Origin of the sequence: Streptomyces sp. SYP-A7185 (genome assembly GCF_046103685.1) — a bacterium.
Classification (GTDB): Bacteria; Actinomycetota; Actinomycetes; order Streptomycetales; family Streptomycetaceae; genus Streptomyces.
This window is the reverse complement of record NZ_CP122310.1, coordinates 4,521,902-4,577,678: the sequence shown is the minus strand read 5'-3', so window position 1 is coordinate 4,577,678 and position 55,777 is coordinate 4,521,902. Positions and strand designations below refer to the sequence as shown.

Genomic DNA, 55,777 nt, shown 5'->3' with positions numbered 1-55,777 from the left:
GGCCTTCAGGAGGTAGCCCGTGGCCCCCGCCTCGATGGCGCGGGTGATGTCGGCGTCGGTGTCGTACGTCGTCAGGACCAGGATGTGGGGGACGGGTCCGGCGGCGGACGTGATCTGGCGGGTGGCCTCCACGCCGTCCATGCCCTCGCCCAGTTGCAGGTCCATCAGGACGACGTCCGGCGCCAGCTTCGCGGCCAGCGCGATCGCCTCCTCGCCGGTGCCCGCCTCCCCGACCACCTCGATGTCCGGCGCGCTGCCCAGCAGGGCGAGCAGTCCGGCGCGTACGACGATGTGGTCGTCGCAGACCAGGAGCCGGACCGAGGGGGCGGCCGGGGGAGGAGGGGGAGTGGGGTTCATCGGGGGTCCTCCTGGGGGGAGAGCGGGATCGAGACCGAGAGGACCGCGCCCTCGCCCGGTGCCGACTCGATCGTCAGTGTGCCGCCGAGCTGCCGCACGCGGGCGCGGATCGCGGGCAGCCCGTGCCCCCGCCGGTCGGAGGCGGGCGGCTGGCCGGCGGGGGTGAAGCCGCGGCCGTCGTCCGCGATGTCGAGCACCACCTGGTCGTCCAGATGCGTGAGCGTCAGGGCGGCCGTCGTCGCGTCGGCGTGCTCCGTCACGTTGGCGAGCGCGCCCTGGGCGATGCGCAGGAGCGCGGACTGCGTCCGGTCGGGGAGCGTCGCCGGCACGCCTTCGGCGTGGAAGCGGACCGTGAGGCCCGCGTCCTGCGCGGTGCGCGCGGCCAGCGTCCGCAGCGCCTCGTCGAGGCCGCCGCCGTCGGCCAGGTCGGCCGGTGCGAGGTCGTGCACGAAGCGGCGGGCCTCGGCCAGGCCGTGCTCGGTGATCGACTCGGCGGTACGGACGTGGGCGCGGGCCTTGGCCGGGTCGGTGTCCCAGACGCGGTCGGCGGCCTGGAGCAGCATCTGCTGGCTGGACAGGCCCTGGGCGAGGGTGTCGTGGATCTCCATGGAGATGCGCTGGCGTTCGGCGAGGGTGCCCTCGCGGCGCTCGGTGGCGGCCAGTTCGCGCCGGGTGCGGATGAGGTCGTCGATCAGTTCGCGCTGGCGGCGGGCCTGGCGCTGCATGTAGGCGAAGACCGCGGTCGCGATCGCCGACACGGCGGGCGGCCCGAGGATCAGGTCCGGGTCGTAGCGGCCCGCGAGCCGCAGCTGCGAGGCGATGACGCAGCCGGTCAGGACCACCACCAGGGCCAGGGCCGCGCGCGGCGGCAGCATCCGCAGCCCGGTGAAGAACAGCGGCACCGCGCACCAGCCGAAGCTCGGCGCGAGGACGATCAGGACCAGCCAGACGCCGATCACGAGCGCGAGCCAGGTGAGGCGGCGTGGCGTGGGGCGGACCCCGGCCGCCGGGCCCAGCGCGTACGGCGTGGAGCGCCTGCCGGGGCGGGCGCCGGCCAGATGGGGGAGGGCGTAGAGGACGGCGAGGATCACGGAGAGCGCGATGATCCAGGGGACGCGCGCGCCGCCGGGGTGGCGCAGCAGGAAGCGGGCCAGCGAGGTGGCCAGGAGCAGGTAGAACGTCGCGTGCATGACGGCCGCGAGCCAGCGCGCGTCGGGGTCCGCGGCGTCCCTGCCCGGAACGCCGGACGGCCCCCGGACGGCGTCCGGGCGGGGGCGGGCGGCGCGTCGCGCGGCGGCGGGCTGTGCGGGGGAGCCCTCGTCCTGTCCCACGGCTTCGTTCCTTCCGACGCGCTGAACTGGGCAAACACCCTCATTGTGACCCGGTGGGGCCACGGTGGGGTCAACCGATCGGTTGACCCTGGTGTCGGCCGAGTCGCGCGCGGCTCCCAGCCGGTACGCCGAGGGGTGCGGGCCGGTGGCGACCGGAGGATTGGTCGCAGGGAGAACAACCTCCCCGATCGCCTTCCCCCCCCCGGGACCCCGTCCCGCTTCGCTCAGAGGAGCACCCCGTGCAGAAGCTCTCCCGCCGCACCCGTGTCCTGACCGTCGCCGCCACCGCCGCCGTCCTCGGCGCGGGCACCTTCGGCGCCGTCTCCGCCAGCGCCGAGTCGCCGGCCGCCGCCCCCAAGGCCGCCGTCGCCGCCGACGCGGCCGACAAGAACCTCACGCAGTCGACGCACCTGAACGTCGCCGCCGCGACCAAGGCCGCCCAGGCCACCCTCGACGCCGCGAAGAAGGAGAACCAGCGCGTCTCCGTCGCCGTCGTGGACCGCAACGGCAACACCATCGTCGAGCTGCGCGGCGACGGCGCGGGCCCGCAGTCCCCCGAGTCGGCCGTGAAGAAGGCGTACACCGCCGTCTCCTGGAACGCGCCCACCTCCGAGCTGGTCAAGCGCCTGGAGCAGGCCCCGAACCTGAAGGACATCCCCGGCACCCTGTTCCTCGCGGGCGGCGCGCCGGTCACCGCCAAGGACGCGCCCATCGCGGGCATCGGTGTCGCGGGCGCCCCCAGCGGCGACCTGGACGAGAAGTTCGCCAAGGCGGGCGTCGCGGCGCTCGGCCGCTGAAGCCGCTGAGCTGCGAAGCTTCCGGAACCGGCTGATCTCATGCTGCCGAGGCTGTTCCCGGTCCGTACGACGAGGAGGACGAACATGACGAGGACCGCCGACGATCTGTGGCTGCTCGACGCCGCACGGTCCGGGAACGCCGGTGACGTGAGAGCCGCCCTCGACGCGGGGGCCCGCGTCGAGGCCCGCGACGACGAACTGCGCACCCCGCTGCTGCTCGCCGTCCTGGGCGACCACGTCGAGGCCGCGCGCGCCCTGGTGGCCGCGGGCGCCGACGTCGACGCCCAGGACCACCGCGCCGACAGCCCCTGGCTGGCCACCGGCGTGACCGGCAGCGTCGCCATGCTGCACGTCCTGCTCCCCGCTGGGCCGGACCTGAAGCTGCGCAACCGCTTCGGCGGGATCTCCGTGATCCCCGCGGCGGAGCGCGGACACGTGGCGTACGTACGGGAAGTGCTGCGCGCCACCGACATCGACGTGGACCACGTCAACGACCTCGGCTGGACCGCCCTCCTGGAGGCCGTGATCCTGGGCGACGGCGGTCGCGCGCACCAGGAGATCGTGGAGCTGCTGCTCACCGCGGGCGCCACGCCCGGCCTTGCCGACCGGGACGGCGTGACCCCGCTCGCGCACGCCGAGCGCCGGGGTTTCGCCGAGATCGCCGCGCTGCTGCGGGGTGCCCCGTGAGGGCTCCCCGGGCGGCGGGCGCGATACGGACCTCCCGCGCGGCGCTCGCCGCCGGGAGCGCCCTCCTGGGCGCCGCGGTCCTGGCCGGCTGCGGCACCGGGGGCGGCAGCGGGGACAGCGCCGGGGACGGCGCCGCGGCGAGCGGCCCCAAGCCCTCCCGAGCGACCGCCACGGCCACCCTCCCCGCCCAGGAGCGCACCCCCGAAGGCACCCTCCTGGTCGCCGACTTCGGCTCGGACACCGTCACGTTCGTCGACCCCGAGCGCGGGCCCGTCGAGTCCGTGCAGGTCGGCAAGGCCCCGTACGGCCTGGCCGTGGGCGAGGACGGCCGGGCCTGGGTGGCCACCGCGGACGCCGTGGCCGTCGTGGACACCCGCACCCGCGAGCGCGTCGACCGCATCCCGTACGAGACCGAGAGCGGCCCCGCGACGAGCGGGGAGTACCGCGGCGGCGGCATGGGCATCGCCCTGTCCCCGGACGGCGGGCACGCCTACGTGGGCGTCAACGTCCCGGACGGCAAGGGGACGCTGGAGGTCATCGACACGGGCACGCGCGAGGTCACGGACACCGTTCCGGTGGGCCGGCGCCCCTTCGACGTGGACGTGTCGAAGGACGGGCGCGAGGTGTACGCGACCAACCACGACTCGTTCGACGTGACGGTCGTACGCGCCGACACGCTCAAGCCCCGCCGCATCGAAGTCGCCCCCTACGGCACCGAAGGCGGCCTCGGCTCCTGGCTGAAGCCGCACTACGCCGCCGTACGCCCCTCGGACGGCAAGCTCCTGCTGCCCTTCGAGGGCGAGAAGCTCGTCGTGCTCGACCCGCGCACCGGCGAGTCCGACATCGAGCCGATGACGGCCGACACCCATCAGCACGGGGCGCGGATCACGCGGGACGGCACGCTGTTCGCCGTCGGCACGGGACCGATCGACCCCTCGCAGGACGAGGGGCCCTCGCTGACCGTGCGGACCGAGGACGGCGAGGAGAAGGTCTTTCCCCTGGACGGCCCGCACGAGGACGTCGCCGTCTCCGAGGACGGTGACACCGCCTACGTCACCGGCGGCTTCACCCGCGACGGGTACTGGAACGGCATCACGGTCGTCGACGTCGAGAGCGGCGACACCCGCAGGCTTGCGGCCGGGGAGCGCCCGTTGGGGATCGCCGTCCTGTAGGCGCCACCGAACATATGCCGCATAAGATCACAGGCGTGTACCCACGATCCACGGCGCTGCGCGGCACATCCGCCGCGGCCCTCACCGCCCTCGTCCTCACCGCCTGCGGCGGCTCCGGAGTGCACGGCACGCCCGGAGCCGACGGCGTGCGTGACCCGTACTTCCCGCAGCTGGGCAACGGCGGTTACGACGTCGCGCACTACGACCTGACGCTCGGGTACGACCCCGAAGCCCGGCACCTCACCGGCACGGCCGAGGTCACGGCCCGCGCGACCAAGGACCTCAGCGCCTTCAACCTCGACCTCAAGGGCCTGGACGTGCGGGGCGTGACCGTCGAGGGGAAGGCCGCCTCCTTCCACCGCGACGGGCAGGAGCTGACGGTCCGGCCCGCCGACGACCTCGACGAGGGCGAGACGTTCCGCACGGTCGTCCGCTACTCCGGCAGCCCCGAGACCATCACCGACGCGGACGGCTCCGAGGAGGGGTGGCTACGGACCGAGGAAGGGGCCCTGGCGCTCGGCGAGCCGACCGGCTCGATGGCGTGGTTCCCGTCGAACAACCATCCCTCGGACAAGGCCTCGTACGACATACGCGTCACCGTCCCCAAGGGCCTGAAGGCCATCTCCAACGGCGAGTTGACCCGCGAGTCGACCAAGAACGGCCGCACGACCTTCGCCTGGCACAGCGCGGAACCCATGGCGAGCTATCTCGCCACGGTCGCGATCGGGCCGTACGAGGTGAAGAAGTCCACGACGAAGTCCGGCATCCCGGTGCTCACGGCGGTGGAGCCCTCGGAGGCCAAGGCGAGCGCCAAGGCGCTGAACCGTATCTCCGAGATCATCGAGTGGCAGGAGCTGAACTTCGGCCCCTACCCCTTCTCGTCGACCGGGGCGATCGTCGGCGCCGAGGGCGACGCGGGGTACGCCCTGGAGACCCAGACGCGCCCCACCTATCCCGGCGCGCCCGGCACCGGACTCGTCGTCCACGAGCTGGCCCACCAGTGGTTCGGCAACTCCGTGACGCCCAAGTCCTGGCGCGACATGTGGCTGAACGAAGGCTTCGCGACGTACGCCGAGTGGCTCTGGGAGGAGGACCACGGCGGCGACAGCGCGCAGGAGATCTTCGACCAGATCTACGCGGACGACTACTACGAGGACGACGAGGACAACGAGGCGATCTGGGCCTTCCCGCCCGCGAAGCCGCCGTCCGCCGCGACCATCTCCGACAGCCCGGTGTACGAGCGGGGCGGCATGGTGATCCACAAGATCCGCCGGGCGGTGGGCGACGACACCTTCTACGACATCGTGCAGGGCTGGACGAAGACCCACCGCCACGGCAACGCGGACACCGAGGACTTCACGCGGTACGTGGAGCGGCACGCGGGCAGCGAGAAGGCGCGCGAGAAGGTCCGCGCCATCTGGGGCCCCTGGCTGTACGGGGACGGGAAGCCGAAGCGGCCGTAGGCCGGAAGCCGAGGCGTCCGCGGGGTCTCGGCCCGCTCTCCCGGCGGTCAGGAGAGCGGTTTGCGCAGGACCGTGCAGGGGCGGTTCGCCGCGCGGTCCTCGCGGTGGCCGATGATCTCGTAGCCGAGTGCCTGCCAGAAGGCGAGGCCGCCGGCGTTGCCGTCGAGCACCGCCAGTCGCAGGGCCGTGCGCCCGGCCGCCCGGAAGCGTTCCTCGACGCGGGTCGCGAACGCGCGGCCGTGGCCGGAGCGCTGCTGCCCGGCGTCCACCATGAGCAGGCCGATCCACGGGTCGGGGTCGGCGGGGTCGGGGTGGTGGTCCAGCGTGACGGCGATCCCGACGACCCGGCCCGCGGACCGCGCGACGAGCACCTCGGACCCGGGCACCGCCAGTTCGTCCGCGAGCGCGGCGGCGACCTGCTCGGGGCGGATGTCGTCCGGGTCCGGGAAGTCCCCGGACAGGGCGTGGAAGGCGTGGTTCGACGCGTACAGGGCGGTGAGCTCGGTGAGCAGCTCGCCGGGGAGTGCGCCGCTTTCCGCGGGGACGAGCGGTTCGAGGATCATGCGGCGCAGGGTAGCCCCGCACTCGGTTAGCCGCCCGTCCGCAGGGACTCGAAGGCGCGGGTCTGTCGCACGATCGTGTTCGCGCTGCCGTACGGGAGCGGGCCCCGGCTGCCGCCGTCGCGCGGGAGCGACGACCCCGCGGGAGCCGGGGTGCCTCGAACGCCGCGAGGGCCCCCGGCGCAGCTTGCGCCCGGGGCCCTCGCGAACCGGCCCATGAACCGGCCGGTGAACCTCAGACGTTGACGCCGAAGTCCTGGGCGATGCCGACGAGGCCCGAGGCGTAGCCCTGGCCGACCGCGCGGAACTTCCACTCCGCGCCGCTGCGGTACAGCTCGCCGAAGACCATGGCGGTCTCGGTGGCGGCGTCCTCGCTCAGGTCATAGCGGGCGATCTCCGTGCCGCCGGCCTGGTTGAGGATGCGGATGAAGGCGTTCCGCACCTGGCCGAAGTTCTGCGAGCGGTTCTCGGCGTCGTAGATCGAGACCGGGAAGACGATCTTGTCGATGTCGGCCGGGAGGCCTGCCAGGTTGACGTTGATCTGCTCGTCGTCGCCCTCGCCCTCACCCGTGACGTTGTCGCCGGTGTGCACGATGGTCTGGTCCGGCGTCGCCTTGTTGTTGAAGAAGACGAAGTGCTGGTCCGAGAAGACCTTGCCCTGCGGGTTCACCGCGATGGCCGAGGCGTCCAGGTCGAAGTCGGTGCCAGTGGTGGTGCGGACGTCCCAGCCGAGGCCCACGGTGACGGCGGTCAGGCCCGGAGCCTCCTTGGTGAGCGAGACGTTGCCACCCTTGGACAGGCTTACTGCCATTGTTGGGAGTCCCTTCCCTCGTTGCGTACGAACGGGCTTCGTTCTGGGGACGAAGCTACCGTCACCCCTATGAACGTCGACCGGGGTCCCAGAGGTTCCAGCTCCTTTTACTTTCTTTACTCACCTCTGGCGCCCCACGCGTCGCAAGCGGGGCGCGCCGTAAATACGGGTGACGTGGACCGGACAGACGCGGGACGATAGGACCCATGTCCGGTCCCTATGTCATCCGCGGCTCCGTCTGTCTTCCCGAGGCGGAGCTCATGTGGCGCTTCTCCAGGTCCTCCGGGCCGGGCGGTCAGCACGTCAACACCAGCGATTCGCAGGTGGAGCTGAGATTCGACCTGGCCCACACCGAAGCGCTGCCTCCGGTGTGGAAGGAGCGCGCCCTGGAGCGGCTCGCGAGCAGGCTCGTCGGCGGTGTCGTCAGCGTGCGGGCCTCCGAGCACCGCTCCCAGTGGCGCAACCGCGAGATGGCGGCCACCCGCCTCGCCGCACTGCTCGCCGAGGCCACCGCGCCGCCGCCGCGCCCCCGCCGCGCCACGAAGATCCCCCGGGGGATCAACGAACGGCGGCTGCGCGAGAAGAAGCAGCGCAGCCAGACCAAGCGCGGACGCGCGGGAGAGGGCTGGGGCTGAGCTCCCCGGGGCGGCCTCCGCACCCTTCCCGGGCAAAGGTGCGGCAGCAAATGTCGTTCAACCTAAAACCATCGGCCGGGCCCGGGCCCTGGACCGGCCCCTCAGCCGAGCTGTCGGTACTTCCCCTTGAAATACACCAGCGGGCCCCCCTCGGCGCTCGGCAGGGCAGCCGAAAGTACACGCCCGATGACGAGGGTGTGATCACCCGCTGTCACCGTCTGTTCGGTCCGGCACTCCAGCGTCGCGAGCGCGCCGCCGATCAGCGGCGACCCCGACGTCTCGCCCCGGGTGTAGGGCAGGTCCTCGAAGAGCAGCCGGTCGCTGATCCGGCCCTTCATCGCGAACCGGCCCGCGATGTGGCGCTGGCTCTCGGAGAGCACCGAGACGCCCCACAGCGGCTGCTCGGCGAGCAGGTCGTCCATCCGGGACCCCTCACGCAGGCTGACCAGCACCAGCGGCGGATCGAGGGACACGGAAAGGAAGGCCGTCGCGGTCATGCCGACGTCCTCGCCGACCGGCGCCTGCGGGTCGTCCGCGTCCAGCGACGGCTCGCACGCGGTCACCAGGACCACGCCTGCGGCCAGCCGGGACATGGCGGCGCGGAACTCTTCGTTGCTCACCCCCACAGGATGCCCGTCCGGGGACGGGGCACGGGGGGCGGGCGGGGCGGGAGGAGTCGCGGAAGCGCTCCCCGGGGATGTCTTCAGTACGGGAACCACGGGAGTGACGCTAGCCCCGCGCTCCCCGCCGCCACATCGGGCCCAGGGCCGAGACCGGGCCTAGGACCGATGGCCGATGCGGGCCGCGAAGCCCCCGCACGGCGCCTCACGAGGGGTGTTGAATGCGAGTGGACTGGACCAACGAAGGCTTCCCATCTGTGACTTGAGTCACAGGACCCATATTTTGTTGACCCTGTGTACCGAGCGGGCTGCTCGCTGTGATTCAGTGACGGTGGCAATCAGACACTGAGAGAACTCAGGTACTGAGAGAACACTAAGGGCGCTGCGAATCCTGGAGTTGCTGTCGAGGTCTCGGGGAGAGCGAGCAATGGAGACCGAGTCGGAGCCGTACGTCCGTCTTGCGACCCTGCGGCAGCTGCATCAGGTGGTGGCGGATCTCAACACGGCCCGGAGCCTGGCGGACACGCTGCAGACCGTCGCCGACGGCGTGGTCAACGGCCTTGGCTATGAACTGGCGTGCGTGAACCTCGTGCGCCCTGACGGCGACCTCGTGGTCGCCGCTTTCGCGGGCAACACCGCCGCCGAGGCCCTCATCACCGGCCGCGTCGGCTCCCGCGAGGCCTGGGAGAAGCGTCTCTCCATGGGCGAGGCCTGGGGCGCCCTGCGCTTCATCTCGTACACCGAGGGCTGGGTCCTCGACGAGGACGACGTCCCCCAGTGGTACACCGACGGCCCCGAGCCCCGCTTCGAGGACGAGTGGCACCCGGCCGACCGCCTCTTCGCCCCGATGTACGCCACGGGCGCGGCCGGCGGCGAACTGCTCGGCGTGATCTCCGTGGACCGTCCGCGCAACGGCCGCAGGCCCGGCGCCTGGGGCCGCGAGGCCCTCCAGATGTACGCCTTCCAGGCCGCCATCGCGATCAGCAACGCCCGGCTCCGCGCCAACATGCAGCGCGCCCTGGTCCGCCTGGAGCGCGAGCAGCAGGCGCTGCGGGCCAGCGAGGAGTCCTTCCGCCAGGCCTTCGAGTACGCGCCCTCCGGCATGGCCATCGCCGAGATGGGCGGCGACCAGCACGGGCGGATCCTGCGGACCAACGACGCGCTGTGCCGCCTGCTTGGCCGCCCCGCCTCCGCGATGCGCCGCTATTCGTTCTCCGACCTGGTCCACCCCGAGGACATCGGCACCCTCCTGCGGACCTCCGCCGAGGGCGGCCGGGCCGAGCTGCGCCTCGCGCGCCGCGACGGGACGTACGTCTGGGTGTCCCTGCGCAACTCCGTCGTCGCGGACGCCGCCGACGGGCCGCGCTTCCTGCTCACCCACGTCGAGGACATAGAGGAGCGCAAGCGCCGCGAGCTCCAGCTCGCCCACCGCGCCTCGCACGACTCGCTCACCGGTCTGCCGAACTCCGCCGAACTGCGCTCGCGCCTCAGCGCCCGGCTCTGTCGCAGGCCGCACGCGGGTCAGCCGAGCGCCGTGGACTCGCTGGACGCGGCGTACGACGGCGTGTACGACGCGGACGGCCAGCACAGCTTCGACTACGGCTCGAACAACGCCCACGCCCTCCAGCAGGGCGGCGACGGCTTCGACCACCACGTGCACACGATCGCGCCGCCCGAGGGGCACGGGGACACGGACGACGGCACCAAGGGCCTGGCCGTGCTCTTCTGCGACCTCGACGGCTTCAAGTCGATCAACGACCGCTTCGGGCACCACACGGGTGACGCGGTGCTCATCGAGGTCGCCAGGCGGCTGACCAGCGGGGTCCGCGACGGGGACACGGTCGCCCGGCTCGGCGGCGACGAATTCGTCGTCCTGGCCGACGGCCTCGGCCGCGCGGACGCGCAGGACCTCGCGGTCCGGCTGCGGAACGCGATCATCCCGCCGATCCGGGTGGACGGCAGGGCGGTCCGGGTCGGTGCCAGTTTCGGCATCGGCTGGGCCCACTGCGGGATGTCGGCTGACGAGGTGTTGCACTCCGCTGACCAGCGGATGTACGTGGAGAAACGGTCCCGTGCCAAGCAGCACAGGCGGGCCGGATGAGGTCAACGCCACCCCGTGGGATCACTCGGAGCGGGTAGGCTCCCCCGGTCAGCGACATGAGGGAGTGACCTGGGAATGACGCCCGGCAACAACGGCGAGCACACGCCGAACCCGCCAGAGGGCGACGACGATCCGTTCGGCTATCTGTACGAAGACGGACAGGCGGCCGGCGCCACCCCGCCCAGCGGCGGGGGCGGCTACGGATATCCCGGTCCGCGGTCCTCGTACAACCACGTGCGCGCGGTCGGCGACCGCCGTCCGAACACGTACGGCACGCAGGCCGCGCCGGCGTACGGCCAGCAGGTGCCGCCGCAGCAGCAGGCCTACGGCCAGCCGAACGCGCACTACGCCGCACCGGAGACGCAGCCCGGCGGAGCCCCGGCGACCCCGCAGTACACCCCGGCGTCCAGAGGCTCCGGCGGCCGTGGCGGCGGCCCCAACACCAAGGGCCTCCTGATCGCCGCGATCGCGGTGGTCGCGGTGGTCGCCATCGGCATCACCGCCGCGATGCTGTCCGGCGGCGGCGACGACGAGGGCGACGGCAACGACGCGGGCACCAAGCCGACGCAGGCCCAGACGGTCAAGCCCAGCGAGAAGCCGACGAAGGACCCCGAGAAGGACCCGGTCGACCTCCCCAAGACGGACGCCAAGGCCCTCAAGCTGGAGGGCGGCACGACCACGGCCTCGGACATAGCGGGCGCCGAGGCCGAGGGCGGTGTCTACGTGGGCGGGTTCGACAAGGTCGGCGCCCAGGTGACGTGGACCGTCAACGGCATCCCCGAGTCCGGCGCTTACAGCCTGCGGGTGAACTACGGCGTTCCCGGCAAGGACTCGAACGCCACCATCCTCGTCAACGGCAAGAAGCAGACCCGGCCCCTGAACATGAAGAACTTCTCCCACGCCGAGGAAGGCAACTGGGAGAAGGGCTGGACCAACACCTGGGCGGTGGTCCAGCTCACCAAGGGCACCAACTCGATCACGCTCACGTGCGCCCAGAGCGACCTGTGCGGGACGACCGGGGCCAACATCGACCAGATGTGGCTCGTCGAGGGCAGCAACGGCTGACCTGCCCCCGCCCGTCCCCTGGGGCTGCTCCAGGATTACTTCAGCAGCCCCAGGAACTCCGCCACCGTCCCGGTCATCGCCTCGCGAGCCGGGGCGAGGTATTTCCGGGGGTCCACGCCCGTCCCGTGGGCGGTGAGGTACGCGCGGACCGCGCCCGTGAAGGCCGTGTTCAGGGCCGTGCCCACGTTGATCTTGACCATGCCGGACGCGACCGCCGCCCGGATCTCCTCGTCCGGTACGCCACTTGAGCCGTGCAGCACCAGGGGCACGGGGACGGCCGCCGTGAGGGCGGCTATCAACTCATGGTCCAGGGACGCCGTGCGGGACGTCATCGCGTGGGAGGAGCCGACCGCCACCGCGAGGGCGTCCACGCCCGTGTCCGCGACGTAGGACGCGGCCTCCGCGGGATCCGTCCGCACGCCCGGCGCGTGGGCGTCCAGGGGGGCCTCGCCCTCCTTGCCGCCCACCTTGCCGAGCTCCGCCTCGATCCAGATGCCGCGCTCGTGGCCCCAGCGCACCGCTTCCGCCGTCGCCGCGACGTTCTCGGCGTACGCCATCTTCGACGCGTCGAACATCACCGAGCTGAAGCCCTCGGGGTGCGCGGCCCGCAGGAGTTCGGGGTCCATGACGTGGTCCAGGTGCAGGGACAGCGGCGCCGAGGAGGCGCGGGCCACCGCCGCCGCGGCGGCCGCGACGGCGGACAGGCGGCCGCCGTGGAACTTCACGGCGTTCTCGGAGATCTGGAGGATCGCGGGGGAGCCCGCCTGCTCGGCGCCCGCGGCGATCGCCTCCGCGTGCTCCAGCGTGATCACGTTGAACGCGGCGACCCCGCGCCCCGCCGCGCGCGCGTCGGATACCAGGTCACCGGTGGATACGAGTGGCACGATGAATGTCCCCAATTCCTGGGCCGGTCCGGCCCGTTGTGCGTCGCCCACGCGGTGACGCGTGTCCTCACGCCGCGGTGGCCTCCCCGGTCACCGCGACCCGCGCGAGCAGGTCTTCGTACGTCGCGGGCACGAACTCGCCCGCCACCGGCGCCTCCACGGTCGCCGCGGAGAGCGCCACGGCCCGGGCCAGGCGCTGGGGCCAGGACAGTTCCTCCACCAGGCCGGAGAGCAGGCCCGCCACCGCCGAGTCACCGGCGCCGGTGGGGTTGCCGCGCACGCGGGTGGGCGGGGCGGCCCGCCAGGTGCCCTCGGGAGTGACGGCGCGCAGGCCCTCGGCGCCCAGCGATGCCACCACCGCGTGCGCGCCCCTGCGGCGGGCGTCACGGGTCGCCTGGGCGGGTTCGTGGGAGCCGGTCAGCTCGGCCAGTTCGTCGGCGTTCGGCTTGACGATGTCGGGGCGGGCGGCGACGCCGCGGCGCAGCGCCTCGCCGCTGGTGTCGAGGAGCACCGGGACCTTGGCGGCCCGCGCGGCCCGGACGAGCGTCGCGTACGCGCCGACCGGGACGCCCGGCGGCAGGCTGCCGCAGAGCGCGACGGCCGCGGCGCCCGAGCGCAGCAACTCCTCGTACGACTCGCGGAAGGCGGTCCATTCGGCGGGGGTGACCGTGGGGCCCGGCTCGTTCAGCTGGGTGGTGTCGCCGGTCGCCGCGTCGACGACGGCGAGCGTGCGGCGGGTCGCGCCCCCGACCGGCACGAGCGCGTCCGTGACGCGGGGCTCGCGGGCGAGGTGCTCGTGCAGGACGCGGCCCGTGTCGCCGCCCGCGAAGCCGGCCGCCGTCACGTCGTGGCCGAGGGCCGCGAGGACGCGGGCGACGTTCAGGCCCTTGCCGCCGGGCCGCTCCACGACCTCGGTGACGCGGTGCGAGGCGTGCGGGACGAGGGCGGGCACGCGGTAGGTGATGTCCAGGGCGGTGTTCAGGGTCACCGTGAGAATCACGTGCCATTCACCCCCGAGATCACTGGAGAACGCGCTTGCTGCCGGTCTCTTTCGGGGCTGATCATGCCAAAGAGAAGGCGGTTGGCCCAGGGGTCAGGGCCAACCGCGTCCTGTTCGTCACTCGTTCAACGGAGGGGGAAATCACCCCAGTTGTGACTATTGCGGGGCAACCACCCAGTCACCCTTGCGCATGACGCCCACCAGGGCGAACTCCGCGTCCAGGATCACCAGGTCGGCGTCCTTGCCGGGCTCCAGGGAGCCCACCGTGTCGTACATCCCGAGCAGCTTGGCCGGGTTGGCGGAGATGGCCCGCACGACGTCGTCGACGGAGAGCCCGTCGACGGTCACCGAGCGCTTGAACGCGCGGTCCAGGGTGAGGGTGGAGCCCGCGATCGAGCCGCCCTCGACGAGGCGCGCGACGCTGTCCTTCACCTCGACCTCCAGCGGGCCGAGCATGTACCGGCCGTCGCCGAAGCCCGCCGCGTCCATCGCGTCCGTGATGAGCGCGGTGCGGGCGGCGCCCGCGTGGTGGAAGGCCAGCTCGAACGAGGCGGGGTGCAGATGCGTCCCGTCGTTGATCAGCTCGACCGTGACCCGCTCGTCCTCCAGGAGCGCGGCGATGGGGCCCGGCGTGCGGTGGCCGAGGCCCGGCATCGCGTTGTACAGGTGCGTCGCCACGGTGGCGCCCGCGTCGATGGCCTCCACCGTCTGCTCGTACGTCGCGTCCGTGTGCCCGATGGCCGCGATCACGCCGTGCTCGGCCAGGAGCCGTACGGAGTCGATGCCGCCCGGCAGCTCGGTGGCGAGCGTGAGCATCTTGGCCCGGCCGCGGGCCGCGTCGATCAGCTTGCGGACCTCGGCGGGGTCCGGGTCGCGCAGGAGGACCTCGCTGTGCGCGCCCTTGCGGCACGGCGAGATGAAGGGGCCCTCGAAGTGGACGCCGGCGATGTCGCCCTGCTCGGCCAGCTCGCTGAGCATGCCCGCCCGCTGGGCCAGAAAGTCCATCTCGCCGGTGACGGTGGAGGCGACGACGGTGGTGGTGCCGTGCAGGCGGTGCGTGTGGACGCCCTTGAGCACGTCCTCGACCGTCCCGGAGGTGAAGGAGGCGCCGCCGCCGCCGTGGTTGTGGAGGTCGACGAAGCCGGGGACGACCCAGTGGTCGGAGCCGAGCTGGACGACTTCGGCATCCGCGGGAGCTCCCCCAGGCTCTCGGCCGCGCTCGAGCAGGGAGGTACCCCCATCCGCGATGCGCGTGCCGTCGACGATCACGCGGCCGTTGGAAAGGGTCCCGGTGGGCAGGACCACCTGAGCACCGGCGAGGACCTTGCTAGTGGCCATCAGGCGGTTACCTCCGTGGAATGGGTGGGGTCGGGGTCGGTTCCTTCGAGCAGATCCCAGGCGAGCAGGCCCGCGCCCAGGCACCCCGCGGTGTCCCCGAGGGCGGCGGGGACGAGGAGCGGCTGGGTCTGGAACGTGACGATGCGTTCCGTCATGGCCGCCCGCAGGGGTGTGAACAAGGTTTCCCCGGCCTCGGCGAGACCGCCACCGATGATCAGGGTGTGCGGGTCCAGGAGGGTGAGGGCGGTGATGAGGCCGTCGGCGAGGGCGTCGACGGCGTCCTGCCACACCTGTACGGCCCGTGGGTCGCCGGACTCCACGGCCTTGGCGCAGTCCGCGGCGTCCGCCTCCGGGTCGCCGCTGGCCGCCGCCCAGGCCTCGCTGACCGCCGAGGCGGAGGCGAGGCGCTCCAGGCAGCCGCGCTGGCCGCAGCCGCAGGGCGGGCCGCCGGGGCGCACGATGATGTGGCCGATCTCGCCCGCGGAGCCGTGGGCGCCGGGTTCGATGCCGCCGCCGATGCCGATGGCGCCGGCGATGCCGGTGCCCAGGGGCACGAAGAGGAACCGGTCGGCGCCCTTGCCCGCGCCGATCCTGCCCTCGGCGAGGCCGCCGGTGCGGACGTCGTGGCCGAGGGCCACGGGGATGCCTTCGAGCCTTCGGCTCAGGAGGTCGCGCATGGGGACGTCGCGCCAGCCGAGGTTGGCGGCGTAGACGGCGATGCCGTGCTCGGTGTCGACGATCCCGGGGATCGCCACGCCGGCCGCGGCGGCGGGTTCGCCGAACTCGGCGATTCCGTGGGCGCGGAGGTCGGCGGCGAAGCCGAGGATGGACTCGACCACGGCGTCGGCCCCGCGTTCCCTGCCGGTGGCCCGCCGGGCCTCGTGCAGGAGCGTGCCGTCCGCCCCGACCAGGGCGGCCTTCATTCCGGTGCCGCCCACATCGAGGGCGATGACGTGTCTCACGCAGGACAGTCTCGCGCGTCGCCCGCGAGAGGTCTAGTCCACTCCGGTCAATCGTCGTGCTCCGCCGGTGGGCGGGTGACCCTAAACCGCCGCTTCGCGGCGGATGTCTCCCGCCCACCAGGCGTCCCGGAAGGCCCGGATCAGCTCAGGATCACGCTGCGGGTCAGGTTGCGGGGGGTGTCCGGGTTCAGGCCTCGGGACTCGGCCAGGGCCACCGCCAGGCGCTGGGCGCGGATCAGGTCCGCCAGGGGGTCCGCCGCCTCGTGGGCGATCAGCTCGCCGCCCACCCGGGCCACGTCTCCCGCAAGGCCCTCGGGCAGGACGCCGAACATCCACGCCACCCGGCCGGGGCCGGTGATCGCGATGGGCCCGTGGCGGTACTCCATCGCGGGGTACGACTCCGTCCAGGCGCCCGCCGCCTCCCGCATCTTCAGGGCGGCCTCCAGCGCCAGGCCGTACGTCCAGCCGCGGCCCAGGAACGTCCACTGCTCGGCCTCCACCGCCGTCGCCGGCAGCGGCTCGGTCACCGCGAGCTCCGCGTCGGCCGCCGCCTCGGCGACCGACTTCACGCCGGGGACGTCCCCGAGCCCGGCCCGCAGGAAGGCGAGCGCGGTCGTGGCGAAGCGGGTCTGGACGACCGACTTCTCGTCCGCCCAGTCCAGGACCGCCACCGCGTCGGCCGCGTCCATGATCGGCGTGTTCGGGTCGGCGGTGATCGCCGTGGTCGGCACCACGCCCTTCAGCTCGCCCAGGAGCTCCAGGACCTCCGTGGTCGTCCCGGACCGGGTGATGGCGACCACGCGGTCGTACCGGCGGCCCGCGGGGAACTCCGAGGACGCGAACGCGTCCGTCTCGCCCTGCCCCGCGGCCTCCCGCAGCGCCGCGTACGCGATGGCCATGAACCACGACGTCCCGCACCCGGTGACGGCCACCCGCTCGCCCGGCTCCGGCAGTCCGTCGAAGGCGGCGGCGGCTTCGGCCGCCCGGTGCCAGCAGGCGGGCTGGGTTGCGATCTCTGCTGCGGTGAGCGACATGCGTCAAGGCTCCTTGCCGGTGGGACGTCAGTGGTACGCCGTTGCACAAGCGATACTGAGGTGGTGTAGACCTCGTGTCCATACGCGAGGGAAAATCGCAGTTCACGAAGATCATCGAGGGTGGGAACAGCTGTGCAGCGGCGCGCGACAGGACTGACCGCGGCGATAGCCGCACTGGGCATGGCAGCGGTGCTCGCCGGTTGCGGCGGTCCCGGCGACTCCGGCGACGTCACCCTCAAGCTGGTGGCGGCCGACTACGGCGACTCCAAGGACAACAGCTCCCAGAAGTACTGGGACAAGCTGGCCAGGAAGTTCGAGGCCGAGAACCCCGGCATCAAGATCGACGTCAGCGTCTACTCCTGGACCGACGTGGACCGCAAGGTCAAGGAAATGGTCAAGGCGGGCGACGCCCCGGACCTGGCGCAGATCGGCGCGTACGCCGACTACGCCGCCGCGGACAAGCTGTACCGCACCGAGGACCTGGTCTCGATCTCCACCCAGGCCGACTTCATGGCCCCCCTCTCCGAGGCGGGCGAGGTCAAGCGCGTCCAGTACGGCATGCCGTTCGCCTCCTCCACGCGCCTGCTCTTCTACAACCAGAAGATCTTCAAGGACGCCGGCCTCACCCCGCCGCAGAGCTGGACCGACCTCGCGGCCGCCGCCAAGACGCTCAAGGCGCGCGGCGTGAAGATCCCCTACGCCCTGCCGCTCGGCAAGGAAGAGGCGCAGGCCGAGACGATGCAGTGGCTGCTCAGCGGGGGCGGCGGCTACACCGACAACGTCGGCACGTACGACATCGACTCCACGCAGAACGTGAAGACCTTCACCTGGCTGAAGGACGAGCTGGTCGGCAAGGGGCTGACGGGCCCCACGCCGCCCGCCAAGCTCGACCGCGCCGAGGCCTTCGCCGCCTTCACGCGCGGCGACGTGGGCATGCTCAACGGCCACCCCACGCTGATGCAGATGGCGGCGAAGAAGGGCGTGAAGTACGGCATGGTGCCGATGCCCGGGGTGAACGGCCACACCCAGGCCACGATGGGTGTCGCCGACTGGATGATGGCCTTCAAGCAGCGCGGGAACCGCGAGGAGATCGGCAAGTTCCTCGACTTCACCTACAGCACCGAGAACGTCCTGGACTTCTCGCGCGAGTACGACCTGCTGCCGGTGACGAACTCCGCCGCCGAGCAGATGACCGACAACAAGGGCGACAAGGCGCTCGCCGAGTTCCTGGAAGAGCTGCCCACCTCGCAGCTGTACCCCGTCGGCAAGACGTCCTGGGCGCAGGTCTCGGTCCAGGTGAAGAAGTACATCGGCAAGGCCGTGGACACGAACGGCAATCCGGCGTCGATCCTCACCCAGATCCAGACCAAGGCGGCCACCGAGGAGAACTCGGAATAGCGTGGCCGGCATGACCGATGCACCGGACGACGACGCGAGGGACGACGGGCCGAGGGGCGGCGACCTGTTCCCCGACACCGGCCTGTCCGAGCGCGACCGCGCGATCCTCGCCCTGGAGCGCCGGGACTGGGTCACGGGACCCGGCGCCAAGGAGCGGGCCGTGCGCGAGCAGCTGGGCCTGGTGCCGGTGCGCTACTACCAGCTCCTGAACGCTTTGCTCGACGATCCCCGCGCCCTCGCGCACGATCCGGTCACCGTCAACCGGCTCCGGCGGGTCAGGGAGTCCCGGCGCGGCGAGCGTTGAGCGTAGGGTCGGGCCCATGGGTGACCTTGAGTACTCTCCCGAGCTGCCCGAGCCCGTGACCCCCGCGGGGCGCGAGGGGCTCGCCGCGCTCCTGGCACGGCCCGAGAAGGCCGTGATCGCGCTCGACTTCGACGGCACGCTCGCCCCGATCGTGCCCGACCCCGAGCAGGCCCGCGCCCACCCCGGCGCCGTCCCCGCGCTCGCCGCGCTCGCGCCGAAGGTGTGCTCCGTCGCGGTCGTCACCGGCCGCCCGGCGGGCGTCGCGGTGCGCTACGGCGGCCTCGCGGGCGTCCCCGGCCTCGAACACCTCGTGGTGCTCGGGCACTACGGCGCCGAGCGCTGGGACGCCGTCTCCTCCACCGTGCACGCGGCCGAGCCGCACCCGGGGGTGGCGTCCGTGCGCGCGGAGCTGCCGGGCTTCCTGGACACGATCGGCGCCTGGCGCGGCACGTGGACAGAGGAGAAGGGCCGCGCGGTCGCGGTCCACACCCGCCGTGCCGCCGACCCGCAGGCCGCCTTCGACGCGCTGCGCGAACCCCTCGCCGAGCTGGCGTCCCGCCACGGCCTGATCGTCGAACCGGGCCGCCTGGTCCTGGAGTTGCGCCCGCCGGGCATGGACAAGGGCGTGGCCCTGGCCGACTACGTGCGCGAGGTGGGCGCCGAGACCGTCCTGTACGCGGGCGACGACCTGGGCGACCTGCCCGCCTTCGCGGCCGTGGAGAAACTCCGCTCGGACCAGGTCCGGGGCCTGCTCGTGTGCAGCGGCAGCGCGGAGGTCAATGAACTGGCCGAGCGGGCCGACCTGGTGGTGGACGGCCCGCAGGGCGTGGTGGAACTACTGGGCGCCGTGGCGGCTCAACTCCGCTGACCGCCGCCCGCGGTGCCCAGCGCGTGCAGCTGGGAGAGGAACCACTGGGCGGGGGGCAGGGCCGTGGCCGCCGCCGCCAGGCGCTTGGTCCGTTCCGAGCGCTCGCCCGGCGGCATCGTCAGGGCCGTGTGCAGGGCCTGCGCGGTGGCCGTCACGTCGTACGGGTTCACCACCACCGCGTCCTCGCCCAGCTCCTCGTACGCCCCCGCCTCCCGGGACAGGACCAGCGCGCAGCCCTCGTCCGAGACCACCGGGACCTCCTTGGCGACCAGGTTCATGCCGTCCCGGATGGGGTTCACCAGGGCCACGTCCGCCAGGCGGTACGCGGCGAGGGAGCGCGCGAAGTCGTCCTTCACGTGGAGCACGACCGGGGTCCAGCCCTCCGTGCCGAAGCGGGAGTTGATCTCGTCGGCGACCCGCTGCACCTCGGCCGTGTAGTCGCGGTACACCGCGAGGTCCTGCCGGGAGGGGTAGGCGAAGGCGACGTGCACCACGCGCTCGCGCCACTCGGGGCGGGTCTCCAGGAGTTCGCGGTAGGCGAGGAGCCCCCGGACGATGTTCTTCGACAGCTCCGTGCGGTCCACGCGGACGATCACCTTGCGGTCGCCGGAGCCGCCGATCTGCTCCCGCAGCGCGACCAGGCGCTCCTCCACGTCGTCCTGCCGCGAGCGATCCCGCAGGAAGTCCGCGTCCGCCCCGAGGCCGTGCACCCCGATGCGCGTACCGGACGTACCGCCCAGGACGGCCACGCAGCACTCCGTGAACGCGTCCGCCCAGCGTCCCGTCAGGAACGCCGCCCGGTCCGCGCCGAGGATGCCGCGCAGGAGCTGCTCCGCCACGTCGTCCGGCAGCATCCGGAAGTAGTCCACCGGGGCCCACGGCGTGTGCGAGAAGTGGCCGATGCGCAGGTCGGGGCGGAGCTCGCGCAGCATGCCCGGCACCAGCGCCAGGTGGTAGTCCTGCACCAGGACCGCCGCGTCCGCGCCCGCGCTCTCCGCGAGCGCCTCGGCGAAGGCCCGGTTGTAGGTCTCGTACGACGCCCACTGCGCCCGGAACTCCGGGCCGAAGGCCGGTTCCAGCGGGGTCTGGTACAGCATGTGGTGGACGAACCACAGGACCGAGTTCGCGATGCCGTTGTACGCCTCGGCGTGCACGCCCTCGTGCGAACCCGCGTCGATGTCCAGCATCCGCACGCCCGGCTCGCCGACCCCGCGCCGCACGGCCTCGCGGTCGCCCTCGCCCAGCGCCGCGCACACCCACAGGGCCCGCTCGCCCCCCTCGGACCCGCCGATCGCGCTGAGCCCGGAGACAAGCCCGCCCCCGCCGCGCTTGGCCGTCAGTTCACCGCTGTCCTCAAGGGTGTAGGTGACGGGGCCGCGGTTGGACGCGACGAGGATCTGGGCGGAGGAGTGCTCGGAGACCATGTGGCGAAACCTAGCCCCTGAGGGCGGTACTCAAACGTACGGCCGGACCCCGGCGGGCCCGGCCGTACGCGTTCGGTCACCGGCCGCGGACCACCGGTGACCTGTCGATCGTCAGCGGCCTAGTCGCGCCTGCTCCGCGCCGCCGCCACCGCCAGGACGCCCAGGGCGCACAGGGAGATCGCCAGACCGGCGTACAGCATGGTGTCCGAGTCGCTTCCCGTGTCGGCCAGTTGCCCCGGCGTGCCGTCGCGGCTCACGGGCGCGGCCTGCTGGTCCTGCGGGGCGGGCCGTGCCTGCACCCGCCGGGCCAGGATCGCCGAGGTGCACGGGTCGTCGCCGCCCCGCACGGCCCGGGGGCAGTTGCTGCCGGGCATCGTCACGGTGATCACCCGGACCGTGCCGGCCTTGCAGGACAGCTTGAGCCGCTGGGTGACGGTGACCTTGCCGTGGGGCCGGACGTCGCCCTTCCAGACGTACCGCCCGCCCTTCTTGGTGACCGTGCCGCTGCTGGCCACCGGCTCGGAGCCGGGGGTCGCCTGCCAGGACGCGGTGGCCCCGGTGCGGGTGCTGGGCGAGGGGTTCTTGACGGTGATGGTGTTCTTGACCTCGCTGCACGGCGGAGCGGTGCGCCGCGCGGGCACGTTGCTGACCTTGACCGGCGGCTGCCTGCGCTCGATGACGGGCGCCGCGCCGCAGCGGGGGTCGGTGCTGCCCGCGTCGCAGTTGGAGCGCGGGGACTCGACGTCGACGTCGTTGAGCAGCTTGCCGTCACCGGTGACCGGGTCGTGGACCTTCACCGAGTACGTCACCGTCGCGGTCCGCCCGGCCGGGATGTCGCCGGTCCAGCTGATCTTCGGCTTGGTGTACGAGACCTCGCCGGTGCTCGCCTTCGCGTCCTCGCCGTACGTCGCGTCGTCGAGGTTGTCGCTCAGGTCGTCGCTGAACTTGGCGTTCGGGTAGTCCAGCTTGCTGCTGTTCTTCGCCTTGACCGTGTAGGTCAGGGTGTCGCCCGGCTTGATCTTCTTGGGGCTCGCGGTCTTCGTCACCTCCAGGTCGGGGACGGGGACGGAGAGCGCGAGGGCCGAGGGGACGTAGGTGTCGCCCTTGGTGGAGAAGCTCAGCGTGGTGGAGGTCGCCCCGACGGGGATCGGTTCGGCGGCGGGCGCGCGCGTGCCGCTGCCCGTGACGTCGAACTCCTTGGCGTCGATGGAGAGGTTGTTGCGCATCTTCGGGGCGAGGGCGCCGTCGTCCTCGCTGATGAAGAAGTTGTTGGTGTTGCCCGTGTGCGTCTCGGTGATGTTCTGGCCGCCGACCGCGAACCGGTCGCCGGGGGTGTTCCAGTCGCCTTCGTACGCGGTGACGCTGGCGCGCGGCTTGCCGTCGGTGCGGTAGAAGCCGTCCACCTTGACGCTGGTGGCGGGCGAGGTGGAGCGCTGGAGGACGTGGCCGCCGTAGACGTATACGTTGCGGCGGTCGGGGGCGTGCTCCTCGTCGGGCGCGTCGTACTTGTAGACGACCGTGAGGGACCAGCCCGCGACGCAGCCCTTGCCGGTGGGCGCCCAGATGTCGCCGACCGCGACCGGGACGGGGCTTCCGGTGCCGGTCACCCCGCCGAAGAGGTCGGTGACGTCGGCCTCTCCGGTGTAGTAGTGCGGGCCGTTGGTGGACGCGGGGTCCCTGACCAGGTCGGTCGGGTCCACCTGCACGGGGGTGGCGCCCGCCACGCTGACGGCGGGCACCGTGTCGAGCGGCTGGCCGGGGGAGGGCCGCACGTCGGCACCGGAGATGTCGCAGCGCTTGAGCTGCGCGCCGCTCGGTCCCTTGTACGTGCCGTCGTTGCCGCCGAAGAAGAGCCGGGCGTAGGCGACCTTCGCGCCGGGCGGGATCGCGACCTGGCCGGTGCTCGACCCGTACCGGTCGTCCATGCCCGCGGCGTTGATCCGCTGCATGACAAAGGTGTTGTTGTTGTCCTTGCCCTCGCCGTCCGCGGCGGTGGCGCAGCGCGCCGCCATGCTCGCGGGCGTCGTCGGGCAGCCCATGACCGTGTTGCCGATGGTCTTGAAGTCGCCGTACAGCGATTCGTCGTAGCGCTTGGCGAAGGGCTCGACCACGTCCGCGGCGGCGGGCGCGGTGGCCGCGCCGAGCGCCCCTGCCGCGAGGGTGGCCGTCGCCGTGGCCACGGCACCGACGCGTCGCGCGCTTCCCATTACCTGTCTGACCCACATAAGTGGGGAATGTAGACAAAATGCACGGTTCGGGGTGGTTACGCCACGCGGCGAGCCGTGTACTCCGCGATCCCGCCCATCGGCGGACGCTCCTCCGTGTCCACCGAATGGGTCCGCGGTTCGAACCCGTGCTCGCCCCGTTCGAACTGGGTCAGCTCGGGGCGTACGAGATGGCCGCGCGCGAGCCGCAGCTGCGCGGTCCGGTAGATCGCCGCCGCCATCCTGCCCAGGGCCTGCCCGTCCTGGTGCCGGTGCTTGCGCACGCCCACGTCGACCTGCGCGAGCGCGTCCAGGCCCACGGTGTGCAGCGCGTCCACCAGCAGGCCCAGCTCCACCCCGTACCCGACGGGGAACGGCAGCCGCTCCAGGAGGGACCTGCGCGCCGCGTACTCCCCGCCCAGCGGCTGGACGAACCCGGCCAGCTGGGGCCAGTGCATGTTGAGCAGCGGGCGCGCCATCAGCTCGGTGACCCGGCCGCCCTGCCCCGCCGTACCGGCCAGCGGGCGGTCGTACATCGCCTTCACGAAGTCCACGTCCGGCTCGGTCAGGAGGGGGCCCACGATCCCGGTGACGAAGTCCGCCGAGAACTCCTTCAGGTCCGCGTCGACGAACGCCACGATGTCGCCGCCGGTCACCAGGAGCGAGCGCCACAGGACCTCGCCCTTGCCGGGCACGGCCGGGATGCGCGGCAGGATCGCGTCGCGGTGCACGACCCGCGCGCCCGCCTCCCGGGCGACCTCGGCCGTGCGGTCCCGCGAGCCGGAGTCGACCACCACGAGCTCGTCGACCAGAGGCGCCTTCTCGATGAGCGCGCGGCGGATCTCCGCGACGATCTCACCGACCGTCCCCTCCTCGTCGAGCGCGGGCAGGACGACGCTCACCGAGGCTCCCGACGCCCGTTTGGCGTCGAGGAGTGCGCTGAGCGGACGGTCGGCAACGGACCAGGAACGCCTGGTCAGCCAGCGCTCGGCCTCTTCCAGCACGGGTGGCTCCTCCTGTGTGTGGCCTACATGTGATCCATCTCGCGGTGCGGACGACTATCTCAAGGGTCCAGGCCGTCGGTTACAGTCTTGAACAACGCGGATGACCATCGCATGTCGGGGGTCGGCGCGTCACAAATGCCCCGGGCCCCGAAGCCCGGCGCCATACCGCTCATCCAGAGGGGCAGAGGGATACGGCCCGTTGAAGCCCCGGCAACCATCCCGCCGACCGCGCACGCGAGGTCTCGGTGGGGAAGGTGCCAATTCCGTCTCGCGGCGAGATGCGTCGCGAGGAAGATGAGGAGAAAGGGCCTCGCCTCCATGGCTGCGCAGACCGTCGCATCGAACGACACCACCCCCTCCACCACGGGTTCCGTGGACCTCGGCCCCGCGTCGGGCCTCTCTTGCCGCGAGTGCGGCGAGCTCTACGCCCTCGGCCCGATCTTCGCCTGCCAGGCCTGTTTCGGCCCGCTCGAAGTGGCGTACGACCTGCCGACCGGTGACCCCGAGGCGCTCCGGAAGCAGATCGAGTCCGGCCCCGACAACATCTGGCGCTACGCGCCCCTGCTGCCCGTCCCGGCGGACGTCGCGGACAAGCCCAACATCAACCCCGGTTGGACCAAGCTCGTCAAGGCCGACAACCTCGCGCGCGAGCTCGGCGTCGACCAGGGCAAGCTGTTCGTCAAGGACGACTCCGGAAACCCGACGCACTCCTTCAAGGACCGTGTCGTCGCGCAGGCCATCGAGGCGGCGCGCGCGTTCGGCTTCACCACCCTCTCCTGCTCCTCCACCGGCAACCTCGCGGGCGCCGTCGGTGCCGCCGCGGCCCGCGCCGGCTTCCGCTCCTGCGTGTTCATCCCGCACGACCTGGAGCAGGGCAAGGTCGTCATGGCCGCGGTCTACGGCGGCGAGCTCGTCGGCATCGAGGGCAACTACGACGACGTGAACCGCTTCTGCTCCGAGCTCATCGGCGACCCGCTGGGCGAGGGCTGGGGCTTCGTGAACGTGAACCTGCGGCCGTACTACGGCGAGGGCTCCAAGACCCTCGCGTACGAGATCTGCGAGCAGCTGGGGTGGGTCCTTCCCGACCAGCTGGTCATCCCGATCGCGTCGGGGTCCCAGCTCACGAAGATCGACAAGGGCCTCAAGGAGCTCATCCAGCTCGGTCTGGTCGAGGACAAGCCCTACAAGATCTTCGGTGCGCAGGCCGAGGGCTGCTCGCCGGTGTCCGCCGCCTTCAAGGCCGGACACGACGTCGTGCGTCCCCAGAAGCCGAACACCATCGCCAAGTCGCTCGCCATCGGCAACCCCGCCGACGGGCCGTACGTGCTCGACATCGCGCGGCGCACCGGCGGTGCGGTGGAGGACGTGAACGACGAGCAGGTCGTCGACGCGATCAAGCTGCTCGCCCGGACCGAGGGGATCTTCGCGGAGACCGCCGGCGGTGTGACGGTCGGCGTCACGAAGAAGCTGATCGAGGCGGGGCTCATCGACCCCACGCTCACCACGGTTGTGTTGAACACGGGTGACGGCCTCAAGACGCTTGACGCCGTCGCTGAGACTTCGCAGGCCACCGCGACCATTCGGCCCAGCCTTGAGGCGTTCCGCGCCGCCGGGCTCGCCGACTGACCTTGTTCGCTGCCTGCGGGCCGTTGTGGCTGGTCGCGCAGTTCCCCGCGCCCCTTGCAGGGGCGCTTCCTCCCCGCATCAAGAGGTGAACCCCATGAGCGTCAACGTCCGAATCCCCACCATCCTGCGCACCTACACCGGCGGGCAGTCCGAGGTCGCCGCCGAGGGGGCGACCCTCTCCGAGGTCATCGCCGACCTGGAGGCCAAGCACGCCGGTATCGCGGCCCGTGTCCTGGACGACCAGGGCAAGCTGCGGCGCTTCGTGAACGTCTACGTGAACGACGACGACGTCCGCTTCGAGCAGGGCCTGGAGACGGCCACGCCGGACGGCGCCGGGATCTCGATCATCCCCGCCGTCGCGGGTGGTTGATTCTTTAAAGAAATACCCTGTGTAATGGACATTGCCCCCTCCGCGAGAGAAGCGGAGGGGGCAATTCCATGTGGTTGAGCGCGGTACAGTTGGGAAACGAGCTTCCCCGTTTGTGCCGAGCGCATATACGAAGTCGCCCCGAGGGCGACAAGAAGTAGCCAAAGTGCACTGCCCATTTGCCCTTCCCGTGGCATTTGTCTGGCCCGACTTGCCCTGAACTCCGGCGAATTCTTCGCATATTTCCGATCAGGCGTGCCCAGAATTCTCGTCCGATTGACCTGTTGCAGAGGGCAGTTGGACAGATACATTCAGCCGCGGTCGACGCGTTCCGGCGCACGCCTCCACAACCCATTGGGGGGGTGAGGTCTGACCCGGGTCCGCGAAGTGCGGGTCCGTGCAAGGGCCAGTAATAGGGGAGTTAGGCATGGCTCAGGGCACCGTCAAGTGGTTCAACGCGGAGAAGGGGTACGGCTTCATCGCGGTCGACGGTGGTGCGGATGTATTCGTCCACTACAGCGCGATCCAGATGGACGGCTACCGCACCCTTGAAGAAGGTCAGCGAGTTGAGTTCGAGATCTCGCAGGGCCAGAAGGGTCCGCAGGCGGACATGGTCAAGCTCGCCGTTTGATCTCGGCGCGATCGGCCAGTGACTTAGCGAGTGACGAGGGGCCCGTATCCCGGCAAGGGGTACGGGCCCCTCGATGCGTTCCCCGTGCGTTCCCCGTGCGTCCCTGCCGGAACCCCTCCCGCGCGCCCCTGTGCGTGCGCCCCCTCGTGCGTCGGGGATCCGTGAGAGGCGCTTGCACTCGCAGGGGTCGAGTGCTAATCATTGGGCTTAGCACTCTCCGAGTGAGAGTGACAGAACTTGGATCGGGTCGGTGAGGCCCGCAGGCCGGGTGGGGCAAGGAACCACAAGGCTTGCAGGCCGTCCGTCGCGGGCGCTGACGCGATCCGGATGCATGCCACCCCTGTCCGGGAGGACCACTTCACATGGCCAAGATCATCGCGTTCGACGAGGAGGCACGGCGCGGCCTCGAGCGCGGCATGAACCAGCTCGCCGACGCCGTCAAGGTGACCCTGGGCCCCAAGGGTCGCAACGTCGTCCTCGAGAAGAAGTGGGGCGCCCCCACGATCACCAACGACGGTGTCTCCATCGCCAAGGAGATCGAGCTCGAGGACCCGTACGAGAAGATCGGCGCCGAGCTGGTCAAGGAGGTCGCGAAGAAGACGGACGACGTCGCCGGTGACGGCACGACGACCGCGACCGTCCTGGCCCAGGCGCTGGTCCGCGAGGGCCTTCGCAACGTAGCCGCCGGTGCCAACCCGATGGCCCTCAAGCGTGGCATCGAGAAGGCCGTCGAGGCCGTCTCGGGCGCCCTCCTTGAGCAGGCCAAGGACGTGGAGACCAAGGAGCAGATCGCTTCGACCGCCTCCATCTCCGCCGCCGACACGCAGATCGGCGAGCTCATCGCCGAGGCGATGGACAAGGTCGGCAAGGAAGGCGTCATCACCGTCGAGGAGTCGCAGACCTTCGGTCTCGAGCTTGAGCTCACCGAGGGCATGCGCTTCGACAAGGGCTACATCTCGGCGTACTTCGCCACCGACATGGAGCGTATGGAGGCGTCGCTCGACGACCCGTACATCCTGATCGTCAACTCGAAGATCTCGAACGTGAAGGACCTCCTTCCGCTCCTCGAGAAGGTCATGCAGTCCGGCAAGCCGCTGCTGATCATCGCCGAGGACGTCGAGGGCGAGGCCCTGTCGACCCTGGTCGTCAACAAGATCCGTGGCACCTTCAAGTCCGTCGCCGTCAAGGCCCCGGGCTTCGGTGACCGCCGCAAGGCCATGCTCGGCGACATCGCCATCCTCACCGGTGGCACCGTCATCTCCGAGGAGGTCGGCCTCAAGCTGGAGAACGCCGGTCTCGACCTGCTCGGCCGCGCCCGCAAGGTCGTCATCACCAAGGACGAGACGACCATCGTCGACGGCTCCGGTGAGAGCGACCAGGTCCAGGGCCGCGTCAACCAGATCCGCGCCGAGATCGAGAACTCGGACAGCGACTACGACCGCGAGAAGCTCCAGGAGCGCCTGGCGAAGCTCGCGGGCGGCGTGGCCGTCATCAAGGCCGGTGCCGCGACCGAGGTCGAGCTCAAGGAGCGCAAGCACCGCATCGAGGACGCCGTCCGCAACGCGAAGGCCGCCGTCGAAGAGGGCATCGTCGCCGGTGGTGGCGTGGCGCTCATCCAGGCCGCCGCCGTCTTCGAGAAGCTTGAGCTCGAGGGTGACGAGGCCACCGGTGCCGCCGCCGTGAAGCTGGCCCTCGAGGCCCCGCTGAAGCAGATCGCGGTCAACGCCGGTCTTGAGGGCGGTGTCGTCGTCGAGAAGGTGCGCAACCTGACCGTCGGCCACGGCCTGAACGCCGCGACCGGTGAGTACGTCGACATGATCGCCGAGGGCATCCTCGACCCGGCGAAGGTCACGCGCTCTGCCCTGCAGAACGCCGCGTCCATCGCCGCGCTGTTCCTCACCACCGAGGCCGTCATCGCCGACAAGCCGGAGAAGGCGGGCGCTGCCCCGGCCGGCGGCGGCATGCCGGGCGGTGACATGGACTTCTGATCCCTCGCGGATCAGCGGTTCATCGCTTCACGTCGCTTCACGCGAACCGAGGGCGGCACTCCTTCTCACGAAGGGGTGCCGCCCTCGGGCGTCTCAGGAAGGGCCCGTTACGGCAGGCGGTCCAGGAGCCAGGTGCAGAGTTCTTCCGTGATCAGGGTGTGGGCCTCGTTGTGGGTGGCGCAGAGGTATTCGTCCAGTTCGCTGTCCTGCGACTGTTCCGGGAACGGGGCGTGCAGCTTTTCGTGGGTGTCGATGTCGCGCAGGGCGATCGCGCTCACGGACGGCACGAAGCAGTGTTCGCGGATGTCCGCCTCCGAGCCCAGGCCGATGATCGCGGGGATCTTGTTCAGCTCGTCGGCGAGGATGCCGAAGCCCTCCAGGAAGCCGCCCGGTGCCCCGTCGATCGAGGGCAGGCCCGACGTGCGGATCTGCGGCCTGCGCAGGGTCACCACGCGCAGCTGGGCGACCAGCTTCTCCTCGCCCTCGGGCTGCGTGTAGAGGTGGGTGCCCGTGATCGCCAGGCCCTTGCCGTGGAACGCCTGCTCACCCGGCGCGATGCCGTTGGACACGCCGGTGCGCACGCCGTTGGCCACGCCGATCTTCCGCGGCCGGCTCGGCCAGCCGCCCACCCGCTCCAGCTCCGCGAGGAACTCCACGCGCTCCTTGTCCGTCTCCGGGGTGTCGCCCCACTCGGAGATGTGCTGCCACAGCAGCTGGCGCGAGGCCGGACTGTTCATCTGGTTCGAGAAGGCCGCGTTCAGCCGCCGGATGTAGTGCGCGAACGACTGGAGGGCGATCGGGATCCAGGCGCCCCGGTGCGGGGTGTCGTACGAGAAGTACAGCTGGGTCTGGTGGTCGACGCTCTCGTGCTCCATCTTGGCGAGCGCGTACCGCGTGACCATGCCGCCCATGCTGAAGCCGCCCACGGTCAGCGGGTGGTCGCCGGTGCGCCGCGCGATCGCCTCCTGGATCGCCGAGCGCGCGGCCTTCGCGTTGTCCAGGATGGACGCGCTGCGCTCGTCGAAGCCCAGCAGGATGACGTCGTAACCCCGCCGCCGCAGCTCGCCGATGAACGGGTACCCGCCGCGCTCCATGCCCTCCCACAGAAAGTCCAGATCACTGGCCCCGGTGTTGAAGCCGTCGCTGATGATCACGGGCTTGGTCAGGCCCTGCCGGGGGTCCGCGAGGTACACCCAGGCCTTGCCGCCCGGTAACGCCCACTCCTGGTCCGGGGCGGGCGCGGCCTCGAAGACTTCCCTCGGTCCGGGCGCCAGCGTGATGTTGGCCGCGGCTCCGAAGGCCTCGGAGATCTGCGGTTCGACCGGCTGGCCGGTGTCGTTGAAGTCGTTGTACTCGGTCATGAAGGGTCCCCTCCGGTGGTGCGGCTTCGATGACGGCACGAGCCATCCTCGGTAGGCGTGTTGGCCGCCGGAAGGTGGCCGTCCCGATCCGGCGGGTCGGCGGGAGCCTTTCGGACAGCGGCACGTTGGCCGCTTTCACGTGTGCCGTACGCAGCCCCGCGCCCGTGGCCGGGGCGAGGGCGAGCGCCGTCGTTACGCATGTGCCGCGGTGATGCTCGACTCGGTCATCCTCCGGTGGCCGGGGCCGGGGAAGTATGTCCCGAAGGCGACCCGTGGCGGGGCTGGAGCCGCACGGTCGCGCGGGTCTCCTCACGTGTGGCGGCCCTGGCCGCCGCCGCGTGGGCGCGGACGGCCTCGGGGGACAGGAACGCCGCCCCCGCCCGGGGCGCGTGTCCCGGCCCGCCCCGGCACGGGCCGCAGACACCGCCCGGCAGCGCCTCGGGGCGGCCGGGGGTGCCGCATCTTCCGCACTCCAGTACGCGCAGTACCGGCCGGGGCGGCGGCTCCGGCGGGAGCTTGCTCGTGAGGCGGCTGCGGACGAGGGCCGCGGGGCTGTGGACCGGGCTCGGCAGCCCCGCCGTCAGAGCACGCAGTACGTCCGGCTCCGTTGCCCCCCGCGCGAACCACTCGGTCACCTGCGGCTCCAGGGCCACGCAGTCCGCGTACGAGAGGGACAGGGCGGGGGTCTCGCGGCCGAGCGCCGCCAGCAGGATGAACGCCCTGCTGCGGGTGGGGTGGTGGGGTCTGTCCGGCTCCGGCTCCGCCATGTCGCCACGCGTGAACCGTGCCCACCACGCGTCGTCCCTCGCGGTCCGCGAGAACCACGTTCGGGTGATCCATCGGGCACTGCCCGTCCCGAGCAGGCGTTCCTTGCCCCGCCTCAAGTGCCCCGCCGCCTGGAGCCTGTTGAGGGCCGTCCGCAGGGCGCACTGCCCGTACGGCAGGTGCTTGGCCAGCGTCTTTACGGAGATGTCCGCGCCGTCCGGGAGCCGGTCGAGGTACCCGGCGATGGCTCCCTCCCGGGGCGGGAGGTGCGTGAAGTCACCTGCCGTGCGGCGCAATTGGTGGGGTGCGGCGCGCTTGCCGTAACCCGGATTGGCGAAGGGGTGGAGGTCTGCGTGCGCAGGGCGGGGGGCGGCACTAAGCTGGGCGTCAGCCATGAGGTCGAGTTGCTTTCGATCTTGATGGTTAAACCCCCGCAGGTGTTCGCAGCACCGGGCGGGGGTTGTTCGTTATTCGGGCACGCTAGAGCTTCGTCACCCTGCGTGGCAAGTCGGACTCCGAAAGTGATCGACTGTGCCAACTCCAAGGGAGGGAGGGCGGGTTGAGACCCGCCTCCCGTTCCTCGCTAAGAGGGCTCGCTGCTCGTGGCTTGAGCCCCGGGGTCAGTTCTCCTTCAACTCCGCCACGAACGCGGACCAGGCCGTGGCCCGGAACACGAGCTTCGGGCCGGTGGGATTCTTGGAGTCCCGGACGGGGACGACGTGGGGGTGCCCGTCGGAGACTTCGAGGCAGTTGCCGCCGTCCCCGCCGCTGTGCGTCGACTTGCGCCAGCGGGCCATCTCCAGGCAGTTGCCGCCGCTCGCATCGCTATAGCTGGACTTGTGCCACGAGGCGTTGCTCAAGTCGTACTCAAGGCCGTTGCTCTTCATGTAGGTAATCCTCTGCCACTGATGCAATCAAGGCCAGAGAATCACGGGGCGAAAGGGCGCTGGCCGCGAGCAAGTCGTAAGCCAGTTCGTACTGCGCGACAGTGGCCGGATCGTCTTCGAGCCGCCCTGTCCCGAAGCTCTCCAGGTAGGCGAGTGGGGGTGCGTCCTCGCAGGTCATCAGCTTGAGGGAGCCGCCCATCGCCATATGCCCGCCCGCCGCGAACGTCAGCACCTGCACAATGGCTCGGCGCCTGCGTGCGAATGCCTCGATGTGCCGCAGCACCTCCGCCATCACGCTCGGCCCACCTACCCTTCGGCGCAGAACCGCCTCGTCAAGGATCGTCCACAACAGGGGCGTTGTTGGGTCGTCAAGTAGACGAGTCTGATCCAGGCGAGCCGCTACTAGCTCGTCGATCTCGGCATCCGTCGCAGTGGGTCGGCCGTCGCAGAACACCGCCCGTGCGTACTCCTTGGTCTGGAGCAGCCCTGGCACCAACTGCGGCGCGTACTCCCGGACGGCAGACGCCACCGCCTCCGCCTCCGCCGCCTCCGCGAAGTGATCGGGATACTTCGACTTCGCCACCGCCTGGCAGTTGCGGGTGAAGAAGCCGCCCGTTTCGAGGACTTCGTCGAAGTGCCGCGCGTACTCTAGGTGCATCCGACGCGTCCCGGACTCCAGTTGGCCGATGAAGGAGCCGCTGACGAACAGGGGCGCACCCAGGGCTTCCTGGCTGATCCCCTTTCTTTCCCGGGCGTGGCGCAGCTCGCAGCCGAGGAGGGCCCGGGGGTTGGACGACGGGTCGAGGTCTTTGGGGCGCGGCATGGGCAGCTCCTCATCCAACAGCGCTCTCTGTTGGGCCGTGGTTACTTCTCAGGCTACGCATCGGCAGACACGCTGGGTGATGGAACAGCAACACCCAGTGTGAAAGGCGGAGCTCATGGCGCTGACGGCGGAGGAACGGGTGCGGGCGGCAGAGGAGGCCGTGCGGCAGTTGAGAACGGGGCTCGAAGAGGTCGGCGTCACGCTGCCCTCGTTGCGGATGGATCCGCTGACGGCGGCGGCGGAAGGGGCACTGCCCCTGGTCGAGCTGGGGCGCTGCAATCTCGACACGGCGTTGCGGCTGGCGGCCGTACTGGGGGGCGCGCGGTGAACGGCGACCCGACGGTCCCGGAGGCCGGGACGTACGCCGTCGACTTCAGGGACGGCAGCGTCGGGCAGGTCATGGGGTGCGAGGGCGGGCTCGTCCACCTCAGGCCGCTCGGCGGAGGGCGTGAGTGGGACTGCCCGCCCGAGTCGCTCGGAGAGGCGGCACCCGGCGAGGTGCTGCGGGAGAAGGTCCGGAGGCTGAACCGGGAGCGGCGTCTGCCCTGACGGTCAGCGGACCGGGAAGCCGAACGTGTGGCCCTGCTGCTTCAGTCGGGGGATGAGGCGTCGCAGGGCCTCGACGGTCTGGGTGCGGTCGCCGCCGGCGTCGTGGAAGAGGAGAGTCGGCCCGTTGGGGAGCTCTCGCTCGACCGTGGCGACGATGGCGTCCGTGCCGGGGCGCTCGAAGTCCTTGGTGTCGACGTTCCAGCCGAGGGGGCGCATGCCCTTGGAGGCGGCGAGTTTGCGGCTGTGGGGGGTGAAGGCGCCGCCGGGGGCGCGGTAGTACAGGGGGCGGACGCCGCCGGAGGCCTTGGTGATCATGCGTTCGGCGTCGAGGATCTGCCGTGACTGGTAGGCCTTGGAGTCCTTGTCCATGCCGGTGTCGTGCGAGACCGAGTGGTCGCAGAGGCGGTGGCCGGCGGCGACGACCTTCTTCACCATGTCGGGGTGGGCCTCGGCCTGCGTTCCCACCATGCAGAAGGTTGCTTTGACGTCGTACTCCTTGAGCACGGCGAGGACTTGGGGGGTCCATACGGGGTCGGGGCCGTCGTCGATGGTGAGGTTGACGCCCTGCTCGCCCTTCTCGGAGGCGTGCGCGATGGTCGCGGCGACCGGCTTCACCTTGCTGGTGGCCGGGGTCTTCGCCTCGGGGGCCGAGGTGCCGGCCTGGGCGGTCCACACCGAGGCGCCGGTGGCGAGCATCGTCACGCCGAGCGCCGCCCCGATCAGCTTGCCGTACCAGCCACGTCCGCCGCTGTGCCGCGCCATCGCCCGCCCCTTTGCGTCCAGTCCCTCGCCGCCCCCCGGTCACGCGCGGCCACCTGGCAGGACGAGCGGTGGGGGGCCGGGGATGCACCGGGGCCCCGTCCGTTACCGATCACGGACAATTCCGGGGGATTTCGCGGACAACTCGCTGCGGTCGCGATGGCTCGTACGGTTCGGGCCACTCGGCGTGCGGCGAACGGCGAGGGCGGCGCCCCGGTGTGGGGGCGCCGTCCTTGGGCGGTAGCGGGATCAGACCGCTGCGGGCGACTTCGCCGGAGCGGTGGTCGGCGTGGTGGAGCCCGGTGCCGGCTGTTCCGGGGTCAGGGGGGTGTCGGCGTTCAGGTCCGTCAGCATCTGCTTGCTGAAGCCGAAGAAGTACGTCGCCACGAAGCCCACCGCGTAACCGACCAGCAGGCCGCCGCCGTAGATCGCGACCGTGAGGCCCAGGCCCTGGCTGCCGTCGAGGAGCGGGAACAGGGCCCAGCCCGACGGGCCGATCGCCGTGGAGCCGACCTTGTCGCCGATCATCGAGAAGAAGCCGATGAACGCGCCGCCCGCCGCGCCGCCCACGCACGCCGTGACGAAGGGGCGGCCGAGGGGGAGCGAGACGCCGTAGATGAGGGGCTCGCCCACGCCCAGGAACCCGGCCGGGAGCGCCGACTTGATCGTCGTACGGATCGAGGTGTTGTTCTTCAGGCGCTTGTACACCGCGAGCGCGCAGCCGACCTGGCCCGCTCCCGCCATCGCCAGGATCGGCAGCAGGACCGTGAAGCCCTGCTGCTCGATGAGGGTGGTGTGGATGGGGATCAGGGCCTGGTGCAGGCCCAGCATCACCAGGGGCAGGAAGAGACCGCCGAGGACCAGGCCCGCGAAGGCGCCCGTGTTGTCCAGGAGCCAGTTCGCCGCCGTGCCGATGCCCGTGGAGACCTCGCCCGCCAGGAACATCAGGCCGAAGATCGTGACCAGGCCGGAGATGAGGACCGTGAGGGTGGGGGTCACCAGGACGTCCAGCGCCTCGGGCACCCACTTCCTGCACCACTTCTCGACGTACGTCGCCAGGACCGCCGCGCCCAGGGCGCCGAGCACGCCGCCCTGCCCGGGGGACAGCTTCTGACCGAACGCCTCGATGTTCGCCACGCCCGCGTAGACGATGATCGCCGCGACCGCGCCGCCCAGGATCGGCGTACCGCCGAACTCCTTCGCCGTGTTGAAGCCCACGAACACCGCGATCAGCGCCATGAACCCGGAGGCGATCGCCGCGAGCGCCGGGGTGATGGCCGGCAGCCACTCCAGGTTGATCAGGAGGCCGTTGATGCCCGCGATGATGCCGCAGCCGATGAGAGCCGGGATCAGCGGCACGAAGATGTTCGCGATGCGGCGCAGGAAGAGCTTGAACGGGGTGGCGTTCTTCTCCTTGCGGGCCGCCCTGATCGAGGCGCCCTGCGCGGCCAGTTCGTCCGCCGTCAGGACGTGTTCGGGGGCCGCCGTCGGAGCCTGCGAGGCGCCCTCCGCCACGAGGGCCTCGAACTCCGGCGTGACACGGGCGACCGTGCCCGGGCCGAGCACGATCTGGTACGTGTCGTCCTCGACCACGCCCAGCACGGCGGGCAGGGCCTTCAGCGCCTCGTCGTCGACCAGGGAGCGGTCGGCGAGGTTCAGGCGCAGGCGCGTCATGCAGTGGGCGATGGACGTGACGTTCTGGGCGCCGCCGACGAGGGGGAGGATCGCGGCGGCCGTGGCGCGGTTCTTGTCAGTTGCCATGGTGCGGGGTGCCTTGCTGTGTGCGGGGTGGCGCTGTTCTTCAGCGGCTGGGGATGAGGTGCGTCAGGTGGTGCGGGGCGTGCGCGCGGCGTCCAGGGCGTCCCTGAGGTGGCCGTCCGACGCCGCGAGGAGCTCGCCGGCCGTGGGGCCGTCGACTCCGCCGAGCAGGGTGAGGATGGCGTTCTTCACCTCCCCGTCGGTCGCCGCGAGGGCCGCCTCGATCTCCTCGTCGGAGGCGCCGGTGGCCAGGGAGACGATCCGGCGCGAGCGGGCGCGCAGCTTCTCGTTCGAGGCGCGTACGTCCACCATCAGGTTTCCGTAGGTCTTGCCGAGGCGGATCATCGTGATCGTCGACAGCATGTTGAGGACGAGCTTCTGGGCCGTGCCCGCCTTCAGGCGGGTGGAGCCGGTGAGCAGTTCGGGGCCCACGACGACCTCGATGCCGTGGTCGGCGGCGGCCCCGAGTCCGCTGTCCGCGTTGCAGGAGAGGCCGATGGTGAGCGCGCCGTAGCGGGCGCGGGCGTGCTCGACCGCGCCGATCGCGTACGGGGTGCGGCCCGACGCGGAGATGCCGACGACCACGTCGTCCGCGGTCAGGCGCAGCGCGTCCAGGTCCTCGGCCGCGAGCTCCTTGCTGTCCTCGGCGCCCTCGACCGCCGTGACCATGGCGCTCGGGCCGCCCGCGATCAGGCCGACGACCTCCGCGGGGTCGGTGTTGAAGGTGGGCGGGCACTCGGAGGCGTCCAGCACGCCGAGGCGGCCCGCGGTGCCCGCGCCCGCGTAGATGAGCCGGCCGCCGCGGGCCATGCGCTCGGCGGTGCCGTCGATGGCGGCGGCGATCGCGGGCAGCTGCTCGGCGACGGCCGCGGGCACGGTGGCGTCCTCGCCGTTCATGATCTTCGCGATCTCCGCGGTGGGCAGCCGGTCGATCTCGGAGAGCTCGGGCCGGAACGCCTCGGTGGTGAGCGTGTCCAGCTGGGCGCGGAGTTCGCCGTACGTCTCGTCGCCACCGGAGGAGGGGGAGGGGGTGGCGTCGGTCGTGGAGGTCATGAGGTGCGGCTCTTTCGTGTGCGGCGGGGGTGAGGGGGAGTGGGAGCGGGAGGTGGGCGGTCCCGCGGTGGCTGCGGGGGAGGCCGGCGGCTGCCCGGAGGTCAGCGGTTGCCGCCGCGCGGGCTGTGCCGGTGCGCGAGTGCCTCGTACGAAGCGGCGAGCGCGGGGGCCGCGGTCTCGTACGTCCGCTGGGCGACGCCCACGAACAGGCAGTCCACGACGAGCAGTTGGCTCGTGCGGGACGACATCGCGGCGGGCCTGAGCTCGCTCTCGCGCGCGGTGGAGGTGGTCAGTATGTGATCGGCGTACTGCGAGACGGGGCTGCCGGGACGGCCGGTGATCGCGATGGTGGTGGCGCCGCGCTCGAAGGCGACCCGCAGCGGTTCGATGACGTCTCCGGTCGAACCGGAGTGCGTGATCGCGATCGCCACGTCCTTGGACTGAAGGGTGACGGCGTTCGTGACGGCCAGGTGCGGGTCGGAGTGCGCGTGCGCGATGTGGCCGATGCGCAGCAGCTTCTGGGCGAGGTCCTGGGCGACCAGGCCGGAGGCCGCGACGCCGTAGATCTCGGCGCGGGGGGCGACGGCGAGCGCGGCGACGGCGGCGCCGAGCTGGACGGTGTCGAGGCCGCCCGCGGTGTCGGCGAGGGTCTGCTGCTCGTCGTACGCCAGCTTCGCCACGACGTCCGCGATGGGGTCGTCGACGGCGATGTCGGCCGTGACGGCGGGCGCGCGGCCCGACTGCTGCTGGGCGGCGAGTCCGGCGAGGGCGAGCCGCAGGTCGCGGTAGCCGGGGTAGCCGAGGAGGCGGGCGGTGCGGACCACCGTGGCCTCGCTGGTCCCGGTGAGTTCGGCGAGGCCGGTGACCGTGAGGGCCGCGCAGCCCGCGGGGTCGCCTGCGACGGCTTCGGCGACCAGCTGCATGGAGCGGGTCATGGACGGCGCGAGGGTCCGCACCTTGGCCGCGAGGGCGGCCGGGGCGGGGGGCGCCGCACCCGCGAAAATTTCCTTCACGTCATTGGTCACGCTTGAAAGATATTTTCGGACCGGGGGGCGGTCAAGACCCCTTAAGTCCCGATCGTGGTTACCTGCCTCACCTCCGCCCCACCTCTGATCCGGTTGGATCTTCGGGGTTTCGGTGGGATCTCCGGCGAGTTGCGCGTGGGGTGGACAATGGCTGCATGGACGCGATCGACCCTCTGGAGCAGGCGCTGCACGCCGCTCGTGCACTTGTCCTCGCCGACCTCGTGGCCCGCGAGGTCGCCGAGGCCGAGGTCGTCTCCCTGGTCGAGGAGTCGGTGGCGCACCGCCGCTGGTGGGTCGAGCAGTGGCCCGAGGGCGTCGCGTACGTGGCGGGGCTCGTGGCCCAGGACGTCCAGGACTCGCTCCTCGAGCAGTACGGCCGCTGGCCGCTCTGCCCGGTCTGCGGCTCGGGGGACCCGCACGCACTGGACGTGGAGCCGGAGCTCGGGCCCGACCCGCACTGGGTCTGCGGCAAGGCGGGCGTCGTGGTGGCCCCGGTGGGCGGCCTGACGTGACGGTCTACATAGACCCGCCGACCTGGCCGGGCCACGGCCGCATGTGGTCACACCTGGTCAGCGACGTCTCGTACGAGGAACTGCACGCGTTCGCCGCGGGCATCGGCGCCCCCCGGCGCGCCTTCGAGCGCGACCACTACGACCTGCCCTCGCACCGCTACGACGACGCGGTGCGCGCGGGGGCGGTGGAGATCGGCTCCAAGGAGCTGGTGCGCAGGATCACGGAGGCGGGGCTGCGGAGGCCCAAGGGGCGGCCGGCGTAGGGCTCGACGTCGTGATCACCCGGCTCGGTGTCCTGCGGTGCAGGCGGAGTGACACGGTGACCGCGACGATCGCCACCGCCGTCATCGCCGCGCCCGCCCATGCCGTCGAGGCGTACCCCAGGTCGAGGTCGATGACCGTGCCGCCGAGCCAGGGGCCGCCCGTGTTGCCGAGGTTGAACGCCGCCGTGGTGGTGGCGCCCGCGAGGGTGGGGGCGGCTCCGGCGACGTTGAACATACGGGCGTTGAGGGCCGGGGCGGTGTAGAAGGCGGAGACGCCGAGGAGGAAGGACAGGGCGATCGCCACGGGCGCCGTACCGGCGAAGAGGGCGAGGGCCACGAGGAAGAGCGTCGAGGCCGCGGCGCCGCTCAGCATGACGCCGAAGAGGTGCGCGTCGGCGAAGCGCCCGCCGATCACCGTGCCGAGGAGCGCGCCCGCGCCGAAGAGGCCGAGGACGGTCGGGACCCAGCCCTTGTCGAGGCCGGCGACGTCCGTGAGCAGCGGGGAGAGGTAGGAGAACGCGCAGAAGACGCCGCCCGCGGCGAGCGCGGTGATCGCGACGGAGAGCCAGACCTGGCGGTCGCGGTAGATGGCGAGCTCCCGCTTCAGGCGCGGCTTCTCGGCCGGGAGCGGGATGCGGGGGATGAGGGTCAGGACCCCGACGAGGGCGATCGCGGAGGCGGCGCCGACCGCCCAGAAGGCCGAACGCCAGCCGAAGTTGTCGCCGAGGAAGGCGCCCGCCGGGACGCCGAGGACGTTCGCGATGGAGAGGCCGCCGATCATCACGGCCATGGCGCGGGCGCGTTGGTCGACCGGGACCATCGCGATGGCGACGGCGGCGCCGACCGCCCAGAAGCCGGCACAGGCGAAGGCGCTGACCACGCGGGACGCGAAGAGGATCTCGTACGTGGGCGCGAGGGCGCCGGCGACCTGGCCGAGGCCGAAGACCGTGATGAGGGTGATGAGAGTGGTGCGGCGGGGGAGCCGCAGGGTGGCCACGGCGAGGAGGGGGGCGCCGACGACCATGCCGATCGCGAAGGCGGAGATGAGGAGGCCCGCGCGGGGGATGGAGACGTCCATGTCGTCCGCGATGGGGGGCAGGAGGCCCGAGAGCATGAACTCGCTCGTGCCGAGGGCGAAGACGGCCAGCCCGAGTATGTGGACGGCGACGGGCATGCGGGTGCCTGGCCCGGGGGCCTCTGGGTCAGGAGTGGGCATAACAGTGCTGAACGCCGGGGGCGGGGGCGGCATTCCCCGGCGGGCAGCGGTGTTCAGGCGCGGCGTAGGTAGGCGTGGTTCTCTGCCCGGTCCGAGACGCGTGTGTAGCCCGCTCTCTTCACCACTGCTTGCGAGGGGCTGTTCTCCGGTTCGATCACTGCAAGGAGGGCCGTCACCCCGGGGCGGGTCAGCGCCTCCCCGGTGAGCGCCTTCAGTGCCTCCGTGGCGTAGCCGCAACCCCGTGCCGCGACCGCCAGGTCGTACCCCACCTCCGCCACCCCCTCCTCGTCCGGCGGCCCGTGGAAGCCCATGCCGCCGATCGCGACCTCGTCCTCCGCGCGCACCAGGGCGAACATCCCCCACTCGGGCCGGTGCACCCCCGACGCGTACGCCTTCGTCACCATCTCGGCGGCCCGGCGCGTCCCCTCGAACGGCCCGCCCTCGATCCACCGCAGACCCCCCGGTCCGCCCGCCGCGAGATCCGCCGCCGCCGCGGGGGACACCTCCCGCAGCACGACCCGCCCGGCGGGGATCGACAGGGCGTTGTGCCAGCGCCACCCGTCCCGGCGCGCCCGCCCCGGCAGCACCCCGCGCCCCGTGGCCCAGAGCAGCGTCTCCCACTGCTCGGCGGGCGTCCGCGCGGGCTGGACCTGCGGGAAGAGCCGGGCGAGTACCGCCTCGCACAGCGCGGCCGGCGGCCGGGCGGCCACGCCGAGCGCCCGCGTGATGTCGTCCGTGTGGAGCAGCAGCTCGGTGACGCCCATCGCCGCGAAGCCCTCTGCGTCGGCGCTCCCGGAGGGGTAGGGGTGGTAGGCCCGGACGTCCGGCGGAGTCGTCCGCACCACCGCCGAGAGCAGGCGGCCCGTGGACTCCAGGACGCGGATCGCGTCGTCGGGGCCCGAGCCCTCGTCGAAGGCGACCTCGAAGGGGACCCACCCGTCGGTCGCCCGCCCGGTCAGCTGCCCCGCGTACGCGACGAGCACGCCCGCGACGTGCTCGGCCGTCTCCAGGCAGCTCCAGTCGAGGCCCCCGGCCTTGACGCTCCAGTCGAGCTCCACCGCCGCGCGCAGTGCCTTCGACGCGTGCGCGGCGGCTTCCTCGACCTGGTCCCCACCCATCGGAATCATGGGCCGAGAGTACGGGAGCCTCAGGCGCCGAGCAGCTCGATTTCCGTCGCCAGGTTCGCCCGCGCGGGAGCCTCCCACTCGGCCGCCCCGTACGGCGTGCGGAACAGCCGCGGCAGCGCCACGAGCTGCCGCAGCACGGCCGCCCGGCCCGCGCGGAAGTCCTCGTCCGGCACGAAGGCGTACTCCTCGCGGACGGCGGCGGCGTACGCGGCGTAGGCGTCCGGGGCGGCGGCCAGGACCGCCAGGTCGGCGTCGCACAGCACCTCGCCGTTGTGGTCGCCGTCGGCGGGGTCGTGGGTGACGGTGAGGCGGACCAGGCGGGCCACCTCGGCGGTCTGTACGTCGGTCAGCCCGGCCTCGGGCAGGGCGCGTTCGGCGAGACGGGCGCTGCGCTCCTCGTTCTCGGAGCGGTCCGGCGCGTACACCGCGTCGTGGAACCAGGCCGCGAGCCGCACGAGATCGGCGTCGTCCGCGTGCTCCTCCAGTACGTCGACGTGGTCCAGGACCGCCTTCAGGTGGGCGGTGGTGTGGTACCGCCGCTGCGGCTCCGCCCAGCGCGCGAGCAGGTTGTCCGCGTACTCGTACGGGTTGTAGACGCACTCGTCCGTCTTCCGTGCCCGGAGCAGCGTCGTGAGCCAGCGGTGGCGCAGCTCGTCGTTCTCGTCGTCGGCCATGGAAGGACCCTAAAGGGAAGGACTCTGGAGGGAGGGGCCCTGAAGTCCGGTCCGTCCGTTGCCCTGGGCGGGAGCGACACGGTTGGCTTCCTCCATGACGACCTCGACGCGTGCCGGCGACATGTACGACCCCGAGCGCCCCGGGCGCCTCCTGCGGACCGAACGCGACGCGCTGATCCCGCTGCTGCGGGCCGCGCCCGACGACGCGTACGCGATCCGGACCTGCTGTCCCGGCTGGACCGTGCGGCATGTGCTCGCGCACTGCGGCGCGGCCCTGACGCGCGTCGTCGATGGCCGCTTCGAGGAGGGCGTCTTCAGCCCGGAGAGCAACGACCGCGACATCGCCGAGCGCGCCGAGTGGTCCGTCTCCCGGGTGGTGGACGAGCTGGAGCGCGGCATGACGGAGGCGGGCGCGGCCATCGTCCGCGCCAAGGGACTCCTGGACGGCGTCGCGGTCGGCGAGTGGGTGCACGCGGGCGACGTCCGCGAGGCCTGGGGCGAGCCGGGCGCGTACGGCGGCGCGGGGCTGGGGGACGCGCTGCGGCTGCTCGCCGAGCACAGCCGCAGGACCGAGGCCGTGGCGCTGCACGCGGACCTCGACGGCTTCGACGAACCGCTCGTCCTCGGCACGAGCGACGGCAAGCGGTCGCCCGCGCGCTACATCGGCGACGCGCCGACGCTGATCCGCCTCTGCACGGGGCGTCCGCTGACGGGCACGCGGTACGAGCTCGCCGGAGCGGTGGAGCGGGAGCTGGCGATCTTCGGCTGAGGACGCTTTCCCGCCCCGTCCTGGGCCCGCTCCGGGCTCCTCACCTGCGCCAGAACAAGTGGTGCGTCACGCCGCTCGGGCTGGGCACGACGTCCAGGTGGAAGCGGTCGCGCAGCTCGTCGGGCGACTCCCAGAGCCGCGTACCGGCCCCGATCTTCACCGGTGAGACCGCCACGTGCAGGGTGTCGACGAGGTCCGCGTCGAGGAACTCCCGGATGACCGTGGCCCCGCCGCCGAGCCGGACGTCCTTGCCGCCCGCCGCCTCCCGCGCCTGCGCCAGGACCGCGGCCGGGTCGGCGTCGACGAAGTGGAACGTGGTGTCGGAGAGCGTGAACGAGGGCCGGGGGTGGTGGGTCATGACGAACACCGGGGTGTGGAACGGCGGCTCGTCGCCCCACCAGCCCTGCCACTCGTGGTCCTGCCAGGGGCCGCGCTGCGGTCCGAACTTGTTGCGGCCCATGATCTCGGCGCCGATGTTGTGCGCGAAGTCCCGGGTGAAGTAGTCGTCCAGGCCCCGGCTGCCGCCCGGTTCGGTGCGGTTGGGCCAGCTCGCCGTGGCCCCGGCCCAGGTGAACATCTCCCCGGGGTCGGCGTCGCCGAACGGCCGCTCCATGCTCTGGTGCTCTCCGGCACCGAATCCGTCCCGCGAGACGGTGAAGTTCTGGACCCGAAGCAGCTGTGTCACGTCGTCCTCCTGCGTGTGCCGTGGTCGCGACGAGGGTGAGACCGGCCGGGGCGCCCGAACTCATCGGTCAGTGGGCGTGCCCGTCCGTCTCCGCAGTCTCCTCGCTCCCGGAGCCGGGCGCCGCGCCGCCGCCCACATGGACCGTGAACGCCGCCGTGCGCACCTTGCCCTCGTGCTTGAAGTCCAGGAACAGGCGGTACGCCCCCGGGCTCGGTGCCGTCGCCGCGAAGGAGACGCCGGGGCCGGGCTTCGTCCTGCCGTCGCCCGGTTCGCCGGTGGGGTGCACGTGGAGGTAGGCCAGGTCGCCGGAGCGCAGGGCGACCAGGTGGCCGTACGAGCCGAGGTAGGGCTGGAGGTTCGTGACCGGCTTGCCGTTCTTCGCCACGTCCAGGGTCAGGTCGGCGGACTTCCCCGGCTTCAGCTCGCCGTCGAGGCTGACCTCGTAGCCGTCCACCGAGGCCTTCGTGCGGTGCTCGGGCAGGTCGTTCGGCTCGTACGTCCCCGCCACCGCGAGGTCCGCGCCCAGGGTCAGGCCCTCCTTGGCGCCCGCGGGCTTGAAGTCGGCGAAGACGCGGTAGCCGCCCGCCTCGGGGAGCTCGACCGGCGTCGACCAGGTGCCGTCGGCGGCGCGGGTGGGGTGCAGATGGCGGTAGGTCGTCAGGTCACGGGACGCGACGATCAGGTGCAGCTCCTTGTCGTGCTCCTTCTCGTACGCGGTGAGGTTGCGGCCCGCTCCCTTCTTGCCCTTGCCGTCCTCGACGACCGCGAACCGCAGCTCCTCGCGCTTCTCGGCGTCGACGCGGGGGGTCTTCAGGTCGAGGGTGTAGCCGCGCTCGGAGATCTGGAGGCCGCCGGGGACGGTGTCCGCGTGCCCGGCGCCGGTGTCCTTGCCGCCCGGGTCCTCCTTCTCGCCGGTGTGCCCGTGCTTCTCGCCCGCGTGGCCGTCTTTCTCGCCCGCGTGGCCGCCGCCGTCGTGTTCGCTCGCGGGCTTCTTCTGGGCGCTCGCGGGGTCGACGGCCTGGCCGACGCCGTACGCGGTGCCGAAGGTCGCGGCGACGGCCGCGGCGAAGGCGGTGATCTTCATTCCGGTGTTCATGACCGCTCCCTGAGGACGGAGGAAAGGACTGCCGATGCCTCCGAAGGTACCCCCTGGGGGTATAAAGTCAAGCATCGGTCGCCCTTGCGATTGGTACCCCCCAGGGGTATACATGGATCCTACGTCAGGGGTACCCACCCCGGGTACCCCCCGAGCGAGGAGTCCGCAGCCATGTCCACCACTCCCCCTCCCGGCAGCACCGAGGTGGCAGAGGTCGAACTCGCCATCGGTGGCATGACCTGCGCCTCGTGCGCCGCCCGTATCGAGAAGAAGCTCAACCGCATGGACGGCGTCGAGGCGACCGTCAACTACGCCACCGAGAAGGCCAAGGTCAGCTACCGCGGGCAGGACGTCGCCGTACAGGACCTGATCGCGACCGTCGAGGCCACCGGCTACACCGCCCAGGAGCCCGCCCCGGCCCGCGCCGAGCGCGCGGAGCCGGACCCGGACGACGACGAACGGCAGGCCGACGACCTGCTGCGGCCCCTGCGCGAGCGCCTGATCACCGCGGTGCTGCTCTCCGTGCCCGTCGTCGCGATGGCGATGATCCCCGCCCTCCAGTTCGAGTACTGGCAGTGGCTGTCCCTGACCCTGGCCGCGCCGGTCGTGACGTACGCCGCCTGGCCCTTCCACAAGGCCGCCTTCACGAACGCACGGCACGGCGCGGCGACGATGGACACGCTGATCTCGGTCGGCACGTCGGCCGCGTTCCTCTGGTCGCTGTGGGCGCTGTTCTTCGGGACGGCCGGCACCCCCGGCATGACGCACCCCTTCGAGCTGACCATCGCCCGCACGGACGGCGCCGGGAACATCTACCTGGAGGCCGCGGCGGGCGTCACCGCCTTCATCCTGGCCGGGCGGTACTTCGAGGCCCGCTCCAAGCGCAAGGCGGGCGCGGCCCTGAAGGCGCTGCTCCGGCTCGGCGCCAAGGACGTCACGCTCCTGCGGGACGGCGGCCGCGAAGAGACCGTCCCGGTGGGCGACCTGCGGACCGGCGACCGCTTCCTCGTCCGGCCCGGCGAGAAGATCGCCACCGACGGCCGGGTCGTCGAAGGCGCGTCGGCGGTCGACGCCTCCATGCTCACCGGCGAGTCCGTGCCGGTCGAGGTCGCCGAGGGCGACCCGGTCACCGGCGCCACGCTCAACGTGGGCGGGCGGCTCGTCGTCGAGGCCACGCGGATCGGCGCGGACACCCAGCTCGCCCGGATGGCCAAGCTGGTGGAGGACGCGCAGAACGGCAAGGCCGCGGCCCAGCGCCTCGCCGACCGGATCTCGGCGGTCTTCGTGCCGGTCGTCATCGCCCTGGCCGTCGCCACCCTCGGCTTCTGGCTCGGCAGCGGCTCCGGTCTGACGGCCGCGTTCACCGCCGCCGTCGCCGTACTGATCATCGCCTGCCCCTGCGCCCTGGGGCTCGCGACGCCGACCGCCCTCATGGTCGGCACCGGGCGCGGCGCCCAGCTCGGCATCCTGATCAAGGGCCCGGAGGTCCTGGAGTCCACCCGCCGGGTCGACACGATCGTCCTGGACAAGACCGGCACCGTCACCACCGGCAAGATGACCCTGCTCGCCACGCGGGTCGCGCGGGGCGTCGACGAGGCCGAAGTCCTGCGTCTGGCGGGCGCGTTGGAGCATGCGTCGGAGCACCCCGTCGCGCAGGCCGTGGCCTTCGGCGCGGCCGGGCGGGTGGGCGCGCTGCCCGCCCCCGAGGACTTCGCGAACGTGGCGGGACTCGGCGTCCAGGGCGTCGTCGAGGGCCACGCGGTCCTGGTCGGCCGCGAGGCGCTGCTCGCGGAGTGGGCGATCGGGCTCCCCGTCGAGCTGGAGCGGGCGAAGGCGGAGGCCGAGGCGGCCGGGCGTACGGCCGTCGCGGTGGCCTGGGACGGCGAGGCGCGGGCGGTCCTTGAGGTCGCCGACGCCGTGAAGGACACCAGCCCCGAGGCGATCGAGCGCCTGCGCGCCCTCGGTCTGACGCCCATCCTCCTGACCGGCGACAACAAGGCGGTCGCCGCCTCGGTCGCCGCCGAGGTGGGCATCGCTCCCGAGGACGTGATCGCGGAGGTCATGCCGCAGGACAAGGTCGACGTGGTCAAGCGGCTCCAGGCGGAGGGCCGCAGCGTGGCGATGGTCGGCGACGGCGTGAACGACGCGGCGGCGCTCGCCCGGGCCGACCTGGGTCTCGCGATGGGCACCGGCACGGACGCGGCGATCGAGGCGGGCGACCTCACGCTCGTCCGCGGGGACCTGCGCGCGGCGGCGGACGCCATCCGCCTCTCCCGCAGGACGCTCGGCACGATCAAGTCGAACCTCTTCTGGGCCTTCGCCTACAACGTGGGCGCGCTGCCGCTGGCCGCGGCGGGGCTCCTGAACCCGATGATCGCGGGCGCCGCGATGGCGTTCTCCTCGGTGTTCGTGGTCGGCAACAGCCTGCGCCTGCGGGGATTCAGGCCGCTGAGCTGAACGGCGGGGGGCCGACTCCCCGAACTCCGGGCGCAATCGACGTGTACATGTCTTTGCGATCACCCCGGTGCGCTTGGGTCGCGCCGGGGTGATCTGCGCGTAGGCTGGGTAATTGGACTAGACCTATGTGGGACGGCTTGGGAGACTTCTTCCCTCTGTGTCGCCCGCTCCCGCGGCCCCGGACCCGAAGGAAGACATCCATGAGCAAGCGTGCAGTCCTGGAGGTGATCGCCCTCGACGCCGAGGACGCCGTCGCCGCCCAGGCCGGAGGCGCGGACCGCCTCGAACTGGTCACCGACATGGCCGCGGACGGCCTCACCCCGTCCCGCGAGACCTTTGCCGAGATCCGCGCCGCCGTGGACATCTCCCTGCGCGTGATGCTGCGCCTCGCGGACGGCTTCGCCGCCGGGGACGTCGACACGCTCGTACGCCGGGCGCGCGAGCTCAGGAGCGCGGGCGCCGACGAGTTCGTGCTCGGCTTCCTCGACGAGACGGGCGGCCCCGACCTGGCCGCGGTGGAAGCCGTGGTGGACGCGCTCGACGGCTGCCGCTGGACGTTCCACCGCGCCGTCGACCGCGCGCCCGCCCGCGACGCCCTGCGCAAGCAGCTCGCCGACCTGCCCGGCCTCGACACCTACCTCACCGCGGGCGCGGCGACGGGCGTGGACGACGGCCTGACGACGCTGATCGACGAGGCCGCGCGGTCCGGTGAGCCGGGCTACGAGCAGCAGATCCTCGTCGGCGGCGGACTGCGCCTCGACCACCTGCCCCGGCTCAAGGCGGCGGGCGTCGACGCGTTCCACATCGGCGGGGCGTCACGGCCCGACGGCTGGACGGCGCCGGTGTCGGCCGAGGCGGTCGCCCGGTGGCGGGCCGCGGTGGACGCCTGAGCGCTTCCGGTGCGGGGCGCTGTCCGCGCCACCCCTGAGACGCGGTACAACTGGGCGTACAGGGAGGGGACTTCATGCCGAAGCCAGCAGCCGAGCCAGCAGCCGAGACAGCAGCCGAGCCAGCAGCCAGGACGCGTCCCGCCGAGCGGATGCTCGCGGCCGGGGCGCTGCCCGTCGCCGCGACGCTGCTCACCGGGACGGTCGCGCTCTACATGGCGCTCGTCGCGTTCGGGAACATCACCGATTTCGACACCAACCAGCAGTTCGTGCGCCACGTCCTGGCGATGGACACCACCTTCAAGGACGACGACCTGATGTGGCGCGCGGTGGGATCCACCGCGCTCCAGGACACCGCGTACGTCGCGATCATCGTCTGGGAGACGCTCGCCGCCCTGATCCTGATCGCGGCGACGGTCCTGTGGGCCGGGGCCCTGCGCCGGCCCCAGGGGCTGCGCCGGGCGCGGCGCGCGGGCACGCTCGGCCTGCTGATGGTGCTCGTCCTGTTCGGGGCGGGCTTCATCGGCATCGGCGGCGAGTGGTTCGCGATGTGGCAGTCGGAGGACTGGAACGGCCTGGACGCGGCCACGCGGATCGTGACGCTCGCCGGACTCGTGCTGATCGTCACGCATCTGCCGTCCGCCGGCGCACCGGCGGACGCACCGGCGGACGGCTCCGGGGCGAGCGGGTCATGACCCGCGCCGCGCGCGTCTAGCGGGCGAGCCGCTCGGGCAGCGCGGCCGCGTGCACGACGGTGAGTCCCGACACGGCACGGGTCAGGGCGACGTAGAGCCGCCGCAGACCGGTCCGCTCGTCGGGCTCGCCGTCGACCACGGCCGCCGGCTCGTCCAGGACCACGTAGTCGTACTCAAGACCCTTGGCGAGGGAGGCGGGCACGAGCGTGAGCCGGGTGTCCGGCGTGGTCTCCTCGCCGGGCGAGAGGTACGTCATCCCGGCGGCGTCCAGGGCCTTCGCCAGCGAGGGGATGCGGGCGTCGGCGGCGATGAGCCCGATGGAACCCTCCTGCCGCAGCGACTCGACGCAGGCTTCGAGGGAGGCCTCGTCCAGGGGCGCGGTGCCGACGGCCTGCGGTGACGCGGTGTCGCGGCCCGCCACGGACCGGATCACGAGCGAACCCGGCGACTCCCGCACGGACTTCACCTCGGCGAGGCCCGGCGCGATGGACGGAAGCAGCCGGGAGGCGAACGCGATGACCTCCCGCGGCACGCGGAAGCCCGCGGTCAGCTCCTCCACGACCGCGTCGGCCTTCCCCAGATGCTCCAGGGCCTGCTCCCAGCTCCGGGTGGCCCACGGCGTCGTGCCCTGGGCGAGGTCCCCGAGGACGGTGGCGGAACCGGTGGTGCAGCGGCGCCCCACAGCGCGGTACTGCATGGGGGAGAGGTCCTGCGCCTCGTCGAGGACGACATGGCCCAGCGAGTGGGTCCGCGCGACGAGATCACCGGCCTCGTCGATCAACACGGCGTCCGCGGCCGACCACTTGGCGGCCTTCACGCTCCGCGCGGGCTTCTCCCAGAGGATGAGCTTCTGCTCCTCGTGGCCGAGGATCCCCTCGGCGTGCTCGGCGAGAAACTCGGCGTCCGAGAGCAGCCGCAGGACGAGCTTGGCGGGGTCGACGGGCGGCCACACGGCCTTGACGGCGGCCTTCACCGCGGCGTTGCGCGCGACGGCGTCCTGCACGCGGTCGTCCGGGGCCTCGCCCGCCTGCTCCATCCGGACGAGCACGGCGTGCGCGATGCGCTGGGGCAGGGCGTCGCGTGCGGCCCCGTACCGGATGTCGCGCGCGAGCAACTCCGCGACGATCTCCTCCAGTTCGTACGCCGGGATGCGCCAGCGCCGTGAGCCGCGCACGACGACCACGGGCTCCTCGGGCAGGGTCACGTGCGACCGCAGGGCCTTGCGCAGCACCCGCGCCATGCGGGCGTCGCCCTTGACGACGGCAGCGGCGGCGTCGTCCGTGCCGCGCACCTCCACATGGGCGACGAGGTCGTCGACGGTGGCCTGCTTGACCTCCAGCTCGCCCAGGGCGGGCAGCACCTGCTCGATGTAGTGCAGGAAGGACTTGTTGGGCCCGATGACGAGGGTGCCGGTGCGGGCGAGGCGCTCGCGGTGGGCGTACAGGAGGTAGGCCACGCGGTGCAGGCCGACGGCGGTCTTTCCGGTGCCGGGGCCGCCCTGCACGCAGACCGATCCGCTCAGGTCGCTTCGTACGATCTCGTCCTGCTCGGGCTGGATCGTGGCGACGATGTCCCGCATCGGGCCGACGCGGGGCCGCTCGATCTCCTGCTGGAGCAGCTTGCTCGTCCGCTCGGCCTCGTCGGCGTCACTGAGGTGCTCGTCCTCGTACGCGGTGAGGTCGCCGCCCGTGTAGCCGAACCGCCGCCGCAGGGCGATGTCCATCGGCGCCTTCTTGGAGGCGCGGTAGAAGGGCTGCGACACGGGGGCGCGCCAGTCGATGACCATGGGGTCGCCGTCGGCGTCGTGGACGTGCCGCCGCCCGATGTAGAACTGCTCGCCCTCGGCGCCTTCCGCCTGGTCGGCGCCGGGGGCGTGGAGGTAGTCGAGCCGCCCGAAGAAGAGCGGGGTGTGGGCGAGGTCGGCGAGGGACTTGATGCGCTCGTCGATCTGGCTCTGGAGGACGGCGGCGTTGACCCAGTTCGCGGTGACGTCGCGGATGTCGAGTGCCTCGGCGTCCTCGCGCATGGCGCGCAGGGCCGAGCGGGACGCGGCGAGGTGGTTCCGCTCTCGGGAGAGGGGGTCGGGGTGGGCGGCGTGCACGGGTTGCCTCCGGCGGGGTGCGGGTTCTGGGCCGGCCGGTTGCCGTCCGGTCGGCGGCGGGCGCGAGGCACGCGGGCAGACCGGGCATCTTATGCGGCGGCCCTCCCGGGGAGCCACCGGTTTTCACCCCCGGGGCCGGGCCTTTGTCGAACAAGCCTTTCCCACCCACCCGCCCGATCACCCCGCAGTTAGCCGCTAAGGTCACCGCCGTGAAAGTACCGGTTGTGAGTGAATCATTGCGTTGTGTCACGTTTCCCGTGGTCCTGCTGCCCCTCGCCTCGCTGAGCGCCTTCGCCCTCCTCTGTCTCGTGCAGCCTCTCCCCATGGCCGATGCCCTCGTCTACCGGGCCGAAGGGGCCGCCGTCGTCGGTGGTGGGGATCTCTACGGGTTCACCGTCACCCGGTGGGAGCTGCCGGCCACCTATCCGCCGTTCGCCGCGCTCCTCTTCGTGCCCACCACCTGGCTTCCCCTCCCCGCCCTCAAGCTCGCCTTCCTCGGGGGCAACATCGCCCTCCTCGCCCTCCTGGTCCACCTCTCCCGGCGCCTCGCCGGGCTCCCCGCGCGCCTCGCGCCCCTCCTCGCCGGAACCGCCCTCGCCCTGTGGCTGGAGCCCGTCTTCCAGACCGTCCTCTTCGGGCAGATCAACCTGGTGCTCGTCTGTCTGGTCCTCTGGGACGTCACCCGGGCCCCCGGCTCCCTCGGCAGAGGCGTCGCGATCGGTGTCGCCGCCGGGATCAAGCTCACCCCCGCCGTCTTCATCGCGTACCTCTTCCTCACCGGACGCGTCCGCGAAGGGCTCACCGCCACCGCCGCCCTCGCCGGAACCCTCGCGCTCGGCGCGCTCGCGCTGCCCGGGGCCAGCGCCGACTTCTGGACGCGCCGGATCTTCGAGACGGGCCGCGTCGGCAAGGCGTGGATCGTCGACAACCAGTCGCTCCAGGGCCTCGTCGCCCGCACCGCCCACGACCCGCACCCGGGCCTCCTGTGGGCCCTCCCCGCGGTCCTGGTCGCCGTCACCGGCCTGTGGCTCGCGGCCCGGGCCCGCGACGAAGGCCGCGGGGTCCTCCTGACCGCGGCCACCGCGCTCCTGGTCTCGCCGATCAGCTGGTCCCACCACTGGGTCTGGTGCGTACCGCTCCTGACCCTGCTCATGGCGGAGGGCCGCCCCCGCCTGACCGCGGCGGTGGCGACCCTCTTCACGGCCCGCACCCTGTGGCTGGTCCCGCACCAGGGCGACCTGGACCTACGGCTGCCCCACTGGCAGCAGCCGCTCGCCTCGCCCTATCCGCTGCTCGCCCTGGCGCTCCTGGCGGGCCTCAGCTGCCGGCCAGCAACTCGTCCGCGTCCACGATCCGGTACGCGTACCCCTGCTCCGCGAGGAACCGCTGCCGGTGCGCCGCGAAGTCCTGGTCGATGGTGTCCCGCGCCACGACGGAGTAGAAGCGCGCCTCATGACCGTCGGCCTTCGGACGCAGCACACGACCGAGCCGCTGTGCCTCCTCCTGCCGGGAGCCGAAGGTCCCCGACACCTGGATCGCGACCGTAGCCTCGGGCAGGTCGATGGAGAAGTTCGCGACCTTCGAGACGACGAGCACGGAGATCTCGCCCTCCCGGAACGCCCCGAACAGCTTCTCGCGCTGCGCGTTGGTCGTCTCGCCCTTGATGACGGGCGCGTCCAGATGCTCGCCCAGCTCGTCGAGCTGGTCGATGTACTGGCCGATGACGAGGGTCTGCTCGCCCGCGTGCTTCCTGACGAGCGCTTCCGTCACCTTGCGCTTCGTGGCCGTCGTGGCGCAGAAGCGGTACTTCTCCTCGGCCTCGGCCGTCGCGTACGCCAGCCGCTCCGAGTCCGTGAGGTTGACCCGCACCTCCACGCAGTCCGCGGGCGCGATGTACCCCTGCGCCTCGATCTCCTTCCACGGAGCGTCGAACCGCTTGGGGCCGATCAGCGAGAAGACGTCGGACTCCCGGCCGTCCTCGCGCACCAGCGTGGCCGTCAGGCCCAGGCGCCGCCTGGCCTGGAGGTCGGCGGTGAACTTGAAGACGGGCGCGGGCAGCAGGTGCACCTCGTCGTAGAGGATGAGCCCCCAGTCGCGCGAGTCGAAGAGCTCCAGGTGCGGATAGACACCCTTCCGCTTCGTCGTCAGGACTTGGTACGTGGCGATGGTGACGGGCCGGATCTCCTTGCGGGTCCCGCTGTACTCCCCGATCTCCTCCTCGGTCAGGGAGGTCCGCTTGATCAGCTCGTGCTTCCACTGCCGGGCGGAGACCGTGTTCGTCACCAGGATCAGCGTCGTCGCCTTGGCCTCGGCCATGGCGCCCGCGCCGACCAGCGTCTTGCCCGCGCCGCAGGGCAGCACGACCACACCGCTGCCGCCGTGCCAGAACCCCTCGACGGCCTGCTTCTGGTACGGGCGCAGCGCCCAGCCGTCCTCGACGAGGTCGATGCGGTGCGCCTCGCCGTCGACGTACCCGGCGAGGTCCTCGGCGGGCCAGCCCAGCTTCAGGAGGGTCTGCTTGATCTGCCCGCGCTCGGAGGGGTGGACGACGACGGTGTCGGCGTCGACCCGGTCCCCGACCAGGGGCTGCACCTTCTTGGACCGCAGGATCTCTTCCAGGACCGGCCGGTCGGTGGTGGTCAGGACGAGACCGTGCGTGGGGTGCTTGGAGAGCGTGAGCCGGCCGTAGCGGGCCATCGTCTCGGCGATGTCCACGAGCAGCGCGTGCGGCACGGGGTAGCGGGAGAACTCCACCAGCGCGTCCACCACCTGCTCGGCGTCGTGCCCGGCGGCACGGGCGTTCCACAGGCCGAGCGGCGTCACGCGGTAGGTGTGGATGTGCTCGGGGGCACGCTCCAGCTCCGCGAAGGGCGCGATGACACGGCGGCAGGCCTCGGCCTGCTCGTGGTCGACTTCGAGCAGGAGAGTCTTGTCCGACTGGACGATCAGGGGACCATTCACGCGCGCACCCTTTCGGTAAGCCAAACGTCCAGTGTGCCGCATGGCGCGCTCATACGGTCCTGCGTGCGTTCCGGCTCACGTTCCGGCCGTCGTGCCGGCAGCCGGGGGCGGCTCAGTCGTCCGCCAGTTCCGCGACGCCGGTCACCCGGTGCAGGGGGTACGTCTTGACCTCGTCCGCCGTGTGGTCGTACGCCGTGACGAAGCCGCCCTCCACCCGGATCGGGGCGATCACGCGCTGGCTCGCGGAGCCCTCCGCGTTCACGTAGCCGATCCACAGCGCCTCGCCGGTCAGGACCGCGGCCTGCATCGTGGCGAGGGTCTCCGCCGCCGTGGTGCGGGGCAGCGCTCCGCCCTTCTCCGGGGTCGCCTTGCGGGGCGCGGTCGAGGCCAGGTCGCCGGCCCGGATGGCGCGTACGGCCGCGCCGAGCATGGTCTTGTCGGCCAGCGGCGGGCCGTCGTGCACCGGCTCGGGCGCGGTGCGGGGCGGCGAGCGGTGGGCGTGCGCCCGCGTGATCAGTACGTCGCCGTCGGCGCTCTCCGCGGCGGGCGCGAAGCCCATGCCCCGCAGGCCTTCGAGGAGCGTGCCGGGGTCGGCCTGCGCGGCGAGCACGGTGGGCGCGAGGCGGCGCAGGCGCAGGGGCTGGGAGCGCTTGTCGGCCAGGATCTCGTTCAGGAGCGCCTCGTCGTCGCAGCGCACGTACGCGGACGCGGCGCCGATCCGCAGGTGGCCGTGTTTACGGGCCACGTCGTCGATGAGGTACGCCAGCGGCTGCGGCACCGGCGTGCGGGAGTGCGCGGCCAGGAAGGCGTGCAGGTCGGACGCGGACTTGCCCGCGTCGAGCGCGCGCCGTACGGACCCGGGCGTGAAGCGGTAGACGGTCGCGCCGCCCTTCGACTCGACGTCGGCGAGCACCGAGAGCGTCTCGGCGAGCGGGCGCTCCAGCGGGCCGGGGGCCACGGCCGTGAGGTCGGCCTGGAGCAGGACGTGGTCGAGGGGTTCGGGGAGCAGGGGGGCGAGGATGCGGGCGGCTCGGGCCCCGGCGGCGGCCAGTTCGGCGGGGGAGGGGTGGGGGACGTCCGGGGCGCCCCCGCCGCCCGCTGGTTCCGCCGCGTTCTCGCCGCTCTCGGAGCCGAGCAGGGCCCTGCCGTGTGCGGAGAGCGCGCCGCGGCCGGTGATGCCCAGCAACTCGCTCTCGTTCAGGGTCCATTGGGCGATTCGGGCGCGGAGCTCCATGGGGGCGGCGCTGTGGCCGACTCCGCTTGCGTGGGCCGCGCCGGACGTCGTGCCGCCGCCTGCCGCGCCGCGCGGCGGGCGTTCCCAGCGCAGGCGCGCGATGACCGACTCCGGGGTCGGGCTCGCGCCGTCCGGCAGCGTGGTGAGGAGCGTGAGCACCCGGCGCCGGATCTCCGGGGCCGAGGAGCGGTCCAGGTGCGGGCCCAGCGCCGACAGCGTGCGGTCCTTGCCGTCCCGGCCGCCGATCAGGCCCGCCGTGCGGGTCGCCGTCAGCCAGGCCGTGGCCAGGACCGACCAGCGCTCGGCGGCGGGCAGCTCCTGCCAGTCGTCGTACGCGGGCGTCGCCGCGTACCGCTCGTCCGCCTCGCCGTCCGACGCCACGAGGCCCGCCGCGTAGGCCAGTTCGACCCAGAACGCGGCCACCGGCTCGGGCAGGTCCAGGGCCACGGCGGTCCGCTTCAGGTCGCGCACGCTGAGGCCGCCCGCGCGGAGCACGGTGGGGCCGCCCTCGTCCCAGTCCTTCAGGAGTTCCTCGACGGTGTCCAGTGCCATGTACGCCTGGCTCGCCGCCGCCGCGTCCACAGCCTGTGGACGGTGTTCGCGCAGCGGCTCGACGGCGGGCGGCGCCGGTTCGAGGACCCGGTGGGCACGGCCCGCCCGCAGGTGGAGGGCCGCCTCGCGGGGGAGCACGACGGTGCCGGGGGAGGTGGGCAGCAGGAGCCCGCGGTCCAGGAGCCAGCGCAGGTGGCGGGCCGGATCGGCGGTGACCTGGCCGTACGGCGGGCCCCAGACGAGGCGTGAGAGCACTTCGACGGACTCGGCGGGGGCTTCGTCGAGGAGCGCGGACATGCGGGCGCGGTCGGTGAAGAGTTCCGTGAGCGAGCGGACCGCGGAGACCGCGTCGTGCGTGGAGGGGAGCCCGGCGGCGGCCACGATGTCCTGCATGCGGCCCGGCGACATGCCCGCGGTGGCCTCGGCGACGGTGGGGCCGAGGCCGGTGGGGGAGGGGTACTGCGGGGCGGGGGCGAGGAGTTCGCGTGCGGTGCGGACCAGGCGCAGGCGGTCGTCGGCGCCCCAGATCAGGGCCTGCTCGCGGAGGGTGGCGAGGGCGCGGGCCAGGGCCGCGTCGACGGTGGGGTCGCCGTCCTCGTCACCGGCCACGAGAGCGTGCAGCTCTTCGTACGTGGCGGGTTCCGGGGCCACGGCGAGTGCCTCGGCGACCTGCTGGGCGAACCGGTCGAGCCGCTCCAGGGCGCGGACGACGGAGGCGCGGGTGGCCGCGCGCGTCGCCAGCTGCGTGAGGTCGTTCGGGACCGGGGTGAGCAGGTCGGGGCGGGCGTGGAGCAGCGCGCCGAGGGAGGCGTCGTCACGGGAGCGGAGTGCCTCGGCGAGGGACCGGGGGGTGTCCGCTGGGCGCTGGGGCTGCTCGTCGGTGCTCATCAGGCTCACGGTAGCGGGTCGGGGTGCACGCCCGGGCCTTCCTGGCGGC

The 55,777-nt window shown here is 72.2% G+C and carries 51 protein-coding genes, 1 pseudogene and 1 riboswitch (1 of these 53 only partly in view); of the genes and pseudogenes, 23 read left to right on the top strand and 29 right to left on the bottom strand.

Annotated elements, in window-relative coordinates; genetic code table 11:
- Positions 1 to 357: the 5' portion of a response regulator gene (locus QBL25_RS19930; RefSeq protein WP_409058395.1), read on the bottom strand. Its footprint begins 303 nt before the window's first position; the window shows 357 of its 660 coding nt (coding positions 1-357); the start codon lies at positions 355 to 357; its stop codon lies off the left edge, out of view.
- Entirely contained in the window at positions 354 to 1,688 is a 1,335-nt protein-coding gene (locus tag QBL25_RS19925; RefSeq protein WP_409058394.1) for a sensor histidine kinase, read from the bottom strand. Before QBL25_RS19925 ends, QBL25_RS19930 begins: the two co-directional genes overlap by 4 nt.
- 239 nt (positions 1,689 to 1,927) lie before the next feature.
- On the opposite strand from QBL25_RS19925, the gene QBL25_RS19920 reads away from it, so the two are divergent.
- From QBL25_RS19920 to QBL25_RS19905, 4 genes are all read left to right on the top strand, one after another.
- Complete coding sequence (locus tag QBL25_RS19920; protein ID WP_409058393.1) at positions 1,928 to 2,485, top strand: GlcG/HbpS family heme-binding protein; 558 nt, start codon at positions 1,928 to 1,930, stop codon at positions 2,483 to 2,485.
- 84 nt (positions 2,486 to 2,569) lie between these two features.
- The gene (locus QBL25_RS19915; RefSeq protein WP_409058392.1) at positions 2,570 to 3,172 is read left to right on the top strand and encodes an ankyrin repeat domain-containing protein; all 603 of its coding nucleotides are present in this window, start codon (positions 2,570 to 2,572) and stop codon (positions 3,170 to 3,172) included.
- On the top strand, positions 3,169 to 4,344 hold the full coding sequence (locus tag QBL25_RS19910; RefSeq protein ID WP_409058391.1) for a hypothetical protein: 1,176 nt from the start codon (positions 3,169 to 3,171) through the stop codon (positions 4,342 to 4,344). The genes QBL25_RS19915 and QBL25_RS19910 overlap by 4 nt, the downstream gene beginning before the upstream one ends.
- A 14-nt stretch (positions 4,345 to 4,358) precedes the next feature.
- A complete protein-coding gene (locus QBL25_RS19905; RefSeq protein ID WP_409058390.1) occupies positions 4,359 to 5,807 on the top strand; it encodes a M1 family metallopeptidase in 1,449 nt (482 codons plus the stop codon).
- Between the two features lie 47 nt (positions 5,808 to 5,854).
- On the opposite strand, the gene QBL25_RS19900 is transcribed toward QBL25_RS19905, so the two are convergent.
- Together QBL25_RS19900 and QBL25_RS19895 are read right to left on the bottom strand one after the other, a co-directional pair.
- A complete protein-coding gene (locus QBL25_RS19900) occupies positions 5,855 to 6,370 on the bottom strand; it encodes a GNAT family N-acetyltransferase (protein ID WP_409058389.1) in 516 nt (171 codons plus the stop codon).
- A 232-nt stretch (positions 6,371 to 6,602) separates the two neighbouring features.
- Positions 6,603 to 7,178, bottom strand: a complete 576-nt coding sequence (locus QBL25_RS19895) for a TerD family protein (RefSeq protein WP_409058388.1) — start codon at positions 7,176 to 7,178, stop codon at positions 6,603 to 6,605.
- A gap of 197 nt (positions 7,179 to 7,375) precedes the next feature.
- Between QBL25_RS19895 and arfB the strand changes: the two genes are divergently transcribed.
- Positions 7,376 to 7,813: an alternative ribosome rescue aminoacyl-tRNA hydrolase ArfB gene (gene arfB / locus QBL25_RS19890; protein ID WP_409062715.1), complete on the top strand. Its 438-nt coding sequence runs from the start codon at positions 7,376 to 7,378 to the stop codon at positions 7,811 to 7,813.
- Between the two features lie 101 nt (positions 7,814 to 7,914).
- On the opposite strand, the gene QBL25_RS19885 is transcribed toward arfB, so the two are convergent.
- Positions 7,915 to 8,406 carry a flavin reductase family protein gene (locus tag QBL25_RS19885; RefSeq protein ID WP_409062714.1) on the bottom strand — a complete coding sequence of 164 codons (492 nt, stop codon included), beginning with the start codon at positions 8,404 to 8,406 and terminating at the stop codon, positions 7,915 to 7,917.
- 454 nt (positions 8,407 to 8,860) lie between these two features.
- Between QBL25_RS19885 and cdgB the strand changes: the two genes are divergently transcribed.
- Positions 8,861 to 10,534, top strand: coding sequence for a diguanylate cyclase CdgB (gene cdgB, locus QBL25_RS19880; RefSeq protein WP_409058387.1), 1,674 nt, complete (start codon positions 8,861 to 8,863; stop codon positions 10,532 to 10,534).
- A gap of 75 nt (positions 10,535 to 10,609) precedes the next feature.
- A complete protein-coding gene (locus QBL25_RS19875) occupies positions 10,610 to 11,599 on the top strand; it encodes a carbohydrate-binding protein (RefSeq protein ID WP_409058386.1) in 990 nt (329 codons plus the stop codon).
- A 35-nt stretch (positions 11,600 to 11,634) separates the two neighbouring features.
- Here the strand turns inward: QBL25_RS19875 and QBL25_RS19870 are convergent, their stop codons facing one another.
- From QBL25_RS19870 to QBL25_RS19850, 5 genes are all read right to left on the bottom strand, one after another.
- On the bottom strand, positions 11,635 to 12,483 hold the full coding sequence (locus QBL25_RS19870; RefSeq protein ID WP_409058385.1) for a ketose-bisphosphate aldolase: 849 nt from the start codon (positions 12,481 to 12,483) through the stop codon (positions 11,635 to 11,637).
- Between the two features lie 67 nt (positions 12,484 to 12,550).
- Positions 12,551 to 13,483, bottom strand: coding sequence for a 1-phosphofructokinase family hexose kinase (locus QBL25_RS19865; protein ID WP_409058384.1), 933 nt, complete (start codon positions 13,481 to 13,483; stop codon positions 12,551 to 12,553).
- A 156-nt stretch (positions 13,484 to 13,639) separates the two neighbouring features.
- A complete protein-coding gene (gene nagA, locus QBL25_RS19860; protein ID WP_409058383.1) occupies positions 13,640 to 14,821 on the bottom strand; it encodes an N-acetylglucosamine-6-phosphate deacetylase in 1,182 nt (393 codons plus the stop codon).
- Entirely contained in the window at positions 14,821 to 15,783 is a 963-nt protein-coding gene (locus tag QBL25_RS19855; RefSeq protein WP_409058382.1) for an ROK family protein, read from the bottom strand. The genes nagA and QBL25_RS19855 overlap by 1 nt, the downstream gene beginning before the upstream one ends.
- Positions 15,784 to 15,923: 140 nt before the next feature.
- A complete protein-coding gene (locus QBL25_RS19850; protein WP_409058381.1) occupies positions 15,924 to 16,817 on the bottom strand; it encodes an SIS domain-containing protein in 894 nt (297 codons plus the stop codon).
- A gap of 180 nt (positions 16,818 to 16,997) precedes the next feature.
- Here QBL25_RS19850 and QBL25_RS19845 point away from each other — a divergent pair, with 180 nt between their 5' ends.
- The 3 genes from QBL25_RS19845 to otsB are packed head-to-tail and all read left to right on the top strand — an operon-like array spanning position 16,998 to position 19,387.
- Entirely contained in the window at positions 16,998 to 18,215 is a 1,218-nt protein-coding gene (locus QBL25_RS19845) for an ABC transporter substrate-binding protein (protein ID WP_409062713.1), read from the top strand.
- 10 nt (positions 18,216 to 18,225) lie between these two features.
- Positions 18,226 to 18,519: a DUF3263 domain-containing protein gene (locus tag QBL25_RS19840; protein ID WP_409058380.1), complete on the top strand. Its 294-nt coding sequence runs from the start codon at positions 18,226 to 18,228 to the stop codon at positions 18,517 to 18,519.
- Positions 18,520 to 18,535: 16 nt separating this feature from the next.
- On the top strand, positions 18,536 to 19,387 hold the full coding sequence (otsB, locus tag QBL25_RS19835) for a trehalose-phosphatase (protein ID WP_409058379.1): 852 nt from the start codon (positions 18,536 to 18,538) through the stop codon (positions 19,385 to 19,387).
- On the opposite strand, the gene QBL25_RS19830 is transcribed toward otsB, so the two are convergent.
- The 3 genes from QBL25_RS19830 to QBL25_RS19820 form a co-directional block, all read right to left on the bottom strand.
- On the bottom strand, positions 19,375 to 20,811 hold the full coding sequence (locus tag QBL25_RS19830; RefSeq protein WP_409058378.1) for a trehalose-6-phosphate synthase: 1,437 nt from the start codon (positions 20,809 to 20,811) through the stop codon (positions 19,375 to 19,377). The genes otsB and QBL25_RS19830 overlap by 13 nt on opposite strands.
- A 119-nt stretch (positions 20,812 to 20,930) precedes the next feature.
- The gene (locus QBL25_RS19825) at positions 20,931 to 22,991 is read right to left on the bottom strand and encodes a hypothetical protein (protein WP_409058377.1); all 2,061 of its coding nucleotides are present in this window, start codon (positions 22,989 to 22,991) and stop codon (positions 20,931 to 20,933) included.
- Between the two features lie 83 nt (positions 22,992 to 23,074).
- A complete protein-coding gene (locus QBL25_RS19820) occupies positions 23,075 to 24,019 on the bottom strand; it encodes a glucosyl-3-phosphoglycerate synthase (protein WP_409058376.1) in 945 nt (314 codons plus the stop codon).
- A gap of 166 nt (positions 24,020 to 24,185) precedes the next feature.
- Positions 24,186 to 24,320: riboswitch (SAM riboswitch) on the top strand.
- 17 nt (positions 24,321 to 24,337) lie between these two features.
- Between QBL25_RS19820 and thrC the strand changes: the two genes are divergently transcribed.
- From thrC to groL, 4 genes are all read left to right on the top strand, one after another.
- Positions 24,338 to 25,645 (top strand): threonine synthase, encoded by a 1,308-nt coding sequence (gene thrC, locus QBL25_RS19815; protein ID WP_409058375.1) that lies wholly within the window; start codon positions 24,338 to 24,340, stop codon positions 25,643 to 25,645.
- Between the two features lie 94 nt (positions 25,646 to 25,739).
- Complete coding sequence (locus QBL25_RS19810; RefSeq protein ID WP_409058374.1) at positions 25,740 to 26,015, top strand: MoaD/ThiS family protein; 276 nt, start codon at positions 25,740 to 25,742, stop codon at positions 26,013 to 26,015.
- Between the two features lie 424 nt (positions 26,016 to 26,439).
- A complete protein-coding gene (locus QBL25_RS19805) occupies positions 26,440 to 26,643 on the top strand; it encodes a cold-shock protein (RefSeq protein ID WP_005315736.1) in 204 nt (67 codons plus the stop codon).
- 362 nt (positions 26,644 to 27,005) lie between these two features.
- Positions 27,006 to 28,631: a chaperonin GroEL gene (groL, locus tag QBL25_RS19800; RefSeq protein ID WP_055551550.1), complete on the top strand. Its 1,626-nt coding sequence runs from the start codon at positions 27,006 to 27,008 to the stop codon at positions 28,629 to 28,631.
- Between the two features lie 107 nt (positions 28,632 to 28,738).
- Here the strand turns inward: groL and QBL25_RS19795 are convergent, their stop codons facing one another.
- The 4 genes from QBL25_RS19795 to QBL25_RS19780 all read right to left on the bottom strand — a co-directional run bounded on the left by QBL25_RS19795 (position 28,739) and on the right by QBL25_RS19780 (position 32,467).
- Positions 28,739 to 29,992, bottom strand: a complete 1,254-nt coding sequence (locus tag QBL25_RS19795; protein WP_409058373.1) for an esterase/lipase family protein — start codon at positions 29,990 to 29,992, stop codon at positions 28,739 to 28,741.
- Between the two features lie 224 nt (positions 29,993 to 30,216).
- Positions 30,217 to 31,152: a hypothetical protein gene (locus QBL25_RS19790; protein ID WP_409058372.1), complete on the bottom strand. Its 936-nt coding sequence runs from the start codon at positions 31,150 to 31,152 to the stop codon at positions 30,217 to 30,219.
- Between the two features lie 225 nt (positions 31,153 to 31,377).
- Complete coding sequence (locus tag QBL25_RS19785; protein WP_409058371.1) at positions 31,378 to 31,644, bottom strand: DUF397 domain-containing protein; 267 nt, start codon at positions 31,642 to 31,644, stop codon at positions 31,378 to 31,380.
- Positions 31,625 to 32,467 (bottom strand): helix-turn-helix domain-containing protein, encoded by an 843-nt coding sequence (locus QBL25_RS19780; RefSeq protein ID WP_409058370.1) that lies wholly within the window; start codon positions 32,465 to 32,467, stop codon positions 31,625 to 31,627. Before QBL25_RS19780 ends, QBL25_RS19785 begins: the two co-directional genes overlap by 20 nt.
- A 115-nt stretch (positions 32,468 to 32,582) precedes the next feature.
- Here QBL25_RS19780 and QBL25_RS19775 point away from each other — a divergent pair, with 115 nt between their 5' ends.
- Positions 32,583 to 32,795, top strand: coding sequence for a hypothetical protein (locus QBL25_RS19775; protein WP_409058369.1), 213 nt, complete (start codon positions 32,583 to 32,585; stop codon positions 32,793 to 32,795).
- Positions 32,792 to 33,016 (top strand): hypothetical protein, encoded by a 225-nt coding sequence (locus QBL25_RS19770; RefSeq protein WP_409058368.1) that lies wholly within the window; start codon positions 32,792 to 32,794, stop codon positions 33,014 to 33,016. Before QBL25_RS19775 ends, QBL25_RS19770 begins: the two co-directional genes overlap by 4 nt.
- Before the next feature lie 3 nt (positions 33,017 to 33,019).
- Here the strand turns inward: QBL25_RS19770 and QBL25_RS19765 are convergent, their stop codons facing one another.
- The 4 genes from QBL25_RS19765 to QBL25_RS19750 all read right to left on the bottom strand — a co-directional run bounded on the left by QBL25_RS19765 (position 33,020) and on the right by QBL25_RS19750 (position 37,611).
- Positions 33,020 to 33,778, bottom strand: a complete 759-nt coding sequence (locus QBL25_RS19765) for a polysaccharide deacetylase family protein (RefSeq protein WP_409058367.1) — start codon at positions 33,776 to 33,778, stop codon at positions 33,020 to 33,022.
- A gap of 246 nt (positions 33,779 to 34,024) precedes the next feature.
- Entirely contained in the window at positions 34,025 to 35,536 is a 1,512-nt protein-coding gene (locus QBL25_RS19760; protein ID WP_409058366.1) for a PTS transporter subunit EIIC, read from the bottom strand.
- A 63-nt stretch (positions 35,537 to 35,599) separates the two neighbouring features.
- Positions 35,600 to 36,586, bottom strand: a complete 987-nt coding sequence (gene murQ, locus QBL25_RS19755; RefSeq protein ID WP_409058365.1) for an N-acetylmuramic acid 6-phosphate etherase — start codon at positions 36,584 to 36,586, stop codon at positions 35,600 to 35,602.
- Positions 36,587 to 36,687: 101 nt separating this feature from the next.
- Positions 36,688 to 37,611, bottom strand: a complete 924-nt coding sequence (locus QBL25_RS19750) for a MurR/RpiR family transcriptional regulator (RefSeq protein WP_409058364.1) — start codon at positions 37,609 to 37,611, stop codon at positions 36,688 to 36,690.
- Between the two features lie 155 nt (positions 37,612 to 37,766).
- On the opposite strand from QBL25_RS19750, the gene QBL25_RS19745 reads away from it, so the two are divergent.
- Positions 37,767 to 38,123: a hypothetical protein gene (locus QBL25_RS19745; RefSeq protein WP_409058363.1), complete on the top strand. Its 357-nt coding sequence runs from the start codon at positions 37,767 to 37,769 to the stop codon at positions 38,121 to 38,123.
- Positions 38,120 to 38,386, top strand: a complete 267-nt coding sequence (locus QBL25_RS19740) for a DUF4031 domain-containing protein (RefSeq protein WP_409058362.1) — start codon at positions 38,120 to 38,122, stop codon at positions 38,384 to 38,386. Before QBL25_RS19745 ends, QBL25_RS19740 begins: the two co-directional genes overlap by 4 nt.
- Here the strand turns inward: QBL25_RS19740 and QBL25_RS19735 are convergent.
- The 3 genes from QBL25_RS19735 to QBL25_RS19725 all read right to left on the bottom strand — a co-directional run bounded on the left by QBL25_RS19735 (position 38,343) and on the right by QBL25_RS19725 (position 41,403).
- On the bottom strand, positions 38,343 to 39,560 hold the full coding sequence (locus QBL25_RS19735) for a Cmx/CmrA family chloramphenicol efflux MFS transporter (RefSeq protein ID WP_409058361.1): 1,218 nt from the start codon (positions 39,558 to 39,560) through the stop codon (positions 38,343 to 38,345). The two genes, QBL25_RS19740 and QBL25_RS19735, sit on opposite strands and share 44 nt — an antisense overlap.
- A gap of 95 nt (positions 39,561 to 39,655) precedes the next feature.
- Positions 39,656 to 40,729 carry a GNAT family N-acetyltransferase gene (locus QBL25_RS19730; protein ID WP_409058360.1) on the bottom strand — a complete coding sequence of 358 codons (1,074 nt, stop codon included), beginning with the start codon at positions 40,727 to 40,729 and terminating at the stop codon, positions 39,656 to 39,658.
- Positions 40,730 to 40,749: 20 nt separating this feature from the next.
- Positions 40,750 to 41,403: a hypothetical protein gene (locus QBL25_RS19725; protein WP_409058359.1), complete on the bottom strand. Its 654-nt coding sequence runs from the start codon at positions 41,401 to 41,403 to the stop codon at positions 40,750 to 40,752.
- A 94-nt stretch (positions 41,404 to 41,497) separates the two neighbouring features.
- Between QBL25_RS19725 and QBL25_RS19720 the strand changes: the two genes are divergently transcribed.
- Positions 41,498 to 42,172 carry a maleylpyruvate isomerase family mycothiol-dependent enzyme gene (locus tag QBL25_RS19720; protein WP_409058358.1) on the top strand — a complete coding sequence of 225 codons (675 nt, stop codon included), beginning with the start codon at positions 41,498 to 41,500 and terminating at the stop codon, positions 42,170 to 42,172.
- A gap of 40 nt (positions 42,173 to 42,212) precedes the next feature.
- Here QBL25_RS19720 and QBL25_RS19715 read toward each other — a convergent pair whose 3' ends face one another.
- A complete protein-coding gene (locus QBL25_RS19715; protein WP_409058357.1) occupies positions 42,213 to 42,857 on the bottom strand; it encodes a dihydrofolate reductase family protein in 645 nt (214 codons plus the stop codon).
- A 67-nt stretch (positions 42,858 to 42,924) separates the two neighbouring features.
- Complete coding sequence (locus QBL25_RS19710) at positions 42,925 to 43,953, bottom strand: hypothetical protein (RefSeq protein ID WP_409058356.1); 1,029 nt, start codon at positions 43,951 to 43,953, stop codon at positions 42,925 to 42,927.
- 171 nt (positions 43,954 to 44,124) lie between these two features.
- Here QBL25_RS19710 and QBL25_RS19705 point away from each other — a divergent pair, with 171 nt between their 5' ends.
- The 3 genes from QBL25_RS19705 to QBL25_RS19695 all read left to right on the top strand — a co-directional run bounded on the left by QBL25_RS19705 (position 44,125) and on the right by QBL25_RS19695 (position 47,992).
- Entirely contained in the window at positions 44,125 to 46,410 is a 2,286-nt protein-coding gene (locus tag QBL25_RS19705; protein WP_409058355.1) for a heavy metal translocating P-type ATPase, read from the top strand.
- A 200-nt stretch (positions 46,411 to 46,610) separates the two neighbouring features.
- Entirely contained in the window at positions 46,611 to 47,300 is a 690-nt protein-coding gene (locus QBL25_RS19700) for a copper homeostasis protein CutC (RefSeq protein ID WP_409058354.1), read from the top strand.
- A 149-nt stretch (positions 47,301 to 47,449) separates the two neighbouring features.
- Positions 47,450 to 47,992: a DUF2165 domain-containing protein gene (locus tag QBL25_RS19695; RefSeq protein WP_409062712.1), complete on the top strand. Its 543-nt coding sequence runs from the start codon at positions 47,450 to 47,452 to the stop codon at positions 47,990 to 47,992.
- A gap of 16 nt (positions 47,993 to 48,008) precedes the next feature.
- On the opposite strand, the gene QBL25_RS19690 is transcribed toward QBL25_RS19695, so the two are convergent.
- Positions 48,009 to 50,093, bottom strand: coding sequence for a HelD family protein (locus QBL25_RS19690; protein WP_409058353.1), 2,085 nt, complete (start codon positions 50,091 to 50,093; stop codon positions 48,009 to 48,011).
- A gap of 266 nt (positions 50,094 to 50,359) precedes the next feature.
- Here QBL25_RS19690 and QBL25_RS19685 point away from each other — a divergent pair.
- Positions 50,360 to 51,505 (top strand): annotated as a pseudogene (locus tag QBL25_RS19685) (glycosyltransferase 87 family protein); the annotation flags it as partial.
- On the opposite strand, the gene QBL25_RS19680 reads toward QBL25_RS19685, so the two are convergent.
- A complete protein-coding gene (locus QBL25_RS19680) occupies positions 51,411 to 53,054 on the bottom strand; it encodes a DNA repair helicase XPB (RefSeq protein ID WP_409058352.1) in 1,644 nt (547 codons plus the stop codon). The pseudogene QBL25_RS19685 and the gene QBL25_RS19680 sit on opposite strands and share 95 nt — an antisense overlap.
- Before the next feature lie 112 nt (positions 53,055 to 53,166).
- The gene (locus tag QBL25_RS19675) at positions 53,167 to 55,728 is read right to left on the bottom strand and encodes a helicase-associated domain-containing protein (protein ID WP_409058351.1); all 2,562 of its coding nucleotides are present in this window, start codon (positions 55,726 to 55,728) and stop codon (positions 53,167 to 53,169) included.
- Positions 55,729 to 55,777 lie beyond the last annotated feature (49 nt).

Bases quoted from the DNA above. Each gene is read 5' to 3' on its own strand.
- QBL25_RS19915 (WP_409058392.1), top strand. From the start codon at position 2,570: ATGACGAGGACCGCCGACGATCTGTGGCTGCTCGACGCCGCACGGTCC.
- QBL25_RS19905 (WP_409058390.1), top strand. From the start codon at position 4,359: ATGCCGCATAAGATCACAGGCGTGTACCCACGATCCACGGCGCTGCGC.
- QBL25_RS19900 (WP_409058389.1), bottom strand. From the start codon at position 6,370: ATGATCCTCGAACCGCTCGTCCCCGCGGAAAGCGGCGCACTCCCCGGC.
- QBL25_RS19895 (WP_409058388.1), bottom strand. From the start codon at position 7,178: ATGGCAGTAAGCCTGTCCAAGGGTGGCAACGTCTCGCTCACCAAGGAG.
- QBL25_RS19885 (WP_409062714.1), bottom strand. From the start codon at position 8,406: ATGTCCCGGCTGGCCGCAGGCGTGGTCCTGGTGACCGCGTGCGAGCCG.
- cdgB (WP_409058387.1), top strand. From the start codon at position 8,861: ATGGAGACCGAGTCGGAGCCGTACGTCCGTCTTGCGACCCTGCGGCAG.
- QBL25_RS19875 (WP_409058386.1), top strand. From the start codon at position 10,610: ATGACGCCCGGCAACAACGGCGAGCACACGCCGAACCCGCCAGAGGGC.
- nagA (WP_409058383.1), bottom strand. From the start codon at position 14,821: ATGGCCACTAGCAAGGTCCTCGCCGGTGCTCAGGTGGTCCTGCCCACC.
- QBL25_RS19850 (WP_409058381.1), bottom strand. From the start codon at position 16,817: ATGTCGCTCACCGCAGCAGAGATCGCAACCCAGCCCGCCTGCTGGCAC.
- QBL25_RS19845 (WP_409062713.1), top strand. From the start codon at position 16,998: ATGGCAGCGGTGCTCGCCGGTTGCGGCGGTCCCGGCGACTCCGGCGAC.
- QBL25_RS19840 (WP_409058380.1), top strand. From the start codon at position 18,226: ATGACCGATGCACCGGACGACGACGCGAGGGACGACGGGCCGAGGGGC.
- otsB (WP_409058379.1), top strand. From the start codon at position 18,536: ATGGGTGACCTTGAGTACTCTCCCGAGCTGCCCGAGCCCGTGACCCCC.
- QBL25_RS19830 (WP_409058378.1), bottom strand. From the start codon at position 20,811: ATGGTCTCCGAGCACTCCTCCGCCCAGATCCTCGTCGCGTCCAACCGC.
- thrC (WP_409058375.1), top strand. From the start codon at position 24,338: ATGGCTGCGCAGACCGTCGCATCGAACGACACCACCCCCTCCACCACG.
- QBL25_RS19810 (WP_409058374.1), top strand. From the start codon at position 25,740: ATGAGCGTCAACGTCCGAATCCCCACCATCCTGCGCACCTACACCGGC.
- QBL25_RS19805 (WP_005315736.1), top strand. From the start codon at position 26,440: ATGGCTCAGGGCACCGTCAAGTGGTTCAACGCGGAGAAGGGGTACGGC.
- groL (WP_055551550.1), top strand. From the start codon at position 27,006: ATGGCCAAGATCATCGCGTTCGACGAGGAGGCACGGCGCGGCCTCGAG.
- QBL25_RS19795 (WP_409058373.1), bottom strand. From the start codon at position 29,992: ATGACCGAGTACAACGACTTCAACGACACCGGCCAGCCGGTCGAACCG.
- QBL25_RS19790 (WP_409058372.1), bottom strand. From the start codon at position 31,152: ATGGCTGACGCCCAGCTTAGTGCCGCCCCCCGCCCTGCGCACGCAGAC.
- QBL25_RS19785 (WP_409058371.1), bottom strand. From the start codon at position 31,644: ATGAAGAGCAACGGCCTTGAGTACGACTTGAGCAACGCCTCGTGGCAC.
- QBL25_RS19780 (WP_409058370.1), bottom strand. From the start codon at position 32,467: ATGCCGCGCCCCAAAGACCTCGACCCGTCGTCCAACCCCCGGGCCCTC.
- QBL25_RS19775 (WP_409058369.1), top strand. From the start codon at position 32,583: ATGGCGCTGACGGCGGAGGAACGGGTGCGGGCGGCAGAGGAGGCCGTG.
- QBL25_RS19765 (WP_409058367.1), bottom strand. From the start codon at position 33,778: ATGGCGCGGCACAGCGGCGGACGTGGCTGGTACGGCAAGCTGATCGGG.
- QBL25_RS19760 (WP_409058366.1), bottom strand. From the start codon at position 35,536: ATGGCAACTGACAAGAACCGCGCCACGGCCGCCGCGATCCTCCCCCTC.
- murQ (WP_409058365.1), bottom strand. From the start codon at position 36,586: ATGACCTCCACGACCGACGCCACCCCCTCCCCCTCCTCCGGTGGCGAC.
- QBL25_RS19745 (WP_409058363.1), top strand. From the start codon at position 37,767: ATGGACGCGATCGACCCTCTGGAGCAGGCGCTGCACGCCGCTCGTGCA.
- QBL25_RS19735 (WP_409058361.1), bottom strand. From the start codon at position 39,560: ATGCCCGTCGCCGTCCACATACTCGGGCTGGCCGTCTTCGCCCTCGGC.
- QBL25_RS19730 (WP_409058360.1), bottom strand. From the start codon at position 40,729: ATGATTCCGATGGGTGGGGACCAGGTCGAGGAAGCCGCCGCGCACGCG.
- QBL25_RS19725 (WP_409058359.1), bottom strand. From the start codon at position 41,403: ATGGCCGACGACGAGAACGACGAGCTGCGCCACCGCTGGCTCACGACG.
- QBL25_RS19720 (WP_409058358.1), top strand. From the start codon at position 41,498: ATGACGACCTCGACGCGTGCCGGCGACATGTACGACCCCGAGCGCCCC.
- QBL25_RS19710 (WP_409058356.1), bottom strand. From the start codon at position 43,953: ATGAACACCGGAATGAAGATCACCGCCTTCGCCGCGGCCGTCGCCGCG.
- QBL25_RS19705 (WP_409058355.1), top strand. From the start codon at position 44,125: ATGTCCACCACTCCCCCTCCCGGCAGCACCGAGGTGGCAGAGGTCGAA.
- QBL25_RS19700 (WP_409058354.1), top strand. From the start codon at position 46,611: ATGAGCAAGCGTGCAGTCCTGGAGGTGATCGCCCTCGACGCCGAGGAC.
- QBL25_RS19695 (WP_409062712.1), top strand. From the start codon at position 47,450: ATGCTCGCGGCCGGGGCGCTGCCCGTCGCCGCGACGCTGCTCACCGGG.
- QBL25_RS19675 (WP_409058351.1), bottom strand. From the start codon at position 55,728: ATGAGCACCGACGAGCAGCCCCAGCGCCCAGCGGACACCCCCCGGTCC.